General features: G+C 61.0%; 56 protein-coding genes (2 of these 56 cut by a window edge). 13 read left to right on the top strand and 43 right to left on the bottom strand.

Annotation, left to right across the window (positions count from 1 at the left end; translation table 11 throughout):
• The 5 genes from ACESUZ_RS05150 to ACESUZ_RS05130 all read right to left on the bottom strand — a co-directional run.
• Positions 1–44: the start of a PTS system mannose/fructose/sorbose family transporter subunit IID gene (locus tag ACESUZ_RS05150; RefSeq protein ID WP_373198833.1), read on the bottom strand. It extends 1039 nt beyond the left edge of the window; the window shows 44 of its 1083 coding nt (coding positions 1–44); its start codon is at positions 42–44; the stop codon falls past the left edge of the window.
• A complete protein-coding gene (locus ACESUZ_RS05145; RefSeq protein WP_089572403.1) occupies positions 34–834 on the bottom strand; it encodes a PTS mannose/fructose/sorbose/N-acetylgalactosamine transporter subunit IIC in 801 nt (266 codons plus the stop codon). The genes ACESUZ_RS05150 and ACESUZ_RS05145 overlap by 11 nt, the downstream gene beginning before the upstream one ends.
• 90 nt (positions 835–924) lie before the next feature.
• Positions 925–1407: a PTS N-acetylgalactosamine transporter subunit IIB gene (gene agaV / locus ACESUZ_RS05140; protein WP_117716286.1), complete on the bottom strand. Its 483-nt coding sequence runs from the start codon at positions 1405–1407 to the stop codon at positions 925–927.
• A gap of 36 nt (positions 1408–1443) precedes the next feature.
• On the bottom strand, positions 1444–1725 hold the full coding sequence (gene yajC / locus ACESUZ_RS05135) for a preprotein translocase subunit YajC (protein ID WP_022094612.1): 282 nt from the start codon (positions 1723–1725) through the stop codon (positions 1444–1446).
• A complete protein-coding gene (locus ACESUZ_RS05130) occupies positions 1725–2168 on the bottom strand; it encodes a PTS sugar transporter subunit IIA domain-containing protein (RefSeq protein ID WP_117772902.1) in 444 nt (147 codons plus the stop codon). The genes yajC and ACESUZ_RS05130 overlap by 1 nt, the downstream gene beginning before the upstream one ends.
• A 704-nt stretch (positions 2169–2872) precedes the next feature.
• On the opposite strand from ACESUZ_RS05130, the gene ACESUZ_RS05125 reads away from it, so the two are divergent.
• Positions 2873–3511, top strand: a complete 639-nt coding sequence (locus tag ACESUZ_RS05125) for a hypothetical protein (protein WP_373198830.1) — start codon at positions 2873–2875, stop codon at positions 3509–3511.
• Between the two features lie 9 nt (positions 3512–3520).
• The gene (locus ACESUZ_RS05120; protein ID WP_118099149.1) at positions 3521–3760 is read left to right on the top strand and encodes a helix-turn-helix domain-containing protein; all 240 of its coding nucleotides are present in this window, start codon (positions 3521–3523) and stop codon (positions 3758–3760) included.
• Between the two features lie 108 nt (positions 3761–3868).
• On the opposite strand, the gene ACESUZ_RS05115 is transcribed toward ACESUZ_RS05120, so the two are convergent.
• The 13 genes from ACESUZ_RS05115 to tmk all read right to left on the bottom strand — a co-directional run bounded on the left by ACESUZ_RS05115 (position 3869) and on the right by tmk (position 17728).
• Positions 3869–4957: a hypothetical protein gene (locus ACESUZ_RS05115; RefSeq protein WP_373198828.1), complete on the bottom strand. Its 1089-nt coding sequence runs from the start codon at positions 4955–4957 to the stop codon at positions 3869–3871.
• A 126-nt stretch (positions 4958–5083) separates the two neighbouring features.
• Complete coding sequence (locus ACESUZ_RS05110; RefSeq protein WP_373198827.1) at positions 5084–6169, bottom strand: isocitrate/isopropylmalate dehydrogenase family protein; 1086 nt, start codon at positions 6167–6169, stop codon at positions 5084–5086.
• 6 nt (positions 6170–6175) lie between these two features.
• Positions 6176–6874: a HEAT repeat domain-containing protein gene (locus tag ACESUZ_RS05105; protein ID WP_373198826.1), complete on the bottom strand. Its 699-nt coding sequence runs from the start codon at positions 6872–6874 to the stop codon at positions 6176–6178.
• A gap of 15 nt (positions 6875–6889) precedes the next feature.
• Entirely contained in the window at positions 6890–7318 is a 429-nt protein-coding gene (locus ACESUZ_RS05100; protein WP_055310425.1) for a hypothetical protein, read from the bottom strand.
• Positions 7319–7323: 5 nt separating this feature from the next.
• Positions 7324–8403: an NAD(P)-dependent oxidoreductase gene (locus tag ACESUZ_RS05095; protein WP_196022283.1), complete on the bottom strand. Its 1080-nt coding sequence runs from the start codon at positions 8401–8403 to the stop codon at positions 7324–7326.
• Between the two features lie 98 nt (positions 8404–8501).
• Positions 8502–9455, bottom strand: a complete 954-nt coding sequence (locus ACESUZ_RS05090; protein WP_373198824.1) for a DegV family protein — start codon at positions 9453–9455, stop codon at positions 8502–8504.
• 79 nt (positions 9456–9534) lie between these two features.
• Positions 9535–10119 carry a ribosome hibernation-promoting factor, HPF/YfiA family gene (gene hpf / locus ACESUZ_RS05085; RefSeq protein ID WP_035137685.1) on the bottom strand — a complete coding sequence of 195 codons (585 nt, stop codon included), beginning with the start codon at positions 10117–10119 and terminating at the stop codon, positions 9535–9537.
• 317 nt (positions 10120–10436) lie between these two features.
• On the bottom strand, positions 10437–11462 hold the full coding sequence (locus ACESUZ_RS05080) for a substrate-binding periplasmic protein (RefSeq protein ID WP_240125844.1): 1026 nt from the start codon (positions 11460–11462) through the stop codon (positions 10437–10439).
• A 732-nt stretch (positions 11463–12194) separates the two neighbouring features.
• Complete coding sequence (locus ACESUZ_RS05075; RefSeq protein ID WP_373198822.1) at positions 12195–13304, bottom strand: hypothetical protein; 1110 nt, start codon at positions 13302–13304, stop codon at positions 12195–12197.
• Positions 13305–13315: 11 nt separating this feature from the next.
• Complete coding sequence (locus tag ACESUZ_RS05070) at positions 13316–14122, bottom strand: ComF family protein (protein WP_373198820.1); 807 nt, start codon at positions 14120–14122, stop codon at positions 13316–13318.
• Positions 14123–14224: 102 nt separating this feature from the next.
• Positions 14225–15925 carry a PSP1 domain-containing protein gene (locus ACESUZ_RS05065; protein WP_373198818.1) on the bottom strand — a complete coding sequence of 567 codons (1701 nt, stop codon included), beginning with the start codon at positions 15923–15925 and terminating at the stop codon, positions 14225–14227.
• Positions 15916–17043, bottom strand: a complete 1128-nt coding sequence (locus tag ACESUZ_RS05060; protein ID WP_195624873.1) for a DNA polymerase III subunit — start codon at positions 17041–17043, stop codon at positions 15916–15918. Before ACESUZ_RS05060 ends, ACESUZ_RS05065 begins: the two co-directional genes overlap by 10 nt.
• Position 17044: 1 nt before the next feature.
• Complete coding sequence (gene tmk / locus ACESUZ_RS05055) at positions 17045–17728, bottom strand: dTMP kinase (RefSeq protein ID WP_373198816.1); 684 nt, start codon at positions 17726–17728, stop codon at positions 17045–17047.
• A 239-nt stretch (positions 17729–17967) separates the two neighbouring features.
• Between tmk and ACESUZ_RS05050 the strand changes: the two genes are divergently transcribed.
• Entirely contained in the window at positions 17968–18951 is a 984-nt protein-coding gene (locus ACESUZ_RS05050; protein WP_373198814.1) for a zinc-ribbon domain-containing protein, read from the top strand.
• Between the two features lie 151 nt (positions 18952–19102).
• On the opposite strand, the gene ACESUZ_RS05045 is transcribed toward ACESUZ_RS05050, so the two are convergent.
• From ACESUZ_RS05045 to ACESUZ_RS05015, 7 genes are all read right to left on the bottom strand, one after another.
• Complete coding sequence (locus ACESUZ_RS05045; protein WP_373198812.1) at positions 19103–21694, bottom strand: DNA topoisomerase I; 2592 nt, start codon at positions 21692–21694, stop codon at positions 19103–19105.
• Between the two features lie 54 nt (positions 21695–21748).
• Complete coding sequence (gene hypB, locus ACESUZ_RS05040; protein WP_117583579.1) at positions 21749–22432, bottom strand: hydrogenase nickel incorporation protein HypB; 684 nt, start codon at positions 22430–22432, stop codon at positions 21749–21751.
• A 55-nt stretch (positions 22433–22487) separates the two neighbouring features.
• Entirely contained in the window at positions 22488–22844 is a 357-nt protein-coding gene (hypA, locus tag ACESUZ_RS05035; RefSeq protein ID WP_373198810.1) for a hydrogenase maturation nickel metallochaperone HypA, read from the bottom strand.
• A gap of 6 nt (positions 22845–22850) precedes the next feature.
• Positions 22851–23642: a twin-arginine translocase subunit TatC gene (gene tatC, locus ACESUZ_RS05030; RefSeq protein WP_022093860.1), complete on the bottom strand. Its 792-nt coding sequence runs from the start codon at positions 23640–23642 to the stop codon at positions 22851–22853.
• Complete coding sequence (locus ACESUZ_RS05025; protein ID WP_373198808.1) at positions 23642–24241, bottom strand: twin-arginine translocase TatA/TatE family subunit; 600 nt, start codon at positions 24239–24241, stop codon at positions 23642–23644. The genes tatC and ACESUZ_RS05025 overlap by 1 nt, the downstream gene beginning before the upstream one ends.
• A gap of 153 nt (positions 24242–24394) precedes the next feature.
• Complete coding sequence (locus ACESUZ_RS05020; RefSeq protein WP_373198806.1) at positions 24395–24709, bottom strand: STAS domain-containing protein; 315 nt, start codon at positions 24707–24709, stop codon at positions 24395–24397.
• A gap of 51 nt (positions 24710–24760) precedes the next feature.
• Positions 24761–26065, bottom strand: coding sequence for an aspartate aminotransferase type Ic (locus ACESUZ_RS05015; protein ID WP_373198805.1), 1305 nt, complete (start codon positions 26063–26065; stop codon positions 24761–24763).
• Positions 26066–26214: 149 nt separating this feature from the next.
• Between ACESUZ_RS05015 and ACESUZ_RS05010 the strand changes: the two genes are divergently transcribed.
• Positions 26215–26469 (top strand): hypothetical protein, encoded by a 255-nt coding sequence (locus tag ACESUZ_RS05010; protein ID WP_373198803.1) that lies wholly within the window; start codon positions 26215–26217, stop codon positions 26467–26469.
• Positions 26470–26801: 332 nt separating this feature from the next.
• Here the strand turns inward: ACESUZ_RS05010 and nhaA are convergent, their stop codons facing one another.
• The 7 genes from nhaA to ACESUZ_RS04975 all read right to left on the bottom strand — a co-directional run bounded on the left by nhaA (position 26802) and on the right by ACESUZ_RS04975 (position 34396).
• The gene (gene nhaA / locus ACESUZ_RS05005) at positions 26802–28160 is read right to left on the bottom strand and encodes a Na+/H+ antiporter NhaA (protein ID WP_373198801.1); all 1359 of its coding nucleotides are present in this window, start codon (positions 28158–28160) and stop codon (positions 26802–26804) included.
• Between the two features lie 267 nt (positions 28161–28427).
• Entirely contained in the window at positions 28428–29351 is a 924-nt protein-coding gene (locus ACESUZ_RS05000; RefSeq protein ID WP_373198799.1) for a manganese-dependent inorganic pyrophosphatase, read from the bottom strand.
• A gap of 166 nt (positions 29352–29517) precedes the next feature.
• The gene (locus ACESUZ_RS04995) at positions 29518–30471 is read right to left on the bottom strand and encodes an ROK family protein (RefSeq protein ID WP_229028221.1); all 954 of its coding nucleotides are present in this window, start codon (positions 30469–30471) and stop codon (positions 29518–29520) included.
• Positions 30472–30712: 241 nt separating this feature from the next.
• Positions 30713–31045, bottom strand: coding sequence for a PTS sugar transporter subunit IIA (locus ACESUZ_RS04990; protein WP_199407153.1), 333 nt, complete (start codon positions 31043–31045; stop codon positions 30713–30715).
• A 9-nt stretch (positions 31046–31054) separates the two neighbouring features.
• Positions 31055–31357: a PTS sugar transporter subunit IIB gene (locus ACESUZ_RS04985; protein ID WP_117735519.1), complete on the bottom strand. Its 303-nt coding sequence runs from the start codon at positions 31355–31357 to the stop codon at positions 31055–31057.
• A gap of 150 nt (positions 31358–31507) precedes the next feature.
• On the bottom strand, positions 31508–32860 hold the full coding sequence (locus ACESUZ_RS04980; RefSeq protein ID WP_138113361.1) for a PTS sugar transporter subunit IIC: 1353 nt from the start codon (positions 32858–32860) through the stop codon (positions 31508–31510).
• A 135-nt stretch (positions 32861–32995) separates the two neighbouring features.
• On the bottom strand, positions 32996–34396 hold the full coding sequence (locus ACESUZ_RS04975) for a glycoside hydrolase family 1 protein (protein ID WP_373198797.1): 1401 nt from the start codon (positions 34394–34396) through the stop codon (positions 32996–32998).
• Positions 34397–34699: 303 nt separating this feature from the next.
• Between ACESUZ_RS04975 and ACESUZ_RS04970 the strand changes: the two genes are divergently transcribed.
• Together ACESUZ_RS04970 and ACESUZ_RS04965 are read left to right on the top strand one after the other, a co-directional pair.
• Positions 34700–35419 (top strand): GntR family transcriptional regulator, encoded by a 720-nt coding sequence (locus ACESUZ_RS04970; RefSeq protein ID WP_373198795.1) that lies wholly within the window; start codon positions 34700–34702, stop codon positions 35417–35419.
• A gap of 74 nt (positions 35420–35493) precedes the next feature.
• Positions 35494–36426 (top strand): type I phosphomannose isomerase catalytic subunit, encoded by a 933-nt coding sequence (locus ACESUZ_RS04965; RefSeq protein ID WP_373198793.1) that lies wholly within the window; start codon positions 35494–35496, stop codon positions 36424–36426.
• 320 nt (positions 36427–36746) lie between these two features.
• On the opposite strand, the gene ACESUZ_RS04960 is transcribed toward ACESUZ_RS04965, so the two are convergent.
• Entirely contained in the window at positions 36747–39647 is a 2901-nt protein-coding gene (locus tag ACESUZ_RS04960; RefSeq protein WP_373198791.1) for an ATP-dependent helicase, read from the bottom strand.
• Positions 39648–40003: 356 nt separating this feature from the next.
• Entirely contained in the window at positions 40004–40984 is a 981-nt protein-coding gene (locus ACESUZ_RS04955) for an undecaprenyl-diphosphate phosphatase (protein ID WP_055310402.1), read from the bottom strand.
• Between the two features lie 248 nt (positions 40985–41232).
• On the opposite strand from ACESUZ_RS04955, the gene ACESUZ_RS04950 reads away from it, so the two are divergent.
• A complete protein-coding gene (locus ACESUZ_RS04950; protein WP_006235921.1) occupies positions 41233–41670 on the top strand; it encodes a universal stress protein in 438 nt (145 codons plus the stop codon).
• A gap of 253 nt (positions 41671–41923) precedes the next feature.
• On the opposite strand, the gene ACESUZ_RS04945 is transcribed toward ACESUZ_RS04950, so the two are convergent.
• The 4 genes from ACESUZ_RS04945 to purH all read right to left on the bottom strand — a co-directional run bounded on the left by ACESUZ_RS04945 (position 41924) and on the right by purH (position 46246).
• Entirely contained in the window at positions 41924–42967 is a 1044-nt protein-coding gene (locus ACESUZ_RS04945; protein WP_373198789.1) for a sensor histidine kinase, read from the bottom strand.
• Between the two features lie 9 nt (positions 42968–42976).
• Complete coding sequence (locus tag ACESUZ_RS04940; RefSeq protein ID WP_373198788.1) at positions 42977–43648, bottom strand: response regulator transcription factor; 672 nt, start codon at positions 43646–43648, stop codon at positions 42977–42979.
• Between the two features lie 177 nt (positions 43649–43825).
• Positions 43826–44557 (bottom strand): hypothetical protein, encoded by a 732-nt coding sequence (locus ACESUZ_RS04935; RefSeq protein WP_373198787.1) that lies wholly within the window; start codon positions 44555–44557, stop codon positions 43826–43828.
• Between the two features lie 81 nt (positions 44558–44638).
• On the bottom strand, positions 44639–46246 hold the full coding sequence (purH, locus tag ACESUZ_RS04930; protein ID WP_373198785.1) for a bifunctional phosphoribosylaminoimidazolecarboxamide formyltransferase/IMP cyclohydrolase: 1608 nt from the start codon (positions 46244–46246) through the stop codon (positions 44639–44641).
• A gap of 277 nt (positions 46247–46523) precedes the next feature.
• On the opposite strand from purH, the gene ACESUZ_RS04925 reads away from it, so the two are divergent.
• Complete coding sequence (locus ACESUZ_RS04925; RefSeq protein ID WP_161115892.1) at positions 46524–47165, top strand: GNAT family N-acetyltransferase; 642 nt, start codon at positions 46524–46526, stop codon at positions 47163–47165.
• A 189-nt stretch (positions 47166–47354) separates the two neighbouring features.
• Here the strand turns inward: ACESUZ_RS04925 and ACESUZ_RS04920 are convergent, their stop codons facing one another.
• Complete coding sequence (locus tag ACESUZ_RS04920; RefSeq protein WP_373198783.1) at positions 47355–49298, bottom strand: DUF2207 family protein; 1944 nt, start codon at positions 49296–49298, stop codon at positions 47355–47357.
• Between the two features lie 515 nt (positions 49299–49813).
• On the opposite strand from ACESUZ_RS04920, the gene gluQRS reads away from it, so the two are divergent.
• Complete coding sequence (gluQRS, locus tag ACESUZ_RS04915) at positions 49814–50815, top strand: tRNA glutamyl-Q(34) synthetase GluQRS (protein ID WP_373198782.1); 1002 nt, start codon at positions 49814–49816, stop codon at positions 50813–50815.
• 15 nt (positions 50816–50830) lie between these two features.
• Here the strand turns inward: gluQRS and ACESUZ_RS04910 are convergent, their stop codons facing one another.
• Together ACESUZ_RS04910 and ACESUZ_RS04905 are read right to left on the bottom strand one after the other, a co-directional pair.
• Positions 50831–51556, bottom strand: a complete 726-nt coding sequence (locus tag ACESUZ_RS04910; protein ID WP_117847872.1) for a metallophosphoesterase — start codon at positions 51554–51556, stop codon at positions 50831–50833.
• A gap of 85 nt (positions 51557–51641) precedes the next feature.
• A complete protein-coding gene (locus ACESUZ_RS04905) occupies positions 51642–51881 on the bottom strand; it encodes a hypothetical protein (RefSeq protein ID WP_117847870.1) in 240 nt (79 codons plus the stop codon).
• 353 nt (positions 51882–52234) lie between these two features.
• Between ACESUZ_RS04905 and ACESUZ_RS04900 the strand changes: the two genes are divergently transcribed.
• From ACESUZ_RS04900 to ACESUZ_RS04890, 3 genes are read left to right on the top strand one after another with little or no spacing between them, the layout of a single operon-like run.
• Positions 52235–52777 (top strand): UBA domain-containing protein, encoded by a 543-nt coding sequence (locus ACESUZ_RS04900; RefSeq protein WP_117746835.1) that lies wholly within the window; start codon positions 52235–52237, stop codon positions 52775–52777.
• An 18-nt stretch (positions 52778–52795) separates the two neighbouring features.
• Entirely contained in the window at positions 52796–53575 is a 780-nt protein-coding gene (locus ACESUZ_RS04895; RefSeq protein WP_006235907.1) for a response regulator transcription factor, read from the top strand.
• Positions 53559–54854 (top strand): sensor histidine kinase, encoded by a 1296-nt coding sequence (locus tag ACESUZ_RS04890; protein WP_373198780.1) that lies wholly within the window; start codon positions 53559–53561, stop codon positions 54852–54854. The genes ACESUZ_RS04895 and ACESUZ_RS04890 overlap by 17 nt, the downstream gene beginning before the upstream one ends.
• Positions 54855–54929: 75 nt before the next feature.
• Here the strand turns inward: ACESUZ_RS04890 and ACESUZ_RS04885 are convergent, their stop codons facing one another.
• Positions 54930–55304 (bottom strand): VOC family protein, encoded by a 375-nt coding sequence (locus ACESUZ_RS04885; RefSeq protein ID WP_373198779.1) that lies wholly within the window; start codon positions 55302–55304, stop codon positions 54930–54932.
• An 11-nt stretch (positions 55305–55315) separates the two neighbouring features.
• Positions 55316–55603, bottom strand: coding sequence for a PTS sugar transporter subunit IIB (locus ACESUZ_RS04880; protein ID WP_055252380.1), 288 nt, complete (start codon positions 55601–55603; stop codon positions 55316–55318).
• 163 nt (positions 55604–55766) lie between these two features.
• On the opposite strand from ACESUZ_RS04880, the gene ACESUZ_RS04875 reads away from it, so the two are divergent.
• A protein-coding gene (locus ACESUZ_RS04875; protein ID WP_271740251.1) for a hypothetical protein crosses the window boundary here: on the top strand, positions 55767–55831 show its start. It continues 559 nt past the right edge of the window; 65 of the gene's 624 nt are visible here — the first part of the coding sequence; it begins with the start codon at positions 55767–55769; its stop codon lies beyond the right edge, outside the window.

Here is a 55831-nt window from a genome sequence, read left to right as displayed (position 1 = left end):
AGATCCTCGTAGTGCTCCGGGATCACATACTCATTAGATGCCATCTTCGAAGTCACCTCCGTCAGAAACAGCTGCACCCTTCAGCTCGGTCTGCTGCTGGAAGTCCCAGAAGGCGATGCCGAAGCCGATGAGAGCGAGGATGAGCAGAGCAGGGGTTGCCAGCGAATCGTTGGCAACGGTGATGAGCGCGAGGCCAAAGCCCATGAGGAAGAAGCCCCACATATCGCGGTTCATCATAACCTTGAGCAGGACGGCGAAGCCGACGAAGCGCATCATGCCGCCTGCAGCGGAGAGACCGGTCTGCAGCCAAGTCGGGATGGCGGAAGCGATGGTCTGACCGATGGTAGCGCCAGCGATGAAGAACAGGGTGACGACGACAGCGAAGATCAGGCCGAGCAGAGCCATGGCGAAGTAGTTCAGACGCTCGATACCCTTGGTGTCAGCGTTGTGAGCCATGTTGTCCGCGGAGGACATGAGCGGCGACATAAGCGTGAAGACCAGGGTAACGCCGAGCTGACCAAGCAGAGCGAACGGAATGGCAAGGCCGACTGCCGCGTTGGGCTCGAGGCCCGTAGCAATAGCGAGAATGGCTGCCATGATGCCGCCGATGACGGCGTTAGGCGGCTGAGCGCCTCCGATCGGCATGTTGCCGATCGTCATGAGCTGATAAGTACCACCCACGAGAAGACCGGTGTTGAGGTCGCCAAGGATAAGACCGATGACGGCGCCGGTGACGATGGGCTGATAGAGAGACTCGAGGAAGTTGAACTGGTCGATTGCCGCGACGAACGTGACGATGAAGACCAGAGCGACCTGGATGATCGAGTATTCCATCTTGCTCCTCCTTTCAAAATGTATGTACGCACTTTGGATTTCACGTACAAAATGTCAGGTTTTCATTCCTGACAACGTGGATCATGAGGATTACGAGAAGAGCTTGCTCGTGTCCTCAACAGGCGTGCTCGGAACGCGCCTGATCTCCAACTCCACCCCCAATTCCTGCAGCTCTTTAAACGCAGCGACATCCTCGTCGTTAACTGCGACGGAGGTGGCGACTTGGCGCTTTCCTTCCGACATGTGCATGTTGCCGATGTTTACCTTCTTTATAGGCACACCGCCCTTGACGAGCGTAAGCACGTCTTCCGGTGTTTCGGCCACGATGAAGATCTTCTGGCGCGGGCTCGCCTTGCCAATGACGTCGATGGTCTTCTGCAGAGAGAAGAAACGCGTAGCGACGCCGGCGGGAGCGGCCATCTTCATGAGGTTCTGGCGCATGGTGTTGGTCGCCACGTCGTCGTTGGCGACGAGGATGAGGTTGGAGCCCAGAGTGGAGTTCCACTGGGTGGCAACCTGACCATGAACCAGTCGGTTATCGATGCGGGTAAGAAGAATGTTGGGTTCTGCCATGTTGATCAGCTTCCTTTCGTTATTTGCTGACGACAGTTACTTGATCTCCTGAATCGCGTAACGCGAAACGTCTACGACGGCTCCGGATCGGACTTTGATCTGGACCTTTTCGCCTTCGATGCCTTTTACGGTTCCGTAGATACCGCCGGCGAAAAGAACCTCCTGACCCGGCTTGAGCTCGGTGTGCAGCTCCTTGAAGTACTTCTGCTTCTTCTTCATGTTGATTTGCGACCAGATGGTGTAAATCAAGCCCATGATGACAAGCAGGCCTAAAAGGGCGACCGAGGAGCTCAGGACGTTGGCTCCGAAATCGGCCATTAGATGCCGTCCTCGTCGCCGAAGATATCCTCTTCGTCGGAGCCGGCAACGGATGCGACCGTCTGGGCGGTGACGCCCGTCTGGCCAACGGTCACGGCCTGCTCGCCAAGCTCGGCGAGCGTGGCGTTACCGCGGAGGAACAGAAGCTCAATAACCATGGGAAGGTTGGTGCCAGTCAGAACCTCGACGTTGTCGACATCCTGGGCAATCATCATCGACTGGTTGAACGGGGTGCCGCCAAGCAGGTCGGTAAAGACGAGCACGCCATCGCACTCCTCGCGCATGGCGGTAATAGCGGCGCGGAGATCCTCACCGTAGGATGCAGCCTGGTCGCCCTCAAAAGGAACGACAGTAAAAGCAGGCTGGTCGCCGGCAACCATAGCGATAGCGCTTGCAAGGCCGGGTGCGAACTGTCCATGACCGGTAAGAATAAAGCCAACCATTCAAATTTCCCTTCCGAAGGTGTGTACGATCTGAGTCCGATGATTTTCGGAAGCCAGCGGGCGCTCGCCCTTAAAGCTTCTTGGAAAGCGTTCTTTGAAGACCAGTGGTTTCTAAACTGGTAGTAACCACGTGACGTGTTGTTGTCACTATATCACCCCAGAAGAGGCCGCTTTCGTTGATTCATACGGTAAAACGTTTTTGCACCGCTCACGGTGATAAATCGACCGTTTACCGCTCGTTAACACTTCTACCTGCGGTTTTGAAACCGTTTCGAAACGCTTTGGCAAAAGTTCGGGACTATTCCTGTGCCTAAACAACGCAGGGCGGCTAAAAATAGCGTAAAGAAAAATTGCAGGTCATTGTGAAGGTTTGTGAATTGGTCTTTTTGACTTAATACCAGTTAGAACCAGTTTTGAGATTATCGGTGAACGGTAGTTTTCGACCGTTCACCGGTTACTTGTAATCGTTTGCAGTTGTTTTCCCATATGAATCGGGGAAACCCGATGAAGCACTTGTGCAATCACGGGAAGTTTTGGCATTTGTCCTCATCCCCGCGCGCGCCAAACTCCAGCATCCAAAATGAGCCATAGCTCTCGCTATTCGTCTCACAAACATTACTTACTCTATTCTGTAATTGTTTATCGTTTATCATTAAGTATGATATAAGATACAAGTATCATCCAAGACATTGGTTGGAGGAGCTATGATCCGCTGGAACGTATCCAAATCGAATGAAGCCATCGACCGTGAACAGGCAATAGCCAAACTGAGGAAGCTCACTCGCTACTGCAAATGGGGCACAATCTGCACCATCGTGGCGCTCGCTCTGGCACTCCTCGCAGTCATTGCAATCGAACTTCTATTCATATTGCCTAGCCTCTCCCAAGGGTTCTGTCTCCAATCCGTAGATCTTACGGCTGGCGAAGGGCCAATTCTCGCTCTCGTCGGCGCCAACGAACAGACCCCTCTTATGCTTGTCGCGCACGACGGTCATACTGCCATAGGGAGCGGCATGATGGCATGCCTCGCGCTTGCCATCGCGCTAAGCGCATACAGGTTTTTCTCCGCCATTGAAAAGGCGGGCAGGCCCTTTGACCTCGAATGCATCCGCATACTACGTCAAATAGGACATTTGTTCCTTATCGGCGGCGCCGCCGTGAAACTTTTTGGTGCCATAGTCACAGGGCTGATACTCTCAGGATTTGGCGGTAGCTTTACGGATGCGCTTGGCGGCCAGCATCTCGACCTCTCCATGCTCTTTGCGGGCCTGATTTTTAGCCTGATTGCCAGCATCTTCCGCTACGGGTATATCCTGCAAAAACAAGATGACGAGTTGCTCTAGGGGGAATCCATGATTATTCTGCGGCTCGACCGCATGCTTGCCGAACGCAAGATCTCATCCAAAGAGCTTGCGGAACGCGTGGGCATCTCCCAGGTCAATATGTCGCGCATCAAGACGGGCAAGGTTTCTGCCGTGCGCTTTTCAACTCTTGACGCGATATGCCGGGCACTCGACTGCCAACCGGGCGATGTGCTGGAATATATGCCTGACGATGAAGCCGATAATCTTTTTGGACTTAAAGATTCATAGGCATAATTTAGCCACCAGCGCCTAAACGCAAATAGCCCGCTAGAACAACATCCGTTCTAGCGGGCTATTCAGATATTTCAGCTACGCGCTCGGCGGCTCAGGCAAACCTTACGCAAACAGGCCGTAGATGCTGATGTTGGCCTTGGCGTAGAGGCCGTTAGCATACTCGGTCCACTCGGAGCTGGCGCTCGAAGCCTGCGAGGAATACTGCTGATAAGCAGTATAGTAGGCGGTCATGGCCTGCTTATAGGTAGCGCTATCGGCCGTAAAGGCATCATCGGCAAAGGCCTTGGCGTAGGTGCTATCGGCGTCCTTCCAGGTGCCCTTTGAGCTATCCCACTCGTCGCCGGCAAGGTTGATGATGTAGTCGGCGTAGTCCTTGCTCGCGGTCTCCTCGTTGCCGTCAGCAGGCTCGGTCGGGGCGGTCGGCATGCTTGCGGAGCCGTCGCCGACCTTCTTCTTATAGAGCTTCTGCAGCGTTGCGGACTGACGGACGATCTGCTTGGCCTGGTCCTTGGACACACCGTACTGCTTGGCCATGGTCTTGTAGTCGGAGGTGCCGATGGAATCCTCGGCGTACTGCTTCATTTCCTTGGAAGAGACGGTAATGCCCTCGTCCTCGGCAGCGTCCAGCAGAATCTGGTTGCGCACGTAGGACAGGATAACGTCGGCAGACGGAGCGGTGTAGTTGCCGTCGTCGTCCTTGACGGTGTCGAGGCTGTACTGGCTCTCGATGGCCTCACGCGCGGTGATGTCGCTCTTCTTGCCGTTGTAGCTGTAGCTTGCCACGGTCGAATCGAGCTGGTCCTCGGTCAGGGTCGCCGAGCCGACGCCCTTGCCGCCAAAACCACCGTTGCCGATAAAGAAGCCGACCACGGCAGCGATCACGATGGCGACCACAAAGGCGACAATCATCGTCTTCTTGTGCTTACAAGCGTGGTCGTCCGCATCGGCGTCAGCTTCGTCCTCATCCTGCTCCTGGGGCATGAGGTTCTCGTCGGCGGCGTCCGCGGCGATCTTTGCCTCCAGGCGAGCGCCTTCCTCCTCGGCGGTCGTGCCGGCGGCAATATGTTCGGCAGACGTGCCGGCGACCAGGTCGATCTTCTCGGCCTCGTCACCGTCGGGGCCTTCGCCGCGCTCGATGATCTGGATGCCGTCGATCTCGTCCTTCTCGTCCTTCTTTTGAATCAGACCCATATCAGTTACTCCTTGTTAGGAAACATAGTCCCCAATAGAATACGCCCGGCAGAGCGCCGGGCGTATTGATTCTCAGGTTATACGCAAACACTTAAGTACTATTTAGGCGTTTGAAGTGTGCGTACCTTAGGCCAGGTGCGCCATAACGGCATCGGCAAATGCCTGCGTGCCCACAGCGCCCTCAACGGAGCCGGTCTGGGCACGACGCACGTCACCGGTAACCTGCTCGCCCTCGTCGAGCGTGGCAGAGACGGCGACGCGAATGCGATTGGCCGCATCGTTCTCGCCCAGGTGATCGAGCATCATCGCAGCAGAGAGGATCTCTGCCGTGGGGTTGGCGATATCCTGGCCGGCGATATCGGGCGCGGAGCCGTGCGTTGCCTCGAAGATTGCGCAGTCGGCACCGATGTTGGAGCCGGGGGCCATCCCTAAGCCGCCCACCAGGCCGGCGCACAGGTCACTCACGATGTCGCCGTACAGGTTGGGCAGCACCAGGACATCGAAGTCGTTGGGGTTCTGGACCAGGCCCATGCAGGTGGCGTCGACGATCTTGTCGTTGAACTCGATATCAGGATAGTTGGCGGCCACCTCGCGCGCCACGCGCAGGAACAGGCCGTCGGTCGCCTTCATGATGTTGGCCTTGTGCACGGCCGTCACCTTTTTGCGGCCGCAGCGGCGGGCATACTCAAAGGCATACTCCACAATGCGGCGGCTCTTGGCGATAGAGATCGGCTTGATCGAGATCGCGGAATCGACGGCGAAGGTCTTTTGGCCCGAACGCTCGACGAGCTGCGAGAGCTCCTCGACCTCGGCAGCGCCCTCATCGAACTCGATGCCGGCGTAGAGGTCCTCGGTGTTCTCGCGCACGATGACCAGGTCGACGTCGCGGAAGCGCGATCCGTCGCCCGGCTGCGACAGGCAGGGGCGCACGCAGGCGTACAGGTCGAAATGCTTGCGCAGGGCCACGTTGACGCTGCGGAAACCCGTGCCGACCGGCGTGGTGATGGGGCCCTTGATGGCAACCTTGGTCTCGGCGATCGCATCGAGCACGTGCTGGGGCAGCGGTGTACCAAACTCGTCCATGACGCCGGCGCCGGCCTCTTGGACGTTCCAGTTGATCTGGACACCAGTGGCCTCGACCACGCGGCGCATGGCCTGCGTAATCTCGGGACCGATGCCATCACCGGGAATCAGGACTACATCGTGCGCCATAATCTGTTACTCCTCGTCTTCGGCGTCGTCAGATTTTTTAACGCTAGCACGCTTCTTCTTTTTGGAGAGATCCAGGCCAAAACGTTTAACAAGCATTTCGCAAATCTCGCTCGAACGGGCCTTGAGATAGCTGCCCTTACCGTTCTCGGCATCGAACTTAAGGCGCAGCGCGAGCTTCTCGGCAACCTCGGCGTCGATCTCGCCCTGGCAAAACTCGTACAGACAACCGAGCATGTCGCGATACTCAAGGTCGCCGTGGTAGCACTGGATGGCCTCGTCCAGGATGGGCCAAGCCTCGCGCGAACGCTCGACGCTCGTGGCACCCCACACGCACAGCAGGCGGAAGGCGGCATAGCGCAGCGTAGAGGAGATCTCGTCGAACAGTGCAGTCTCGGCGCCCTCAAAGGCATCGCCCAGCTGCTCGGGGCAGGTGGTGACGAGCGCCGTCAGGGCATCGAGGGCCTCCCAGCGGGTCTGAGCCTCGGGGCGGTCGAGCGCCTCGATCAGCGCGGGCACGCAGGGCACGACGCGCTGCGGATCGCGCTCGGCAAGCAGGTGCAGCACGCGGGCGGCAAACTGGCGGATGCGGCGCGTGGGGCAGCCGAGCTCCTTGACCAGGCGGTCGACGGCGTTCTCGTTCTCCTCTGCCAGCTGGAGCTGTGCAAGCTCCTCGTCGGTGAGCTGTTCGTCTTTGTTTTCTGCCATAGTTACCTCTTCTTACTATTTCTTAGCGTGCTTGCCAGCACCCTTGCTGTCATCGGTGACCGAGATGAGCTGTCGATCGGCCGCGCCATTGCGACGCGCACGGCGGCGTTCCTCGGCGTCGCCCGCGTCGGCGGCGGCACGGTGAGCCTTGTTGACGTTAAAGACCTCGTCGTGCTTGCGCCACGGACCGACGGACTCGCCAAAGCTCATCTTAAGGCCGGCGATAAAGCCGCCGAGCCAGCCGATCGGCGCAAACTGCACCAGCGGGAACAGTGAGAACACCCAGGTCAGCAGGACGACTGCCGCCGCTCCCGCAAAGTTGGCAATCCAGTAGTCGCGCTTGGTGATGACGCGCTTTTCGCACGCCCACTGGCCGCACAAAAAGCCAATGTAGATCGCAAAGAGAAAGAGCACCAGCGCAAGCACCACGAACGTCCAGCTCATGGGCGCTACTCCCCGTGATGGTGGCCGCAGCAGCACTCGTGGCCGTCATCATGGCCGTGGCCGCCGCAGCACTCGTGGCCCTCGTCGTGGTGGTGGCCACAACCGCACTCGTGATCGTCGCCATGCTCGCCGCAACCGCAGCCTTCCTCGTGAGCGCCATGCTCCTCGGGACGATACTGCGACCAGTCCAGACCGGCGGCGATGGCGTCGGCCTCCTCCTTATAGAGGACCGTGACGGCCTGGGTACCCAGCTTGGCACCACCGATGGCGTCGAGCATGTCGTAGAGCGTAAAGGCCACGTCGGCACCGGGCAGCGCAAGCTCGCGGTCGTCGGCATAGGCGAGCGCCAAGCGCAGGTCCTTGATAAAGTGCTCGACCATAAAGCCGGGCTTGTAGTCGCCGTCGAGCGCCTTGGGAGCCAGGCTCTCCATGGCGCCGGACTTGCCGGTGCCGCCCAGGATCATCTGGCGGGTCTTCTCCAGGTCAAGGCCGCTCAACTCGGCAAATGCCATGGCATCTGCCATGCCGACCATGCAGGCGCCCAGCGACACCTGGTTGGCGAGCTTGGCAGCCTGGCCCTTGCCGGCGCCGTCGAAGCAGCAGATGTTGGCCGCAAAGGTGGCAAGGATGTCGCGGACCGGCGCGATGTCGCTCTCGGTAGCGCCCACGATAGCCGTGAGCGTACCGGCGATAGCGCCCGACTCACCGCCGGTGACGGGGCAGTCAAACGCCATGCGACCAGAAACCTGGGCGGCCTCGGCAATGTCACGGGCAAGCTCGGGCGAGCTCGTGGTGAGGTCGATCAAGACCGCGCCGGGCTTAGTGCACGAGAGCAGGCCGTCGCCCGCCAGGTAGAGTTCCTCGACCTCGGAGGGATAGCCCACCATGGTAAAGACGACATCGGCGTTCGCCGCGGCATCGGCCGGCGTATCTGCCCAGACGGCGCCGCGCTCGATAAGCGCCGCCGCCTTGGACTTGGTGCGGTTGTTGACCGTGACGGGATAGCCGGCGTCCAGAATGTGGCCGGCGATGGGGGCACCCATGATTCCGGTGCCAATGAATGCGACGGAGAGCTTGTTTGCCATGAAACCTTTCCTTTTGGGTTGGGTGTTGTTACCAGGTTGAATACTCGGTGCCAGCGTTTGGGCTGTGAGTCGAGGGCGATTACGGACGCAGCGCTTGCCTACTGACCGCGCACGCGGCGGGCGATACGGTCGGAAAGCGACGCCTTGTCGGCGCGGTTCTTACCCCAAAACGCGCAGCCCACCATGCCGGGGCCCACGTGCGAGCCGATGGTGGGACCCACGGAGCCGCGAATGATCGTGACGTCGGCGCAACCCTCCTCCTTGCGGATGGCGGCTTCGAGCCAGTCACCATCCTTTTCGGCATCGGCCGTCATGATGGCGATGGGCATGGTGCGATCGGGCACGTAGTTCTCGCGGAACGACTTGAGGATGGACTTGAGCGCCTTCTTGCGGCCGCGGTTGACGCCGATCAGCGACAGCGAGCCGGCCAGGTCGTAGGAGAGCTCGGGCTTGACGTCGAGCTTTGCCGTGAGCTGCGCCGCCGCGGGCGGAATGCGGCCGCCGGCAGCCAGTGCGTCGAAGCTCTCGAGCGCAAAGTAGCCGTGGACGTAGGTCTTTGCCTCGTTTGCCCAATCGACCAGCTGCTTGGCGGTCAGTCCCGCCGAACGCTGGCGCACGGCCTCGAGCGCCAAGAGCGCGCCGGTCGCGCAGGGCAGAGCGTTGTCGACCACGTACAGCTCAAAATCGGGATACTCGGCGCGCACGGCATCTGCCGCCTGGCACGCGGAGTTGTAGCTCGACGACAGCGCCGAGGTAAAGCACAGGTAGACCGTGGGCGTGCCCTCTTTGGCGCACTCGGTAAAGAACTCGATATAGCGACCGAGCGACACAGCCGAGGTGGACACGCGGGCACCAGCGCGCATGCGGTCGTAAAACTCCTTGGGCGTGATGCTCGACCAGATGTCATCCGTGCGCTCCTCGCCATCGATAATGAAGGGGAAACCCAGGATATCGACATCGAGGTTCGCGGCGACCTCGGGGCTAAAGTCGCAGCAGGTATCGACGACGATGCGGCAACGGTCCGAATGACCGGTAGATGCGGCCTTGTCCATCAAAGCGACTCCTTACGTAAAAAGGCGGCCACCCGCATGGGATGGCCGCCAACCGTTAACTCATGCAAGTTAACGTATTTTACTCGTCAAGTGTTTCGATGCGGGGCTTGATGATGCCATATCCACCATTCTTACGGTGATACACCACATTGATAAGGCCGGTCGTCGCGTTCTCGAACACGTAGAAGTCGTGGCCGAGCAGATCGGTCTGCACCAGCGCCTGCTCCTCAGTCATCGGGGTGACGTCGATAACCTTCTCGCGGACGAGCAGGTCGTCCTCCTCCTCGGGCAGCAGCAGGTCGGCCAGATCCTCGACGCGCTCGACCGGCGCGACATCCGCGGCGCTGGCACCGCCCTGGCGGTTGTCCACGACCTTGGTCTTGAACTTGCGCAGCTGGCGGGTGACCTTATCGGCGGAGAGGTCGATGGCGGCGTACATATCTGCACCGTGCTCGGCAACGCGAATCACCGAACCGCGGGCACGAACCGTGACCTCGACGATTGCCGGGTTGGGGTTCGAGGGGTTCTTCTCATAGCGAAGTACAACGTCGACCGTCATGGGCTCGATATCGAAAACCTTGAGCGCCTCGCCGATCTTCTCATCCACATGCGCACGCAGAGCATCGGTTACCGTCGTCTTGCGTCCAGAAACCTTGATATCCATACGTGGCTCCAATCTGCCTCGGGGACTTACCGTACTGGCTATGTACCCATTGCCGTGTATTTAATCACGCGGATTCCTAAAGACCCGAATAACGATTGCTTGATACCGCATACCGAAGTCTCGCACTTTTCTGTGGCAAAGTGCGCTATAGGAGGGAGCCGACAGATTTGTATTTGGTCCCGAAAATTAGCTTTGACCTGCTGGTTTTATAGGGATGAAAAAGCCGGACTCCCCTATTGGAGAAGCCCGGCAGTGCGTGTTGAAACCGTGAAGAAGTGTCCTTTCCAACGTATAGGAGACACCACCCCTAGCAATAACTAGCTATTGAGTTTGTTAATGTCGTCGTCGGTGATGGTGCCTTCCTGGCTGGACGAGTTGTCCTCGGAGGATGCGGTCTCATTGTTGGAATCGGAGGACTCGCTGCCGGAGGACATGGTCTCACTGGACTCAGAGTCACCCGGCTGCACGCTAGCGCCCGAAACCGTCTTAGTGGTGAGGTCGTAGGGCATCGTGCCATACCAGACGCAGTGGACTGCCTCGAGCGTACCGTCGACCGTGATGTCGTCGAGGGCGTCGCTCACGGCACGGCACAGTTCGTCATTGGACGAGGCGCCCGCAACACCAAGCGTCGAGGGCGCCTCGAGCGCACCGACATAGGAGACCTCGCTCATCAGGCGTGCAAGGTAGCCGCCGGCCGTGGAGTCGCAGATCACATAGTCGACCTCGCCGGACTCGAGCGCCTCAAAGCACTCGTTGATGTTGGAGTAGGTCTTTTGGTTGGCGGTGATGCTCTGCTTAGCAAGCGCCTCCTGCGAGGCCGAGGACATCTGAACGCCCAGGGTGGACGTGTTAAGGGTATCGGTGGAAACGCTTAGCGACCCACCATCGCTAGTTTTACCGAACACGGAAGTGGCATCGTACAGGCAGGTGCCGAGCGAGCTAATGTCCCCGTCCGTGGAGTTAATCTCGCCGATAAAGATATCGGCCTTTTTGTCGCCGAGCGCGGAACCTGCCGAAGACGCATCGACAAAGGAGACCTTAAGGCCCATGCGGCTTGCGAGGGCGCGGGCGGCGTCAACCGCATACCCCGTGAGCTCGCCGTCGGCGTCCTGCATGGCCTGCGGCGCATCGGAAGTATCGAGGGCGACCGTCAGGGTTCCGGGAGTGACCAGGGCGTCGTCCGACACCGCCGGCGTGACGGTCTCGTACTCGATCTGGTCGATCGTGGGAGTCGTGAACGTAGACAGCGGGTTGAACGCGCATCCGCTCAGGCCCAAAACGGCGATGACCGCTGCGGTCCCAGCACCTAACCGAGCCGCGTGCATCAAGCTGCCCCTCACCATGTCCACTACCCTACCTTCTGTGTCGTATACGATCCGTGCGTTGCACGGAATATCAGGTTGTTCCCACCAGCTGACCTGGTATTTGACCCCACACTTGCGCACCGGGGTGTTTGCTCGGGAGGCCGCAGCCACCTTCACGACTGGCCCGCTCGCCCGCGAGGCGGTATTGCCCCAAAGAAAGTCGAACGGACGGTGCGGCTTACATCTAGGACGCGCCATGATCGCGCCGCGCGCACGCGGTCGCTTACGTGGATCCCTTTGACCGCGTCTGTCTTGGACTAGGACGGGCATTTCGTCCGTCCGCAACCACAGCCTGGTAGGAACGAAGCGCATTATAGCTAAGTTCAAGCTAAAGTTTAAGGTTAGGAGCGTTATTCGCATCGCGAGTACAGATTTCGCAGGTCAGGACGGGCCGCACGCGCTCTGATTAAGCCCGTCGCTCCCCTATGGAAAGCCCCAACACACCCGTCTTAGGGCGCCGTGGCCAAAAAATAGCAAATATGAGTACTGTTACCAATTTAGTAGCAGGAGTTTTTGGCTCTGCAAGCTGTTTTCACGCTCTATAACGTCAGATTGATGCCAAGATATTCCACATTTGTTTAATAACTTTCTAATTTACCCCCTCTTCCAGTCCCAAAATCCCTGATTTTGCTGTTACTGAATTTGTAGCAGTACTCATATTTGCTATATTTTGGCCAGAGCATATATCCAACCCCCTGTTTCAGAGCATTGTTAGGCGGGTTTAAGCCCAAAACACGCCCGCAGCGTGTTAAGCAGCGCCTCTTGCTTTTTCCTGCAGGCATCGACACGATTCCGGTACCGCTTTCGCATACGCTGGTGCATGCGCCATGCGAGCGCCTCCATTGCTTCCATGTCGCAGAGCATCTCGTTATTGACCGTCGCGACCTCGATTCCCATAGTAATCAAGCCCGTGTTGCGTTTTTCATCATGGATACGTCCCCTCCGGGAGGAATGGCCCAGCTCACCGTTGTATTCCAGGTCAAACTGGGCTGCTTCCTGATACGCATCGCAAACTGCATGCGGCATCCCCGAGATTGCCTGCGCACGGTCATCGAACTCGATCTTGTAGTCGGTCTTAAAGGGACCGCAGGCAAATCCGCCATAGGAAAACGGAAGCGAAAACAGAGCGAGCATGATGCACTCCATGGGCGAGCGCAGATTTTCTGACAGGTAGGGACACAGGCGCAGCAGCTGTTTGGCCACATTCCCCTTGCATGCCGCGAGGTAATCTACCAGGCAATCGGGTGTCAGCACGGACTCGACCTCAAAGTAACCGACATCTGGCGGCTGGTCTTTGTCCTTTGCCAATTTGTTCACGACAGGCGAGGTGTAGGGAGGCAGATACTTCCCGCGGTCACTCAGTGAAATCTTAGAGCACAGCTCCTGGGCCAGGGCAAATGCCTGGATGCAGCCGACCTCGCGCGCGACGGCTACGCAAAGGGCCTCGGGAGATAGACTGTACACCCCCGGTTCCACCTCTAGAATCGAGCCGGCGGGCAACTCGGAGCATACGGACCAGCTCACGCCAAGAATACGGCGGCGCTGCGCTGCAGATCCTACCAGCAAGCACAAATCCTCTTGCACCTCGCCGCTTGCGGCCCCAATCCGCACCAAATCGGGAAGATAGATGTCCTCGGTCGAGGGCGACGACGTGCGCAGTACACGGCGCTCTTCATCGGGATTAAGGTCCTTCCAGCTTATGTAGCCCATCTGCCGGCGCTCGGCGCGCATCATGCGCAGCGCCGAGGCACCCGTCAAAATTACGGAAGCAGCCAGCTGCTCGCTTGCAGGCTTGCCACGCTGCCCAATCTTTATTGCCATCTGAACCACCCCTACCAAACGCGTGCGATAGCGAGGCCATCAACGGCCGCAGCGCTGGCGCGCTTGAGTTCCGCCGAAGCCGCTGCCATCGTCGCACCCGTGGTGATAACGTCGTCGATAAGCAGCAAGCGGCGGCCGTGCACGTCCTCAACCGTCTCGTACATGCCTTGGGCACGCTCGCGGCGCTCCTCACGACCGAGTTCGCGCTGGTCGCCATGGCCGTACTTGACCAGGGCGTCCAGCAACGGCACGCCCGACAGCTCGCAAAATGGGCGCGCAATGGCCTCCATATGATCGAAACCACGCCGCCGAAACGCTGCCGCCGTCGCAGGCACAAACACCACCGCATCCGCACCGGACAGCACACCTCCATAGCGATCGGGCGCTACGACCTGGGCATGCAGGGCGGTGTCGTAGAGCAGCTCCGCCAGATACGGAGCCAGACGTCGCTCGCCCGCATCCTTGTACGCTTTAATGATGCGCGGCAGCGGATGCGCATAGACAGCGCACGCCAGGCAGCGGTCGAGCGCCTCCGCCATTGCCGAGGACGTGCCCTCGACCGAACACTCAGTGCACAGCAAATCCCCAAACGGGGCGCCGCATCGGGTGCAGCTATGACGTGGGTCGATGAGCGTGAGCGCGGCCAGGCAGTCTTGGCAAATAAGCGCACCGGCGCGTTCGCAGCCGGCACATCGCGTGGGCGACAACGCCTCAAGCGCCTCGTACGTCGCGTGCTCGGCAAACGGTAGCAATTCGTCCGCAAACGGCAGGGCACCGGCACCCTGCAGACAGCTCAATATGTTCAGATGGCTCTTCAAGACATAACCCTCCCTACGTTCGGTCGCAGGGAGGGTTGTTGATTCGGCGCTATGATACCCCGATGCGCTCGGGGCAAGGCGGGCTAAATCCGCTCGCGGGCGTTATTCGCCGGCGGGCGGTTGTGGTGCGGACGAAGACGGGGTCGAGCCCTCGCCACCATCCTGGCGCGGCTTGCGGGAACGGCGACGGCGACGGCGCTTTTGGCCCTGGTCGGCCGAGCCCTCGCCACCGCGATCCTCGCGCGGCTCGCGCTCGTCGCGAGCCGCGCCACGCGAAGCCTTGGCAGCCGCTCCCCCGCCATCTCCGGGACGACGGCGCGTGACCTTGACCTCGCCATCCGAGACCTGATCGGCCACGGAGGGCACTGAGGGCTTCTGTTGCGCGCCCGAGGAATGGCGACGGCGCGGACGCGGCGCGCGCTCCTCCTCGCCACGCGACTTGCCGCCCTTGTCGGCAGGCGCATCGGAACCCGAGGGGCCCTTGGAAGCAGCACCAGCCTCGCGAGCGGCTGCGGCGCGGAAGGCGTCCTCGCGCTCCTCGCTCGACAGATGACGGCGGCGGCGACGTGTGGGGTTCATGCCACCGCCGCGATTCTGCTGCTGGGGCTGCTGAGCCTCGCGCTCGCGGGAAGCGTTCTTGCCTGCGGGAGCGGCCTCGCCGGCATCGCCCGAACCCGAGCGCTTGCGACGACGACGGCCACCGGCGGCCTCCTCGGCCTCGGGTGCCTCGACCTTACCGCGGCCCTTTCCGCGGCCACGGCCCTCGCCCTGGCCCTGACCGGCGCGAGCATCGGATTCGGCATCGCGACGACGGCGCTTGGGCATCGACGTACCGGCCAGACGGTCGGCACTCGACAGGCCATCGCCCACATCGACGCCGTTTTCGCGATCGAGCTCCATGAGCGCCAGGCGCATCTCGGGCGATTCGATGCGCTCGAGCACATCGCGTGTCACGCAATCGGGGCGGCAGTTGCAACCCTGCTCGGCGGCCTTCTTTTTGCAACCCTCCGAGCACGTCATATCGGCTAGGTTGACCTTAAAGACTTTGCCGTTCTCCAGGCGCAGCACCAGCTGCTCACGCGGCGTGTCATACTCCTGAATACGCGCCTTGCCAAGCGGCGTATCGATGAGCGTCTTCTTTTTGGGCGCACGGCTCTTAAAGTCCTTGTACGCCTCGAACTCATAGCGCAGGCAGCACATCAGGCGGCCGCAAACGCCGCTGATCTTGGACGAGTTGAGCGGTAGGTCCTGCTCTTTTGCCATGCGGATCGAGACGGGCTCAAACTGTCCGCCAAAGCGCGTGCAACAGAGCTCCTGGCCGCACTGGGCATAGCCGCCCACCAGGCGGGTCTCGTCGCGCACGCCGATCTGGCGCATGTCGACGCGAATGTGCAGCGTCGAGGACAGATCCTTGACGAGCTGGCGAAAATCGACGCGCTCCTCGGCCGCAAAGTAGAACACGGCCTTCTCGCCGCCAAACAGGTACTCGACGCCCACCGGTTTCATCTCGAGGTCGAGCTCCTTGACCAGGCGGCGGAAGTCGACCATGGCCTCGTCGCCCTGGATGGCCAGGTCGTCGGCAAGCTGCAGGTCGATGTCGCTCGCCACGCGCAGCACGGGCTTAAGCGGCTGACCGATCTCATCTTGCGGCACCTCGAAGGGATCGGCCGTGACCAGGCCGATCTCGGTTCCGCGCTCGGTGGAACAAATGGCATAATCGGCCTCGAGGATATCCAGATCCTGCGGGTCGAACCACAGGTCGCGCGAGGCGTAGGTAAACTTAACGGGTACGACTAACGGCATTTCAGTGCCTTCCTGATATCGAACAGCATGACCTCGATGGCCAGCTGGGGAGTAACGTTTCTGGCGATGTTGCGCTCGGCGGTTGCGACTGCCTCGAGCGCCCGCGTGGCACCCGCAACATTGGTCGCAGCGGCAAGCCGACCGATCGTGTCGCGCACGTCTTCGTTCACCACGTCGGCCGCCTCGTCCTGAAGTGTCAGCAGCACATCGCGCATGAGCGTCCGCGCGCTCGCCAGCGCTTCCATGATACCCGAACGCTCGCGCGCGTTGAGCTCGCGCTTATTGCGGTCCTCAAGCTGCTTCAATGCTCCACGCGACAGGTAGTCGGCGTTTTGCTCGAGCACCTTTTCCTGCGTGGACTTGACCTCGGCGAGCGGCGCCTTAACGGCGACGATGAGCGACTTGGCGCGGCTGAGCACGTCGGCCTCGTCGGCGGCAATGAGTGAGTCGATGGCACGGACCATCTGACGGCGGGCGTCCTGGCGCTCGGCACTCTTAAGGAACTCGATGCCGCGCGTGGGGCTGCCCGCCACGGCGACGGCCATGCGACAACGCGCGATATCCTGACCAGTGGCACGGCTCACGGCGTGCGCGGCGACGGCGGGTGACACCAGCCGAAACGGCACGCACTGGCAGCGGCTCACGATGGTGGGCAACATCACGTCTGCCGAGGTGCCCAGCAAGATAAACATAACGCCCTCGGGCGGCTCCTCGAGTGTTTTGAGCAGTGCGTTGGCGGTGTTGGCGCGCAGCTGCTCGGCACGGTCAATGATGTAGACCTTGGCCTTGGCGCGGATGGGCGCCAGGGGTACGTCGTCGAGTAGCTCGCGCGTCTGGGCGATGAGGTAGCCCGTGGCGCTCTCGGGCGTGTAATAGTGCACGTCGGGGTGCGTATGGCGGGCGACGCGCACGCAGCTATCGCATGAGCCGCAGCCATCCTGCTCGCACAGGAAGGCTTGGGCGAGCGCCCACGCGGCGTCGAGCTTGCCCGCGCCGGGCGCGCCCAAAAACAGGTAGGCGTGCGATGCGCGACCGCTGGCGACGGCATTGGTCAAAAAGTCGCGCACGCGCTCTTGGGTGTCAAGCTTGGCCAGCAGGCTTGTCTGAGCGGGGGCCATGTTACTCGGCCTCCTGGGCAAGCGCTGCGGTGACGGCGTCCTGGGAAATGTCGAGGCCGTAGACGCGAACCTGCTCGACCGTCCGCGCGAAGACGTCCTCGATGGACGCGGTCGCGTCGATGAGCTTTACGCGGTTTGGTTCCTCGGCGGCGATGGCGCAAAATCCCTGGTAGACACGCTCTTGGAAGACCATGCCCTTAGCCTCCATGCGATCTGCCGCGCCACGGGCTGCCATGCGCAGCGCCGCCTGCTCGGGCGTGATGTGATAGACGAGCGTGAGCGCCGGGTGCGTCCCCGCGACGGCCAGGTTGTTGGCATCGCGTACTATCTGGCGATCGAGGCCATCGGCAAACGCCTGATAGCAAGTTGTGGAATCGTAGAAGCGGTCGCACAGGACCACCTTGCCGTCAGCAAGGGCAGGCGCGATGACCTCGTGCACCAGCTGGGCGCGCGCGGCCTCGTAGAGCAACAACTCGCAGGTGTCTCCCATCGCCGTATTGGCGGGGTCGAGCAGCAGAGCACGGATCTTTTCGCTGATGGCGGTACCGCCCGGCTCGCGCAGGCTCACAACCTGGTAGCCAGCGAGTTCGAGCGCGCGGGCAAGCAGGCGCGCCTGCGTGGACTTGCCGGCGCCATCGACGCCCTCGAGCGTGATAAAGCTATGTTGAGCGGGCTCAAAAGCCATGGGCGCAGCCCCTTCCTACAAGGCGCGTAAATGCAGACATATCAACCAAGCCATGATACCCCAGTGCTCGGTGCGTCCCCAATGGCTAAAGGTGCCTTTCCAAAGTTGCGGTGAAATAGGGACTGATTGAAGCTCTGAGACCGCCAAACAGTCCCTATTTCACCGCAACTTATGATGGGGAATTTTGGACGCTGGGTATAATCGTCGTATTGCATTGAAATGTGGCGAAAGGAGTGGCAATGTCTCGGTATTGCGCCTCGTGCGGCAAGCTTCTTGCAGATAATGCCAAGTTCTGCACCTCGTGCGGTGCACCCGTTGAGCAAACAACCGCGAGCGATAGCCAGCCCGCTTTTGAGCAGACCGGCTCCCTTGATACGCCGCAAGCCAAGGCGGACGACCCCCTCGCCTATCGCCCCGACCCCGCCGCAGGCCCCGCGGCCGTCGAGACCACGCAGCGCATACCCGTCGCGAGCGGCTCGCCCCAACAGCAGCCGGCTCCCGCATACGCGCCCGCTTCGCCACAGACCCCCGCTCCCAAAAAGAGCGGCACCGGGCCGCTTATCGCCGTTATCGTTGTGCTGGTGGCGATCATCATCGCCCTGGTCGTTTTCTTTGTGATCAAGCCTTTCGACAACGCCGCCACGCAGACGACTGCCGAGGTAGCTAAGCTGCACCATGACGTCGATGACGATGACCTAAAGCCTCTCGGCGATCCCAACAGCCTGTACGACGATGATGACGATGACGACGAGGATGGCGGCGAAGCAACGCTCTCCGAGCAGAACCTCTACCGCCGACTGAGCGAATACTACGACTTGCTCGAAGACCTCGACAACTACGTCCGTGGCTGCGCGCAGAACTTCAACGGCAGCTATCTGGAAGAGGATCGAACCACCCGTCAAAATCTCGCCGACGTCGCCGAGCGCACGGAGGACACCATCGAGCAGTATTACGACATCGTCGAGGACCTAGACGTCCCGACGAGCTCCAAGAACTACAGCTCCTGGAAAGACATCGTTGCCCTGTACGACGACCTGGATCACCGCATTGACGCAATCTGTGATGCCTGGGAGATCAGCCTGAAATACGCCAAGCCTGCGGACCACAAGAATGAGATCGTGGCGCCGCTGTCGCGCGACAACGTGGCGGGCACCAATGACAATAAGTACCGCCTAGACTTTGAGGAGCGCTATCCCGGCGCCAAGCCTGTCGAGGTGAAGTAATCCCAACAACTGATCAAATCTTGCGGTGAAATAGGGATTAATTAGGCCTTTTGCCAGCAAAAACAGTCCCTATTTCACCGCAACTTAGAAGTGGGGGCGGGCGCGCATTTGCATTTGCGCGCCCGGCCCCGCCGCGTCTATATGTGCTCGGTTACTTGTCGGCGGCCTTCTTGGTGGTCGTCTTTTTTGCGGTCGTCTTCTTGGCGGCAGTTGCTTTCTTAGCCGTGGTCTTCTTTGCCGCCGTCGTCTTCTTTGCCGTGCTCGCCTTGGTCGTGGTCTTGCGGCCGCGGGCCGGCTTTTTCTCCTTGGTCGGGCAGTCCATGTTGACGCAAATACGCCACGGACCGCGCGCCGTGTTGACCACCACGATGGGGGCGCCGCACTCGGGGCAGGTCTCACCCGTCGCCTCGAGCTTACCGCGCGCCGGTAGAGGATAGCTCACGCCGCAGTCATCGTAGTTGGTGCAGCGGATAAAGCGCTTGCCGCTCTTCTCGCTCTTGTGCGCGATCAGGTCGCCATGGCGTCCGGCCTCGGCGCACACCTTGCACTCGCCCACCTTAAGGTCAGGCTCGTAGTTGGTGGGGCACGTGGGGTTCACGCAGATCTCGAAAGCCTTCTGGCGGAACGGCTGGCATTTAATGCGCGGCGCGCCGCACTCGGGGCACACGGCCGCCTCGCCCTCGAGCGGACTCACCTTGACGCCGCTCGGCACCGGATAGGTCACATCGCAGTCGGGCCAGCCCATGCAGCCAATGAAGCTGCCACGGGTCTTGGCGCTCGTCTTCATAACCAGGTCCTTGCCGCACTTGGGGCAGGCGCCCACGCGCGCATCGGCCGTGACGGCGTCGCTGATGGCGTCGCCCAGCTCCTGCGTGTGCTTGAGCAGTTCGTCGAGCACGCCAGCCAGCAGCGCGCGCGAGTGCGTCACGACATGCTCTTCGGTGTCCTCGCCGCGCTCCACACGGGTCATATCGCCATCAAGCTCGCTGGTCATATCGGGGCTCGTGATGCGCGGGGCAAACTGCGACAGTGCATCGATAATGGCGATGCCCAGCTGACTCGGCTCAACGGGATCATTTTTGAGATAGCGCACGGCGTACAGACGCTCGATGATGCTCGCGCGCGTGGACTTGGTACCCAGGCCGCGCTTTTCCATCTCCTGCACGAGCTTGCCCTGGCTGTAGCGCGCGGGCGGCTCGGTCTGCTTGGCCTCGAGCTTAATGTCGAATACGTCGACCGTATCGCCCTGCTCAAGCGGCGGCATCTGCTCGTCGCGTTTAAGGCCATACGGGTAGGCCTCGCGGAAACCCGGGGTCACGAGCACATCGCCCGAAGCCACGAACGGCTCACCGTTCACATCGAGCTCGAGCTTAGTGTTTTCGATGGTCGCGGGACCCATAAGCGTCGCTAGGAAGCGGCGGGCGATGAGGTCGTAGAGCTTGCGCTGGCCGCCGTCGAGCGTGGACGGATCGCCCTCGCCCGTGGGATAGATAGGCGGGTGGTCGGTGGTCTCGACCTTGCCGCGCGTGGGCTTCATGGGGCCGGCGAGGACCTTTTTGCACACGGGCGCCAGCGCCGGGTTGATCTTTGCAAGGTCACTCACCACAGCGCCCAGATCAAGCGTCGCGGGGTATACGGTATTGTCGACACGCGGGTAGCTGATGAGGCCCGCCATGTAGAGGGACTCGGCGATGCGCATGGTACGCGCAGGCGAGATACCCTCAGCTGCGGCGGCAGCCTGCAGCGAGGTGGTCGCAAACGGCGTGGGCGGCTGCTGCTTGCGCGAGCGCTTGGTCACCGCGGCGACGGTTGCCGTCTTGGCACCGTCAACGTGACCGTACGCCGTCTCAGCAGCATCCTTGTCGGTAAAGCGCGCCGTCTTGTGCGCGATCTTAAAGCGATCGTCCTCGGCAGCGCCTTGCGCGGCGCCCATGCCGCGAATCTGCCAATAGTCCTCGGGCACAAACGCCATGCGCTCGCGTTCGCGCTCGACCACCAGGGCAAGCGTCGGCGTCTGCACGCGGCCGGCGGAACGCACGTTGCCAAAGCCGCCAAACTTGGCGAGCGTCAGGTAGCGCGTGAGCACCGCACCCCAAATGAGGTCGATGTGCTGACGGCTCTCGCCGGCGTCGGCCAGGTTCTGGTCGAGCGAGACAAGGTTATCGAAGGCCTGCGTGATCTCGGCCTTGGTAAACGAAGAATACTGGGCGCGGGCGACCGGCAAGTCGGGCGCCACCTCGCGCACCTTGTTGAGGGCGTCCGAACCGATCAGCTCGCCCTCGCGATCGAAGTCCGTGGCGATGATGACGCTGTCGGACTTTTTGGCGAGGTTCTTAAGCGAGCGAATGAGCTCTTTCTCAGCCGGCAACTTAATGACGGGCGCCCAGGTGAGGTAAGGCAGACTCTCGAGCTTCCAGCCCTTAATGGAGATGCCATCGGCAAGGAACGGCTTACGCTTGGTGTCGTAAGGCGGACGCGCCAGGCCATCGGGCATGTCGGCCGGCAGTATCTCGCCGTCCTCGGTGACCGAATACCAGCCCAGCTTTTTATCGAACAGCACGCTGTCGCAAAAATCAGGCGCAAGGATGTGACCGGCAAGGCCGATCGTCACGCACTCCTCGCCCTTCCACTCAAAGCGGTAGATGGCGGTGTTGTACACCTTGTCCTTTTTGGGTTTGCCCGTGGACAGACGCTCGGCGATCTGACGCGCGGCGTCATTTTTCTCGGCGATGATGAGCTTCAAAAGAGGCTCCTATCTCGTGTCTCTGCGGCTACGCCCGCCCGTATGGCGGCCGATTTACGCCCTTGCTTGCTCGATCTGCCCGATGAGCCAATCGCACCAGGCATCCATGCCCTCGCCCTTGCGCGCGCTCACGGCAAACCGCGGCGCCTGCGGATTGAGGTCATCGAGTGTCTTAGTATACCTATCCATGTCAAAATCGAAAGCCGGAGCCACGTCAACCTTGTTGAGCAGCTGTGCGCCGGCGTGCTGGAAGATGCCCGGGTACTTGATAGGCTTGTCGTCGCCCTCGGGCACCGAGAGAATCATGATGGACAGGTTCTCGCCCAGGTCAAAGTCGACCGGGCAGACCAGGTTGCCCACATTTTCGATAAAGATGACGTCGATGTTTTCCAGACCCACAGCCTGGTCGAACGCGTCGACGGCCTCCATGATCATGTTGCCCTCGAGGTGGCACAGGCCCCCCGTGTTGATCTGGATGGCAGGCATGCCGGCTTCCTTCATGGTGATGGCGTCGACGTCCGAGGCGATGTCGCCCTCGATGACGGCGCAGCGCAGGCCCGCCTTGTCACGCAGGCGCTCGTTGGTGCCCAGGATCGTGGTGGTCTTGCCCGAGCCAGGGCTCGACAAGACGTTGATCACATAGGTGCCTGCCTCATTAAATCGCTGACGCAGCTGATCTGCCAGGCGCTCGTTGCGCGACAGAATCGGCGACGCGATATCAATCGTTTTCTCAGCCATACTCAGCGCTCCTTACTTTTGCCCCTTTATACCCCGTCCCCAGGTGGCTGATGGGCTAATCGTCGGGGGTTTCGATTTCGATACTTGCGATGTCGAGTTCGCGGCCGTGCAGCAGGCGCACGTTGGCACCACCACACTGGGGACAGCGGCAATGGAAACGGTCGTGTTCAAAGACCTCACCGCAGTCCAGACACTCGCTTTGTGGATGGACTTCCTCTACGGCAAGCTCGCAGCCGCGCGTGAGCAGGTCCTCGTCGCGAAACGTCTCCCAGGCAAAGTCAAGCGCCTCGCGCACGACCTCGGTCATATCCCCGATACGAAGTGTTACCAAAACGGCGCGAGAGGCCCCCGCCCCACGCGCCGCGCGAATCACTGTATCGAGTATGCCGTTGACAATGCCAACCTCGTGCATACCGATTTACTCCTCGTCGTCCTCATCGTCCGAGAACAGGTCCAGACGGCTCACAAACAAGCCCTCCTTGCCCTCGCGCGCGGTAATGACCACGCGGGCAATGGCGAGCGAAATCTCGTAGAGCGAGAGCAGGGCACCATACATGAGGCCCAGCGTAACGGGCGAGCCGTCGGGCGTAATCACAGCCGAGCCCACAAGCAGGCCCACGTACACGTAGCGCCAGGCGCCGCGGAAGGCCGCGTAGGACACGATGTGGAAGACGGACAGGTAGAAGATGATGAGCGGCAGCTCAAACGCCACACCAAAGCCGATCATAAAGAGCAGCTCCATGTTGACGTAGTTCTCCAGGTCGGGCAGCGCGGTTGCGACGGCAGAGGTCTCGCCGATGAGCCACTCAAAGCCTGCCGGGATAATGATGAAGTAGCAAAAGATTGCGCCCAGGAAGAACAGCACCGTCGAGGCGAGCACCGTAGGCACAACCCACTTGCGCTCGTTGGGACGCAGTGCCGGCAGGAAAAATGCCAGAATCTGCCAGATGATCATGGGCGTGCACATGACCACGGCCATCTTGATGGCCAGCGAGAAGCGCAGGCCAAAGCCGCCGAGCGTGGTGGTGATGTAGAACTTACCGTCCGGCACAAAGGAGCGGATGGGGTCTTCCAGGATGTCGAGCACCACGGGCGTGGCGAAATACAGCACGATGGCGGCGGCAAACACCGACACGACCACGATAGTCAGGCGGCGACGGAGCTCTCCCAGGTGATCGAAGAGCGGCATGCGCGCAGGTCCGATAGGCATTACTCATCGCCTCCCTTCGAGGCGTCGGCGGTGGCAGCCTCGGCAACGGCCTCGTCCTCGGCCTCGAGCTCGCGAGCGAGCTGGTCGACGACGGCCTTGCGCTTGCGGGGACGACGGGCGTAGAGGTCAGCCGTCGTGGGCTCTGCCGGCTCGGGCTCGGACTCCGGCTCTGCAGCAGGCTCGGGCTCGACGACAGGCTCGGCGGCAGCGGCAGGCTCGGCGCCCTCGGCCTCGGACTCCTCAGCAGCACCCTCGCCCTCGGCGGCAGCCTCGCTCGCAGCCTTCTCGGCAGCAAGACGGGCGCGACGCTCGGCAAAGGTCTCCTTCTTGGCGGGCGCTGCCGTCTCGGCGGCATCCTTGTCCGCATCGGAATCGTCATCGACGGCAGCCTTCTTGGGCTTGACCGGGGCCGACGCGGCCTCGCTCACCGGATCGATTATCTCGGACTGAACAACGGCCGTCATCTTCTCCTGCGTCTCGCGGAACTGACGGATGGCACGGCCGATCGTGCGGCCCATCTGTGGGAGCTTATCCGGGCCAAACAGCAAAAAGCCGAAGACCACGATGATCGCGAGCTCACCCTCTCCAATACCAAACACACATACCTCCAAGGCTCGATGTGAGTCGAGCCCGCACCGCGCCATTCGGCCGGAACTCGTCTATTCATTCGGTCAAGTATAGCGCCCGGACGCCAAAACGTCCGAGCGCATCACAAACATATGCCAAACGGCACGCCCTTTTGGGGGCAAAGATTATGCAGCGGTGATCGAAATCTCCTGGTCGACACCCAACAGCTGAACCACGCGCATTACCGGGGGCTGCACATTGGTGCAGCTAAAACGCTTGCCGTGGTCGACCGCGTGGTGCGCGGCGCCCACAAGCACGCCAATGCCCGTCGAATCGATGTAGCTCACCTGGGCAAAATCGAGCTCAACGGCCTCAGCGGGCTGCTCGAGCGCCAGGTCGATGGCATTACGCAGGCTATCGGCGTTAGAGATATCGATCTCGCCGGTTACCTTAATGGTGTAGAGCTCTGGCGTGGGGTTGGTGGAAATACCCAAATCCATGTATATGCTCCTTTACGTATCGAAGGTGCGGATAGTACGGGAAGCCGCGCGTTAGGCGCGCTCGGCACGCGCAAGCTCGGCAGCGACGAGCTTGACGGCCAGCACCAGCACATCGAGCGCGGCCTCCAGGTCCTCGACCGTGGGATAGCTCGGCGCGATGCGGATGTTGGTGTCGCGCGGATCCTTGCCATAGGGCCAGGTGGCACCGGCCGGCGTGAGCTTAACGCCCAGGTCTGCGCAAAGCGCGGCGACCTTTTGAGCCGAGCCCTCGGGACCATCGAAGCTTACAAAGTAGCCGCCGCGGGGGTGCGTCCAGGTGGCGCAGCCCGTGTCGCCCAAGCCCTCGGTGAGCTTGCGCTCGACAGCCTCAAAGCGCGGGCGCAGGAACTCGGCATGCTTTTTCATGTGCTCCTTGACCGCCTCGATGGTGGGAAGGAAGCGCACGTGACGCAGCTGGTTGAGCTTGTCGGCACTGATGAGGCCGGCCTTCAGGCGCTTGGAGAACTCCGCGATAACCGCGGGGCTCGCACCGATAAAGCCGATACCGGCACCCGGGAAGGTGATCTTGGACGTCGAGGCGAATGCCACCACGCGGTCCTCGGTGCCCGCCGCGCGGGCAAGATCAAAGATGTTGGCGAGCTCGTCGGTCTCGTCGTACAGGTCGTGCACGCAGTAGGCGTTGTCCCAGAAGATGCGGAAATCGGGCGCGGCCGTGTGCATCTCGACCAGGCGGCGCACGGTGTCCTCGCTAAAGGTGATACCCGTGGGGTTGGAATACTTGGGCACGCACCAGATGCCCTTGATGGAATCGTCGGCGGCGACGAGGCGCTCGACCTCGTCCATGTCGGGGCCGTTGTCGGTCATCGCGACGGGGACGTTCTCGATACCCAGATCGGCGGTGATGCCAAAGTGGCGGTCGTAGCCGGGAACGGGACACAGGAACTTGACCTTCTTGCCGTCGTGCGCGGCCTCGTAAGCCTCCCAGGGCTCGCTGCCGCACGAGCCGCAGCGCCAGAACATGCCGGCGATGTCGTGCTCGATCAGCAGGCTCGACGAGCCCAGCACGAGCGTCTGCTCGGCGGGGCAACCCAGGAACTCCCCCGCTAGCTTGCGTGCCGAGGGAATGCCCTCAAAGCAGCCGTAGTTGGAACAGTCGACATTGCCGTCGTGCAGATCGGCATCGGCATTGAGGATATCGAGCATGGGTCGAGAGATGTCCACCTGGGAGGGCGACGGCTTGCCGCGGGCCATGTCGAGCGCCAGGCCCTTGGCCTTGACCTCGGCGACCTCGGCTTTGAGCGCCTCGATGGCGGCATCGAGTTCGGTGGTTTCCATCTTCTGGTAGATCGTCTGCATGGGTGCGACCTTTCACGAAGCGGTACGTTGCAATTCTTCTAAGTATAGACCGCCACCGTCGCAACGTTATGAAGCCGTGATAGATTAAGTCCATCGCAATGAATTACGAATCGCCGCGCATGCCGGCGTGAGGCACCCAAGGAGGCACTATGGAGTACGGATCGTTCCAGGCCGAGGAATTCGGCGACCTGCAGCGCCTGGTCGACGGATTGTTTTACGACCGCCACGTCATCGACCGCCTGGATCTGATCGTACAGGCCGAAATCTTGGACCTGGCGCCCGATCTCATGGAGATCGTCAACCTGCTACCGCCCGGCTATTACGACCGCCAGTCACTTTGCGACCAGCTCAACTCCGCCTTGGCCGCCCACGGCTGGGGCGCCATCTACGGCACCGTGGAATAAACCTAGTCATTGGGGCCTGTGGTCAAAAAATAGCAAATATGAGTACTGTTACTTTTTTAGTAACAGCGATTTTGAATTAAAAAGGCCAGTCTTGGCCTTTTGTGTCCGGTTTTGGAAGGATGCATCGGCATTTTTCGTCCAGCCACGCAATCGTTAATGCACAGACAGAATAGATTTGTACATTATTTTTCGCGCCTAAAATGAAACGCCGTTTGTGACAGTACTCACAAACGGCGTTTTTTGGCCACTGGGGTGTCCGGCAGGTGGCAAGTACCACTCAAAACCGCGTTTTACACGCGCTCGAGCAGGCTCTGGCGTCTGTTTCTACGCGCCTACTCGTTCTTGGGCGCGGGGTGCTTGCAGATCACACTCATGTAGATCATGCCAAGTACGGCCGCGGTGACAGAGCCGGCGAGAATAGCGGCCTTGGCGGCCAGAACCTCAAACTGGGCCGTCGGGAAGGCGAGGCCGCTGATGAGAATCGACATGGTAAAGCCGATGCCGCCCAGAATGCCCACACCGGCAATCATGTGCCAGTTGACATTGCGCGGCAGCTCGCAGGCCCTAAGCTTAACCAGGGCAAACGTCATGCCAAAGATACCGATCGGCTTACCCAGCAGCATGCCAAAGTACACGCCGAGCGTCACCGGGTCGGTGAGCAGCGTGCTCATGTCCACGCCCACTAGGCGAACCTGTGCGTTGACGAACGCAAAAATCGGCAGGATCACAAAGTTGACCGGCGTGGAGATCAGACGCTCCATGCGAATGAGCGGCGGGGTCACGCGGTGCATGACGCGCTCGACCTTGGTAGTCGAGACGGTAAAGTCATGCTGGCCCAGGATGTGTGCCTCGTCATCGTAGCGGTCATCGAGCAGCGGCAGGCACTCGCCCAACCAATCGGTGAGGCTATCGAGCTTGACGCCACACTTGGCCGGGATGGTAAAGGCCAGGATGACGCCGGCGAGCGTAGCGTGCACGCCGCTCTTGAACATGCAGAACCACAACAGCAGACCCAGTACCGAATACGGGGCAAGGCGGTAATGCTGCGTCTTGTTGAGCCACACGAGCGCGCAGGTCACAAGCGCGGCGGCGCCCAACCAAAACGGATTGGGGCTTTGACCGTAGAAAATGGCGATGGCGGCGATGGAGATGAGGTCGTCGGCGATGGCGAGCGTCGAGAAGAACACGCGCACGCCGTTGGGCACGCGGTTGCCCAAAAGCGACAGCACGCCCAGCGCAAAGGCAATATCGGTTGCCATGGGAATGGCCCAGCCGTTGTGCGCGCCGGCATGGTTAAAGATCAGGTAGATGCAGGCGGGAACGACGACGCCGCCCACGGCCGCCAGCATGGGAAGCATAGCCTGGCGCGGGTTCTTGAGCTCGCCAACTGTCATCTCGTACTTAAGCTCAATGCCCACCAACAAAAAGAAAATCGCCATGAGGAAGTCGTTGACGAATAGCTCAACGGTGAGACCGGCCGTAAGGTTGCCCAGACCCACATACAGCGGGGTCTCCAAAAAGTGATGGATGGCCTCGTAGGCATCGGTATTGGCGCAAATGACGGCGGCGATGGCGGCGAAGACCATGACGGCGGCGGAAATCGTGCTGTTCTCGGCGATGCGCTCCCAAATGTCATGGCGCTCAAAACGCTTGCGCTCACGGACGTTGAACAGCTGCTCGGGTGCTGCCATGGGCGGCTCCTTTCACGGGAAAGCTCCCGTCTTAAAAAAGCACGGCCCGCCCAAGTGGCGGCGCCGCGCTCTAACGTATTACGCTTGCATCTAGCCTACCCTGCACGACAGGCACGCAGGCGTGGCCGAAAAGCGGAACCACAGGTTGAACATTATTTGCTCAACGGCACGGGCACGCCTGTCCAAGAGACGACGCGGCGACGTGCACAAAAAACGACCGGAGCGCGGGGCGTCCGCGATCCGGTCGTGGCGTTTGGTCAACTAAACCTAGCAGGCGGCCATGATGGGGGCAGCGACCTGCTTCTTACGGGAGAGGACGCCCGGCATCCAGACGCCGTCGTGCTCGTCGGCAATGCCCAGGCCCTTCTGAGCAGCCTCGGTCTCGCCCTCGAGCAGGACCTGCGAGCCCTCCTCCATGATGTCGGTGATGCACAGGACGATGCCGTCAGCACCCTTCTCGGCGGCGTAGGCGCGCATGGCCTCGCGAATCTCGTCGATCATGCCGAGTGCGCGGGTCTTGTCGACGGTCTCGTACTGGCCGATGAGCAGCTTCTTGCCGGCGGGCTCGAACATCTTGATGTCGTTGCCGACCATCTCGGCTGCGGTGAAGGAGCCGGACGGACGGGTAAGGAAGACCTCCATGCCAAACTTGACCGGGTCGACGCCCACCTGCTCGCCGAGCTTGGCGGCGACGACGCGGTCGACATCGGTGGTGGTGGGGCTCTTGAGCATGAGCGTATCGGTCATCATGGCCGAGAGCAGCAGCTTGGCCTGGACGTCGGAAAGCTCAACGCCGAGCACGCCGGCGAGCTTGGTGACGATGGTGCAGCTGGAGCCCCAGGGCAGGCAGATGTAGTGCAGCGGGCCGGCGGTCTCGAAGTCGCCGATGCGGTGATGATCGACGACGCCAAAGACCGTGGCGTCCTTAAGGCCGGCGACGGACTGGGCGGACTCGTTGTGGTCGGTGAGGACGACGAGCTGACCGGCCTCGACGGACTCGATCGCGCGAGGCTCGGCGATGCCGGCGTCGGCGAGCAGCTTGGCGGACTCTGCCGGAAGCTGACCAAGAGCGCAGGCCTCGTAGGTGTTGCCGGCATACTCAACCTGGTTGAGCAGCTGGGACAGGACGACGGCGCTCATGATGGCGTCGTTATCGGGGTTCTGGTGACCAAAGACAAGAACGTTTGCCATGGATATCCTCCACTTGATATGTGTACTTGGACGTAGCTATGGTAGCACGCCGATGCCGAGCCTTCGCAGACGGAAGGGCCACGGCATATTTTGGGGCAGGCACGGGGGCCAAGGCTGTCCCTTTTACACCATGTTGGTGCAAAGTAACCTGACCCCCTTGCACCAGCTATTTACCGGCGGCGCGCAGGGCTACGTAGGCGGCGCCGATGATGCCGGCGTCGTTGCCGAGCGAAGCGACCTTAATGGGCGTCTCGCGCGAGGCGGAAAGCGCGTAGCGCTGGAAGTGCTCGCGAACGGCGTCGAGGTAGACATCGGCCGAGGCAGACGCACCGCCGCCGATCAGGAACATCTCGGGGTCGACCACGTTGGCAATAAGCGCCAGGGCGCGGCCGAGATAATCGGCCATGGTATCGGCAGCTGCCAGTGCGAGCTTGTCGCCCTCGCGGCAGGCCTGGAACACGTCCTTGGAATCTGAGGGGCCGGTGAGCTCGATGGGCTCGACGCCCGCCTTCTTGCACTCAGCAAGGTAGTTGCTCACCACGCCGGTGGCGCTGGAATACTGCTCCAGGTGGCCATGGCCACCGCAGCCGCAGGTACGCTCCTCGGCCGGGTTCAGGCACATGTGACCAATCTCGCCGCCGGCGCCCACAACGCCCGATACCACGTCGCCGTTAACGATAACACCGCCGCCCACGCCGGTACCGATGGTGACCATCACCACGTTCTGCACGCCCTTGGCAGAACCGAGCCAGGCCTCGCCCATGGCAGCGGCGTTGGCATCGTTCTCGTACTTAACGACCGCGTCGGGACAGTGCTTTTGAATGGCGATCCTCAGCTCGGGCAGGTTAATGGCAATGTTGGCCTTGACCTTGGCATCGCCCGATGCCGGGATGGGGCACGGAACGGCCAGGCCAATGCCCGCCACAAAGGCACGCGGAATCTGGGCTTTGGCGACCACCTGGTCGATAGCCTCGGTCACCGCGGCAAAGCCCGCAGCGTCAACGATGGGAGGCGTGGGCACGCTGGCCTTGGCAAGCAGGTTTCCGTCCTCGTCGAACAGGCCCTCCTTAACCGAAGTGCCGCCGACGTCAATGCCGATGTAGTACTGCTTAGGTTCCATGAGAGCCCACCTTTCTCGTTTAAACATTGCCTGTATGGTACCGCTCCCAAGGCAAAAACCTACCAAAAAGAGACAGGTTTGTTTTGGCAGGTTTTATCTGGGGAAACGTCCGCCCGCTCAACGAGCAATGACGCTCAGCAACTCGCCAAACAAAAAGCGCCGGGAGAGGGAGACTCCCGGCGCCTGCAAAAGGGACTGGATTGTATGCGAACCGCACGATCCGTCGCGGCGAAAACGCCAGCTAGGCCTTGAGTGCCTGTAGCTGTTTGTGGACCTCAATGAGCTCCGTGGCCATGACGCGCATGGTCTCGGTGCCGGCCATCTGGTCCTCGGCGTGCAGCAGAATCAGCGGGGCCTCGCCGTTGCGCTCGCCATTGGCCTCCTTCTTAAGAAGTCCCATGTGAACATCGTGGCCGCCGTTATAGGCCTCGTCGCCCTGCTTAATGAGCTCCTCGGCGGCGTCGAAATCGCCCTCCTTGGCCTTCTGCACGGCGTTGATGTACATGCTCTTGGCGGTACCGACGTAGCTGATGATCTCGAAGCAGGTCATCTGCAGTTCGTTCATATCCTCCATGCGCTGCACCTAGCCCATCACGCTGACGCAGTGGTCGATGATGCCGGCGGCGTTCATGCGGCCATAGTCGACCATGTTGATGACCTCGACCGGGAAACGGCCGGCGGCCTCCTTCTCAAAGTCGCCCTTGGTGTAGCCGATCTGCGGGCCGAGCAGCAGGATGTCGCACTCGTCCAGGTGATCGTGGGCCTCATTCATAGGACGGGCTTCGACCTCGATGTCCAGACCACGGCTCGCGACCTCGGACTGCATCTTCTGGACCAGCAGACTCGTGGACATGCCGGCATTGCAGCAAAGCATGATCTTCTTCATGGTTTCCTCCTTATAACTGCGCGGCGCGCAGACGACAAACTGGATAAATCCTTGTGGTTATCTTTCCCCTGTTTTGCACGTTTAGGCAAAAAAGGAGATACGGGTACCGGTACCAAGCATCGGTACCCGCAAGGGTGGAATGGACAAACGCTAGGCGTTCTGCTCGGCGAGGGCCTCCTGCTTGGCGATGGCCTTCTCGGAGATCCTCATAAAGGGCAGGTAGACAGCCATGCCGATGACCAGCTCCAGAGCCTGCCACACGCCGGCGCGCCAGTCAAAGCCCGTAGCAAGCAGGGCGTTGATGACGGGCGGCATGGTCCAAGGCACCTGAGCGATGCAGGGGCTGATGATGCCAGCGCAGGTCAGGCCATAGGTGACACCGATGAACAGGTCGGGAAGAAGCACGAACGGAATCATGAGCGGCAGGTTGTACACGATGGGGTAACCGTAGATGACCGGCTCGTTGATGTTGAACAGGCCAGGCAGAATGGCCATCTTGGCAACGGTCTTGGAGGCCTTGTTCTTGGAGAACAGGAAGGTGTCGAGCAGCAGCATGAGGGTGCAGCCCGAGCCGCCGATGAGGGCGAAGCTGTTGACGATCTGCATGTTCATGTAGTGATCGGGCTGGATGGTACCGCCGGCGGCAAAGGTAGCCATGTTGTCGACGATGAGCATGGTCAGGATCGGCTCGACGGTAGCGCCCGAGATGGTGGACTGGTGAATACCAACGCAGAACAGCAGGTTGGCGAGGGTGTAGATGAGGATGACAGCCCACGGACCGGCGTTCATGATGCTCTTGAGCGGGTTGGAGATGCAGGTGGAGATGATGGTGCACAGGTCGGTGCCGGCGCAGACGGCGAGCAGGGCCGAGGCGATAGCGAAGATCGAGAGGTTGAGCAGCATTGGGATCATGACGTTGAAGGAGTTGGAGACCGCAGGAGGTACGCCCTCGCCCAGCTTGACCTTGAGCTTCTCGACGCCCGAGATCTTGATGAAGAGCGTCGTGGAGAGCAGGGCGATGATGATGGCCGAGAACAGGCCGTTGGTACCGGTGTTGGCGGTCGAAAGGGCACCGGTGACCTCGGCGGAGGTGATCTTGTCGGTGAGAAGCGGGCTCGTGGCGGCAAGGGTGGCGGTGATCTGCTGCGGCATCATGATGACGAAGGCAGAGATAGCGACAACCACGCAGGCAAGCGGGTTATCGAAACGCTCGTTCTTGGCGAGGCTGTAGCCAATCAGACCGGCCAGGATAATGGCGGACACGTTAAGGGTGCCCAGGGTGATTGCCGAGCCCCAGGTCTGGAGGTTGGCGAGGCCCGCCGCATCGAGCGGGAACAGAGGGAACACGACGTTGTTGATAAGAACCGCGATACCCGCAAGGATATAGAGCGGCGTGATGGTCGCGAAGGCATCGCGCAGGGAACGCAGATGAACCTGGTTTCCCACCTTCGCAGAGACCTCGGCAAATTTGTCGAGGAAGCTCTTTCCGTTGTCACTGGCCATGATTGCTCCTAACTTTCAAATCCGGCCTTTTCCTATGCGCACGGTGGTCTGTCGCCCTCTGCCACCAGATGTGCCAATGTTATTGCGCGTTTGCGCAGGGGCTGAGCGCCCGTTTTGGGGCTGAGCGCCCGATCGCTAATCCACCACGTGGGTCGTGGCGACCTGCTTGAGCCAAGCTGCCGATTTCTTAAGACGGCGCTGATAGCCGTCCATGAGGTCGACCTCGACAAAGCCATAACGGTTCTTGAAGGCATTTGCCCAGGACCAGTTGTCAATGACGGCCCAGTAGTGGTAGCCGCGGCACTTGGCCCCTTCGTCAATGGCCTTGGCGACCCACTCAAGGTGCTGGCGCACAAAGTCGACGCGATAGTCGTCCTGAATGGTTCCCTCGGCGTCACGATTCTTGTACTCGTCCATGATGCCGATGCCGTTCTCGGAGACGAACCACTCAAGATCGGGATAGTTCTTGGCGCAGTCCATGCCAAAGTCGTAGAGGCCCTTCGGGTAAATCTCCCAGCCGCGGCTCTTGTTCATGACGGCATCGGGCCACACGTACTCGTCGGCAAAGTGCGGCAGACCGTACTGGTCGATCTTGCTCGCCGGCGCCTGGACGCGCGTGGGATGGTAGTAGTTGCAGCCAAGCCAGTCAACGACGCCCTGCTTGAGGATCTCCTGGTCACCGGCGCGGAACGGAAGCTTGACGCCGCCCTCGGCCAGGCTGTCGAGCACGTCGGCGGGAAGCTCGCCCTTGGTGATAAGGTCGAGCCACCAGCGATTGTTGATGCCGCTGGTCATACGCACGGCCTCGAGGTCTGCCTCGCTGGGGTTCTCCTTGGTGTAGACCGGGGTGAAGCAGTTGATCATGCCGATCTTGGCATCGGCGCGAACGGCGCCCTTGTCATAGGCGCGACGGTAGTTGGCCACGGCCAGCGCATGTGCCAGCGAGATGTGATACTGCACGGTGCGAGCGCGGCTAAAGTCGTGGAGCTGCGGGAACCACACGCCCTCCTGATAGCGCTGCTCGGGCTCGACGATGGGCTCGTTAAAGGTGAACCAGTACTTGATCTCCTGGCCAAACTCGTGGAAGGCGACGTCGGCGTAATGTGCGTAAGCCTCGACAACCTCACGGCTCTCCCAGCCGCCACGGTTAAAAAGGTAGGTGGGCATGTCAAAGTGGTACAAGTTGACAAACGGCTCCAGGCCGGCTTCGCGAGAGGCGCGGAACAACTCGTGATACCACGCGGCGCCTTCCTCGTTGAGGTTGCCGTCGGCATCGAGCAGACGGCTCCACTGGATGGAAGTGCGATAGGTATCCAGGCCCAAGTCCTTCAAAATGCGAAGGTCTTCCTGGTACTTGGCCATAAAGTCATTGCCGGCGTAAGAGCCAACGCAGTTGTAGAACGAGCCCAGATCCTGGATGGACCAGGTGTCCCACAGGTTCTCGAGCTTGCCGCCCTGGTTCCACTGACCCTCAGTCTGCGGGCCGGACATAGCAGCGCCAAAGAAGAAGTCGTTGGGCAGCTGATACTGTGCCATCAAAGTCCTCGCTTTCGTGTTCTAGAGCTTCCGGTTGGAGACGGGTTTGCTTTGGCAGGTTATCCGGCGCGGGCGCGCACCGGTCATACCGATATCCAACCCGCCAAAACAAAACCGTCCCCAAACGGTCGATCCTGTTCTGCGGAAAGATTCCGTTCGTTGCTTAAACTATAGCGCTCTAATTCTAAAAGTAATGTGTCTTTTTCTTTTTTCTTTCTCGAGCTTCTTAGATAAAGGTTATATGGGTGCCTTGTTAAGGGTTATACTTACTTGCGTATTGATATATGTCGGAAAGGAGGTTCAATGATTCCCAAATACGAGGCGATAGCTGCAGATATTCGTCGAAGCATCGAGGATGGCACTCTTAAACCGGGCGACAAGCTTCCCACCGTCGTTGAGTTCTGCGAGCTCTATAGCGTTTCCAAAATCACCGTCAAACGAGCTATTGAACAAATCACCGAGGAAGGCCTTATTACCAGCCGGCGTGGATCGGGTACCTACGTTAAGGACACGGCGGGGCTTCCCGGCCAGGCGTTTTTCCAGGGCAAAAACGACCGTGCCCAGGGTTTTTCGTATGAGCACCGCGGGGAAAAGGTGACCTCGGTGGTCTACGATTTCTCGATTGTTAATCCACCAGCGGACATCGCAGCCCAGCTGGGAATTGCCGAGGATGACTTTGCCTATCACGTCGTGCGCGTGCGTCAGGCCGATGAGAAGCCCATCGTTATCGAGTACACCTACATGCCCCTCGAGCTGATTCCGGGGCTGAAAAAGAAGGACCTGTACGGATCGGTCTACCGCTTCATCCGCGAGCAATGTGGGCTGAAGATTTCGAGCTTCCACCGTACCATTCGCGCCGTGGCAGCAACCGAGGAAGAAGCCGAGCGTCTGGACACCAAACTTGGCTCTCCCCTGCTCGAGCTCACCCAGATTGGCTTTTTGGACAGCGGCGCCGCCTTTGAGTATTCGACCTCGCGCAACGTTGGCGACCGCTTTGAGTTGCACAATGTAACGTTGGCGTAGGTTTTTGTAGTCATGCGGGCGCTCGTTTTGAGCTGTCTTACGCGGCACCCGCACAACCTTATGGGAGTATGCACATGTCCGATTTGATTAAACTCACGCCGATCTTCCACGAGAAGATCTGGGGCGGCCGCCAGCTGGAGACCGTGTTTGGCTATGACATTCCCGAGGGTCCCATCGGTGAGTGCTGGGCCATCTCGGCCCATCCCAACGGCGACTGCCAGATTGCGGAGGGCCCGTATACAGGCCACACGCTTTCGTGGCTGTGGGCCGAGCACCGCGAGCTCTTTGGCAATTGCGAGGGCAAGGAGTTCCCGCTGCTCATTAAGATTCTGGACGCCAAGGACGACCTTTCGATCCAGATTCACCCCAACGACGAGTACGCCGCCGAGCACGAGAACGGCAGCCTGGGCAAAACCGAGTGCTGGTATGTACTGGACTGCGAGCCCGGTGCCACGATCATCGTCGGCCAGCGCGCGCACGACCGCACCGAGGCTGCGCAGATGATCGAGGAGGGCCGTTGGAACGAGATGCTCAACGTGTTGCCGATCCACAAGGGCGACTTTTTCCAGATTGATTCCGGTACCGTCCACGCCATCAAGACCGGCACGCTCATTTTGGAGACGCAGCAGTCGAGCGACGTGACGTATCGCCTGTACGACTACGACCGTCCCGGTACCGACGGCAAACTGCGTCCCCTGCACATTGAGCAGAGCCTCGACTGCATCGATTTCGACGTTCAGGCTCCGACCGACGGCACGGTGACCGCGCCCGAGGTCGATGGCGTGACCGAGCTCGAGTCTAACTCCTGCTACACCGTCGATCGCGTGCGCGTCGACGGCAGCAAGACCCTCGACCAGCGCTGGCCCTTCATGTGCCTGTCAGTCATCGACGGCGAAGGCACCGTCTGCGGCGAGCCCGTTCACAAGGGCAGCCACCTGCTGGCTCCGAGCACCGTCAGCTCCATCGACCTCGAAGGCAAGATGGAACTGATCATCAGCCACCTGTAAGCTACCGATCCCCGAACGCTCGCCGGGATGGGCGCGGGGTTGGAACAACAATCTAAGACGCAACAAGGGGCTCCCCCGTCTATGTACGGGAGAGCCCCTACTCGTATCTATTTATCAGCCCACCCGGCTCTCCAGATTAAAAAGCGAACGAGCAGAGCAACGTTCGCAAGCAGCGTTATCTAAGGACCTGGGCGGGCGTATAGGGCAACATCGATCGCGAGTTCCGCACGCAAAGGAGAGCACTTAATGTGCTCTCCGTCTTGCGCAGGACTGCCCGAGCAGGCGATGTTGCCCCATACGCCCGCCCGGGTCCGCCGGGATTACGACAGCTTGACGATCGGTGCAAAACCCTTCATAAGCTTTTTGGTCTGACCGGTCTTTTCGAATTGAACCTCGATCATGTCGCCCGCGACGCCGATAACGGTACCGGTGCCAAAGGTCTTGTGGCTCACGGTATCGCCCGCGGCAAAGTCCTGCGACGCGCTGGCGCGATCGACCTTGCGCTCCACCGTCGGCGACACCTTGGACGACGGCTTTTTAGCTCGCGGTGCGCCCGAGCCAAAGGTCGAGGCAACACGGCCGGCATCGGGCGAGACCCCACGATGGCGCTCGGTCCCGTAGCTGCTGCCGCCAAAGAAATCGTCGAAGCTCGATCCGCCGCGCGAACCGGAACCGCCGGTCGAGCGCGTATGCGAGCCAAACACCTTGCCGCCATACATATCCGAGCCCATGCCCGAGCCAAAGGTGCCGTGACGGTCGCCGCGCTTCTCCCAGCCCGTGCCCTCAAAACCGGCAGAACCGATACCGCTAAACTCGATATCCTCAAACGGAATCTCGTTGAGGAAGCGCGAACGCGGGTTGGCAGAGGTCGAGCCGTAGGTGCGACGCGTGGCAGCATAGGTCAGGAACAGGCGCTTACGGGCACGCGTGATGGCAACGTAGGCCAGGCGACGCTCCTCCTCGAGCTTGCCCGGGTCATCGCTGCCGCCAAAGTCGTGCACGTGCGGGAAGATGCCCTCCTCCATACCGGCAACGAACACCGCCGGGAACTCCAGGCCCTTGGCGGAGTGGATGGTCATCATGGTGATGGCATGCGTCTCGCCGGCCAGGGAATCCAAGTCGGAGCGCAGGGCCAGCCACTCCATGAGTGCCGGCAGCGCCTTACAGGTGAGCGGACCGTAGGTGCGCTCGATCTCATCGGCATGCACGGCGCCCGCCGGTAGCTCTGTTGGCACGGCATACGCGTTGCCCGCGATGGCGGCGGCCAAGGCATCCTGCGGCGAGAGCGCCGGGGCGGCTAGGTTATCGAGCGGATTGGAACCTGCGGCGTCACGAGCGCCGACAAGTGCCTCAAACGAGGATGCCGGAGCGGACGGCCCCGGCTCGGGCGCGGGCGCACTCACCACGACGGGCTCGGACTCGGCGACGGACGGCACGTCGGCAACACCGGCCGCGCGCAGCTCTTCCAAGCTCTCGAGCGTCCCCTCGATATCCTCGTGCGTCTCCTCAAATTCGGCGGCGACGCCCAGGAATTCCTGGATGTTCTCGGCGCGGCTCTCGGACTCCATGGTGCCCTCGGCGCGGAACGCCTGCAGCAGGCCCGTCTTGTCGACAATCATCTCGACGACATCCTTGAGCTCGCCGTCCATGCGGCGACCCTCGCGTACCAGCGCCACAAAGCTCGACAGGCCGTTGCGCACCTTGGCACTAAACATGCCCGTCTCGGCGCACGCGATCTCGCAAGCCTGGAAGAACGAGCAACGGTTGTCGCGCGCCAGCTGCTCAATCTTTTGGATCGAGGTGGAGCCGATACCGCGGCGCGGCGTGTTGATGACGCGCTTGACGCTCATCTCGTCTGCCGGGTTCACGATCATCTTGAGGTAGGCCATGACATCGCGAATCTCGGCGCGGTCGAAGAATCGCGTGCCGCCAACGATCTTGTAGGGCACGCCCGCGCGCAGGAACATATCTTCGAGGATACGCGACTGGGCGTTGGTGCGATAGAACACAGCGATGTCGTCGTAGCTCGTGCCCTTGGAGTGCAGCTTCTCGATCTCACCGGCAATCCAGCGACCCTCGTCGCGCTCGTCGCTCGCCTGGAAGGCCTGGATCTTCTCGCCATCGCCCTCGGCCGTAAACAGGCGCTTGTCCTTGCGCTGCGAGTTGTGGCGAACAACGGCATTGGCGGCGCTCAGGATGTGACCCGTGGAGCGGTAGTTCTGCTCCAGCTTGACGGTCTTGCAGTTTTTAAAGTCCTTCTCAAAGTCCAGGATGTTGGTGATGTCGGCGCCGCGCCAGCTATAAATGGACTGGTCATCGTCGCCTACGACCATGAGATTTTGGTACTTGGCGGCCAGCAGGTTGGCGATTTCGTACTGGACGTGGTTGGTATCCTGATACTCGTCGACGCTAATGTAGCGGAAGCGCTCTTGGTACTTGTCAAGCACCTCGGGGCGGGTGCGCAGCAGCTCGAGCGTGCGCACGAGCAGGTCGTCGAAGTCCATCGCGTTGGCGGCGCGCAGGCGGCGCTCCAGCTCCATATAGACCTGCGCGGCCTTTTTGTCGTTGGGGCTGTCGGCGGATTTGAGCATGTCCTCGGGCCCGATCATGGCGTTTTTGGCCGAGCTGATCTTGCTGCGGATCATGTTGATGGGGAACTGCTTTTGCTCGATACCGAGTGCCTGCATAATGTCGCGCACCATGCGCTTGGAATCGTCGTCATCGTAGATGGTGAACTGACCGGTATAGCCCAGCAGGTCGGCGTCCTCGCGCAGCATGCGCACGCACATGGCATGGAAGGTGCACACCCACATACCGCGGGTGCCGCTGGGGATGAGCGCTGCCAGACGCTCGCGCATCTCGGCCGCGGCCTTGTTGGTAAACGTGATGGCAAGGATCTGCCAGGGCTTAACACCCAGGTCGCCGAGCATATGGGCGATGCGGAAGGTCAGGACGCGGGTCTTGCCCGAGCCAGCACCGGCAAGGACCAGCAACGGACCCTCGGTCGTCAGGACGGCCTCGCGCTGGGCGGGGTTAAGGCTGTCGATGTCGACGAGCGGCTTAGCGGGCTTGGGTGCCGGTGCGGGAGCATCGTAGATGTCGAGCGGGACGAGCTCGGGCTCCGGCGCAGCGGGGGCAGTGTATGCATCAAGCGGCACGGGTTCCGGCGCGGGCGGCACGGGTACCGCGGCATTCTTTTCCCAGGGCAAGGACTGGGTCATGGGCGACTCCTCATCTGACGGACGGCGCGCCTGCGGGCAGCGCCATAGTTTGAGCCGTACCAGTATACCGAGCCGCGCGGACACCGACGCAAATCACACCACGACTCCGTCCGCCACCATCGGACCCGCCCCAGCGAATTTGGCGCAATGAGGTCAGATTTGTCTGCACCAAGCTGGTGCAAAGTAACCTGACCCCATTGCGCCAATCACAGAGCCACCGATGTCACGGTAGCAGCAGCGAGCGGCGGCCAGAGCGAACAAATTGGCATGAAAAGAGGGCGGCATAGACCTTTTGGCCATGCCACCCCCTTTGAATGACAAGTTGTCGCCCCGGCCGCCGCGCAGCGTCGACTAAGTTAGAGGCCGAGCATCGGCTCCAGAACGAAGAAGTATGCGAGCACTACGATGCCAAGGATGATGCGGTAAACACCGAAGCACTTAAAGTCGTGACGGCGGACGAAGCCCATGAGCCACTTGATGGCGATGAGCGAAACCACAAAGGCCACAACGCAGCCCACGCCCAAGATAGCGACCTCGTTGGCGCCGAACGTGCCGCCCTTGATGAAGTACTTGACCAGCTTGAGCGCACTCGCGCCAAACATGACAGGGATGGCCAGGAAGAACGTAAACTTGGACGCCACCGAACGCGTGCAGCCCAAAAGCAGGCCGCCGATGATGGTAGAACCGGAGCGAGACGTACCAGGCACCAGCGAAAGCACCTGGAAGCAGCCGATACCCAGCGCAGTCTTCCAGCTCAGGTCCTCGAGCGTGGCGATGGAGCCAAAGTCCAGATTCTCGTCATCGTCCTCATCCTCAGCGGTAGCCGCGGCGGGCGCCGCAAAGTGCGCACCGGCGGGACGTCCACCCGATACCACAGCACGCGAGCCAAACGAACCGGCAACGGCCATTTCCTCTCGCTTGCTCGCGCGCCAGTTCTCGATCACGATAAACAGCACGCCGTACACAATGAGCGCCAGCGCCACGACGGGAGCATTGTAGAAATGCTCCTCCATCCAGTCGTTAAGCGGCAGACCGATCGCCGCGGCGGGAATGCAGCCGAGCACAATCTTGCCCCACAGCACCCAGGTGTCGCGACGGCCCTCCTTGCCCTTGCTGGGCGAGAACGGATTGAGCTCATGGAAGAACAGCACACAGACGGCCAGAATGGCGCCGAGCTGAATCACGACCAGGAACATATTCCAGAACGTCTCGCTCACGTTCATCTTGACGAACTCGTCCACCAAGATCATGTGACCGGTCGACGAAACAGGCAGCCATTCGGTGATGCCCTCGACCAGGCCCATGAAGGCAGATTTTAGAAGCTCGATAATATCCAAAGGGACCCCCTCGTTAGACACCCGCCGATATTGTTCTGCGGACGGTGCGGGCGATGTCCCATTATCAACCGTTGGCGGCGCGCCTGCGCCTACCCTTACCAAAAAACTCGCCCGTTCACAGAATTGCGAGCGGTCAAACCCAAATCCTTGGGTATAACTGCAACAAGATAAAGTGTCCGGCGGCCGACGCGCCCGCGCCCGCCCGATGCACGAGCCCCGCGCCCGTGCGATAGACCAAGGAGGAAACCATGAACGAGGGCTACACCAAGGTATTTGTTTCACTCGACGGTACTGAGCAGCAGGATTTTGTGCTCGCACGCGCCATTAAGGTCGCCGCGAACAACGGCGCCAAGCTAATCATCGGCCACGTTATCGATTCCACGGCGCTCGAGAGCGCCGGTTCCTATCCGGTCGATCTGGTCAACGGCCTAGAGGAGGCATTTAAGAACTCCATCGCCAAGCAGCTCGAAGAGGCCAAGGCCAATCCCGATATTCCCGAGGTCGAGGTCATGATTCGCGCCGGCCGCATTCGCGAGACGCTCAAAGACGAGATGCTCGACGTGGTCAAGCCCGACCTGGTGCTCTGTGGCGCACGCGGCCTGTCCTCGATCAAGTATGCGCTCCTGGGTTCGATTTCGACGTTCCTGCTGCGCAATACGGACTGCGACATCTTGGTCGTGAAGTAGGTTCCTTCCCGTCGGCGCAAGGCCTGCGGGGTTATCACGCCGACGTCCTCGCCGCTTCGCGGCTGCGGGATGTCGGCTTAGATAACCCCTCCCGGCCTTGCGCCTTCGTCACCGTACTTCAGCGAGTTGGCTGATAAAAGATGGCGTGCCGCCCTGGTTGGGGCGGCACGTTTTTTATGGGGCGATTCATTTAAATCCTTGCGGCTATATTCACGTTCGGGAACATAGCCGTCCGCACCGCAAGACGGCCCGCCTACTCAAAGTATTGGAACTTGTTGGTTGAGAAGGCAAACGTGACGACAAAGCCTTCACCGGGCTCGGATGCCGCGGTGACGTCGATGCCCATCTTGGAGCACAGGCGCGCCACCAGGTAGAGGCCGATGCCCGTTGCGCGCTTGGTGGTGCGGCCGTTGTCGCCGGTAAAACCCTTCTCGAACACGCGCGGCAGGTCTGCCGCACACACGCCGCAGCCGTTGTCCGCGACGGTAAGCTCGATGCGCTCGCTTGCCAGGCCCTCGTCCAGCAACGCGCCCGAAAACGTGATCTTCGCACCGTCCTCACACGCATATTTAATGCTGTTCTGAATGAGCTGGCCCAGAATAAACTCGAGCCACTTCTCGTCGGTAAAGACCTCAAAGTCGAGGTTCTCGCACACCGGAGCAACGTGCGCCGCGATAAGCTCGCGCGCGTTGGCTTTAATCGCGCCCGTCACCAAGGTCTTGAGATCCCAGCGGCGAATCAGGTAGTCGCGCTCCACGACTTCCGAGCGCGCATAGTACAGAGCTTGGTCGATATAGCGCTCCACGCGGGCAAGCTCGCGTGCCAGGTCATCCACGCGCGACAGGTCATCTTCGCTGCCATCCAGGTTTTCCAAAATTAGATGGGCCGCCGCCTGGGGCAGCTTGGCCTCGTGGACCCAGCTCTCGATATAGTCGCGATAGTCATCGGTCTGACGCCTGCCTTCGGCAACCTCGTCGCAAGCGGCTTTGCCCACCCGGCGCAAGACCTCGTACTCGAGCTCGCCCTCGGCATAGGTCGGGCATTGCACCATCTCCTGCACCCATGCAGGACTCTCGAGCTCCTCTGCCGCACGCTCCAGCTGGCGCAGAAAACGACGACGGCGCGCGTACTCGATCACGATGCCGAGCATACCAAAGATATAGGACACGCCGACCGCCACGACCACGATAGAAACGGGTGCGCCGGCGACCGTCAGCACAAAGCAGCTCAGTAGCACGCCGCACGTCCACACGACGACGGGAAGCAGCGCGTCTTTAAAGAACTTGGCAAACGACATAGCCGGCCCCTAGACCGAATAGCCCTGGCCGCGGTGCGTGGTCAAATACCCCTTGATGCCGATTTTTTCGAGCGTGGTGCGCAGGCGGTTGATGTTAACGGTAAGCGTATTGTCGTCCACGAAGGCGTCGGAGTCCCACAGGTCCTGCATGATGGCCGAACGCGAAACGATCTTGCCCGCGCGGCTCAGAAGCAGCGAGAGGATACGCAGCTCGTTTTTGGTGAGCTCGGTACTGGTGCCGGTTTGCGTGTTGGTGACCATGGAGCGTGCGAGGTCGAGCTCCAGTCCCTTGTGTACGAGCGTGCTGCGCTCGCCCGCCGCCGCGGTGCGACGCAGCAAGGCATTGATGCGGGCCACGAGCACGCGCGCGCTGTAGGGCTTGGGAACAAAGTCGTCCGCGCCGAGCGTCATGGCCATGACCTCGTCAATCTCGGTCGTGCGCGAGGTGAGGACGATGATGGGAACCTCGGATTCGCGGCGAACCTCGTGGCAGATATGCTGGCCGTCCTTGACGGGAAGCGTGAGGTCGAGCAGCACCAGGTCGGGCGCGGCGGCGAGGATATCGCGCGAGACATGCTCGAACGATTCGCAGGTCTCGATTTCAAACCCGGCGCGGACAAGGATGTCAACAAGCTCGCGACGAATGGGTTCATCGTCCTCAACGATATAGATTAGCGCCATGGATTCCGCTCCCCTCTTGGTTGTCTTGCCCCATTATGACCGCGGAGCCGCAGGTACGCGCCTCGCGTGTCACCAAGGTGACAGAACTGTTCGCGAACGAAAACGCTTGGCTCGTCCCTCGCTCGCAACGGGCGCGGGAATCAAATGATTATTAAATCCCCGTCCCAGAAAAATCATTTAGCGGCGGGCGCGGAGCTTTTTGTAGCCGTCGGCGAAGAAGGCGACCGTCGCGGCGTCGGCCTCGGCAGCGTCCGTCTCGGTTGCGGGAACCACGCCGTGCTCGTCGCTCACCAGGAACAGCGCGCCCTTGAGTTGCGCGGGAATGTCTACGCGCGTGACCGGGATGCCCTTGGTCTGGGCGAGCTGCTCGATGAGCGTCGCCGTGCCGCACAGGCACTCGTCCGCCGGCGCCACAAAGGCAAGCTCGCCGTTGTTGACGGCGGCGAGCAACTCGGGCGCCACACCGGTCTCGTCGGCCTCGGAGCGGGCCTCGGCGGAACGGGCACGCAGCGCCTTGGCCGACGTATCGGCGAGCGGCTCGTACTCCCCCACCGTCATGGCGGCGTTGCCGTTGATGTCGATCACCAGCATGAGTACGCCGTCGTGCGCAGTGTAATCGCCCTCGGCAAGCGACCACTCAACGTGCTGTTTGGCCCAGCTGAGCATGTTATGGGTAAGCGGCTCGCCCTGCACCAGGCGCTCGGACAGTGCGCGAATGTGGCGGTTGAGCATGGGCACCTTTTTATTGGACATGCGCCAACGGCAGATAAGCGCGGGCTTGTCGAGCGTAAACTTCTCGACCGCCTCCTGATTGGCGCAAAAGTCCTCGTACGCACGCTGATCCTCGGCATTGCCAAACAGCTCGGCATCATCAATCTGGGGCATGGTCATACCTTTCGTGTTAGTCATTCCGTCCTCTTATACCAAAAAGACGGCCCTCCAAACGGAGCAGCCGTCTTTTGCGGAGATTATTTTGTCCCAAGGCGGAACTTAGTGGCGGAAGTGGCGGGCGCCGGTAAAGACCATAGCAATATTGTGCTCGTTGCAGGCCTGGATGCTTTCGTCGTCGCGCTTGGAGCCGCCGGGCTGGATGATGCAGGTCACGCCGTGTGCAGCAAGCACGTCGACGTTGTCGCGGAACGGGAAGAACGCGTCGCTTGCACAGGCAAAGCCGCCCTTCTCCACGCCCTCGCGCTCGCAGAAGTCCTCGGCGCGCTCGCAGGCAAGTAGCGCAGAGTCAACGCGGTTAGGCTGACCCGGGCCCATGCCAATGCCGGCCTTACCCTTGGAGACCAGGATGGCGTTGGACTTAACGCCCTTGCAGACCCTCCAGGCAAACTCGAGCTCGGCCATCTCGGCGTCGGTGGGCTTGCGGTCGGTGGGGAACGTAAAGGTCGCGGGATCCTCGGTCACGTGGTCGACCTCCTGCACCAGCATGCCGCCGTCGACGGAGCGCAGCTCCACCTGAGCGCCGTGGTCCACGCCGCCGGTCGCCAACACGCGCAGGTTGGGGCGCTTGGCCATGCGCTCGAGCGCCTCGGCGGTGTAGCTCGGGGCGATGATGACCTCGACGAACTGCTTGTTCTGATCGGCAAAGTGCTCAACCAGATCAAAGGGAACCTCGCGGTTGCAGGCGATGATGCCGCCGAAGGCGCTCTTGGGATCGCAGGCAAAAGCGCGGTCGTAGGCAGCCGTGATGTCCTCGGCAACGGCGGAACCGCAGGGGTTCTGGTGCTTGAGGATTACGCAGGCCGGCTCGTCGAACTCGCGGACCAGGTTCCAGGCGGCGTCGGCATCCAGATAGTTGTTGTAGCTGAGCGGCTTGCCCTGGATCTGCTTGGAGCCCACGAGCGGGAACTGCGAGCTCGCGGTGTTCTCGCAGCCCTCGGCAAAGCGATAGACTGTGGCTTTCTGCTGCGGGTTCTCGCCATAGCGCAGGTCGTCGACCTTCTCCAGCGAAATCTCGAGCTTGGCAGAGGTGTCCGCCACGTCGCTTGCTTGGGCGGCGAGCCAGCGGGAGATGGCCGTGTCGTAGGCGGCGGTGGTCTGGTAGACCTTCACCTGCAGGCGACGACGGGTGGAAAGCGTGGTGCAGCCACCGGTCTCGTGCATCTCGGCCAGGACGGCATCATAGTCGGCCGGATCGGAAATGACGGTAACGCTCGTGGCGTTCTTGGCGGCAGAGCGCAGCATGGAGGGGCCACCGATGTCGATGTGCTCGATGGCGTCCGCGAAGGTGACCTCGGGGTTGGCGACGGTCTTCTCGAACTCGTACAGGTTGACGACGACCAGGTCGATCAGCTTAATGCCGTGCTGAGCCGCCTCCTGCATGTGCTGCTCGGAATCGCGGCGGGCCAGCAGCGCGCCATGAACCTTGGGGTGCAGGGTCTTAACGCGGCCGTCCATCATCTCGGGATAGCCCGTGAACTCCTCGATGGGGGTTACGGGAACGCCCGCGTCCTCGATGGCACGAGCCGTGCCGCCCGTAGAGATGATCTCGACGCCAAAGTCGTCAACCAGCGTCCGTGCGAAATCGACGACGCCCGTCTTATCGGTAACCGAGATCAACGCGCGTGCGATCTTCACATCAGATCCCATGCAGTCCTCCTGTCTGGTACGCCGCCGTGCTCTGTGAGTCGGTGATACGTCGATCTGCAGCGCTCGCGCAGCGGCATTGAAAATACTGATTTAATGTAGCGCATCGAGCGCATCGATGCACCCCGCAACGGGCGCATGTGCAGAAAAAGTTTGCGAGCGGAGGGGATGGGCATGGCACCGGGCACGGTGAGTTCATGGAACACAGGGGCACCATAATTAGATGCCAATGGCGTGGTAGAACTGTGCTCGATATGCATCCGCAAAAGAAAGAGGCACCATGGTCTCGCGGGTTCTCTACCGACCGTTTGATACCGAAGACTTCGACGCCATCGCGCTGATTCTGCAGCAGCTTTGGCATAACAATTCGGATAACGATGAGTACAACCGCCTTGAGGCCGCGTGCGACCTCGCCTATTGCCTTTCGTCGTCGACGTTTTCACAGGTTGCCGTAATCGACGGTCAGGCGCGTGGCATTTCGCTCGCGCGTGCGGGACAGAGCTCCGGCACCACTATCAACGAGCATTGGATGGATACCGAACGCGCGCTGCTATCGCAGATGCGTGAGCTAGAGCCCGATGCGTGCGCCGAGTATCTCTCGTTTGTGCGCGCAACCATCCGAACCAACAACCGCCTGCTCGAGAGCAGCCCGTTGCCGCACGACAACGAGGTCACGCTGCTTGCCGTGGATCGCGATGTCCATGGCCTGGGCGTTGGCACGGTTCTGCTCGATGCCGCCGTCTCGCACCTGTCCTCGCTTGGAGCGACGAGGGCGCACCTGTACACCGACTCCAACTGCTCGTGGAAGTTCTACGAGCTGCACGGCTTTAAGCGCACGGCCACGCACCGCGCCAACCGCGAAGAGCGCCGTCACGACATGCCGCGCGAAAGCTTCCTCTACGAACTCGATCTAACAGCCTAAACCCGGCAGTTAGGGACGTTCCTTTTGTGCCGGCACCCCGGGACACTCCTTGGCAGCAACCGCACCTAGTCGTTGGGGACGTTCTTAAATGATTAGTCGCTGGGGACAGTCTTCGTAGGTAGCGCGTAAAAAGGGGATGGGCTTTCCCCGACGGCTGTCGAGAAAAGCCCATCCCATAATTTACGACCGTTAGAACGTTCCGCCGCCGCCTCCGCCGACGCCGCCACCACCGCCGCCAGAGAAGCCGCCGCCGCTGCCGCCGCTCGAGCTATCGGAGCTCGAAGCCAGCTCGCGGATGGTCTCGTGATACACATCGTTGAACGAATCGAGCGGAGACTCGATACCGTAATGATGGTAGTACCACCAGTAGCAGGGATAATTGTCATAGAAGCCGTCGGCCTCGCGCACCTCGGGCGGCACGGCCTCGGCAAGCTGACGCAGCACTTCCTTGGAAACACCCAGCGCCACGCCCATCACCAGCAGCTTGTTCCACAGCACCAGATCGCCCGGGACGGCTTCCTTTAGACGCGTGAAGTCCTCGAGCCAATGCTTAAGTGCCTTGCAGCGAGCCGCCACCTCGGCGCCCTCCGGCGTAAAGCGGCGAAACGTAAGGCCCACGCCGATACCCACCAGCACAATCGGCACCGAGATAACCGCGGCGGTAATGTTCGCCTGTGCGCCATCGGTAAAGAAAATGGATCCCACGGGAACAAAGGCAATCAGGATACCAAGAACCAGGCAAAACACCATTGCAACAATGCCGTCCGAGGCAACGTACTCGCTATCGGCCAGCTTGCCCTTAACGGTGTTCTGATAGTCCTCGAGCTTATCACCCACGGGTGTAGCGTGCTGCTTGACGTAGTGCTGCAGCTCGTCGAACGTGCGCGAACGGTCACCGTTCTCGTCAGGCTTAGCACCGGCAAAGAAGACCTTGAGCACCATGTGGTCAATGCCCTTGGCCGACTTCCAGCCCGCATCACTCACCGTCACGCGATACGTCTGCTCTTCTTTTTCACGCCCCAACAGACCCTTCTTGGCCTTGGTCACGGTCGCCTGCTCCAGCTTGATCACACGGTCGTCAGTGAGCTTCATGAGCGTGGCGATATATGCCTGGTCGGGCACCTCGTTCCAGCTCATGAGGGCCGAAAGCACGGCGGGATGGTCGGCCGAAGGCACATCGCGGAAATACTCGTCCTGGAAAAGCGGCTTGGGCTTGCGCTTGCGCAGCTTGAGCATAACGATTGTGCCGGTAAAGACCACCGCCGCAACAACACTTAGCACGGCAAGTGCATTGGCAATCATGCGAGCGTGAGCGCGGCGGGCGTTAGCTTCGTCGGCCCATTCCTTCTCTTCGCTCAGGATCGTTGACATGCGCTCTTCGCCCGAAGCGGCAAGCTGCGGCACCCAGTCGCTAGGGAAGGCGATGCGTGCCTCGGCGAATTCGCCCTGATGCACGCAGGGAATGGTATAGGTGACCATGGGTTCGTCCGCATCGAGCGATACATCGCCCGTCAGCGGGCCGTGGCCCCATGCGCGGAAGTTATCGCCCTTGACGGCCGCCGTCCCGGCAGCGGCATTCGCGAAGTACACTTCCATCTCAACGTCATCGGAGTCCGCGGACCAGCCGTCGCCCACAAACTTCCAGTAGAGCTCGGCGGTATCGGCCCAGTTCATGACCGCACCGGTCATGGTGTAGCTCACGTAATAGATCGCGCTGTCGCCGCTCTCGTGGGGGCTGAACACCTTAATCCTTACGCCGTCACCGGTCTGCTCGACCGTGTAGACGCCAGAATCGCCCTTGTTCGCGCTATCGACTTTGTTAAACGCGGTGTCCTCTTCCTCGACACTCAGCACGTCAACGCCCGCCGTGCCGCCCTGCTGGTTGGTGCCCGTATTGATCTCCCAAAACACGCCGTTGATGTCGTCGTCGAAATCAAACTGGCGTCCCTCGACAACGGTCAGCGATCCATCGGCCTCAACCGTGGCACTGATATAAGTTTGGGTCATGGAGTAGCCGTCGGCGTGCGCGGCGACAGGCAGCAGCAACAACGCAAGCGTGACGAGCACGCAGACGGAAGCGAATCGCGCAAACAGGTGGCGCTGCCGGCTGACTTTGGCGGCGAGGGTGTTCATAGGCACATCCTTTGTCTGTAAAACCAACAGCGCCATTGTCCCACGTTTGCGGGTACGCATGGCGAACATCTAGGCGACCGGAGCGCCAAACGGGATGAAAGTCACACCCGCACCCCGGCAGCTAGTCATTGGGGACGTTCTTAAATGACTAGTCATTAGGGACACCCTTGGCATAGCCCGCCCCGGCAATAGATACCACTTCACAGCTCCGTCACAGGTGTAGCGGCTTTGTGTGGGCGCGGCACGCGCTGATTGAGCCGCCAGCCGAGGGGCATAAAGCAGTTGAGCGAAAACGGTTTGCCCCTTTGCCGTTCGCTCGAGGATCATGTCCCCCTTTTCCGCGGAAACCCCGGCAGTTGCGAAGAGCTGCCGGGGTTTCTGTCGTTTGTGAGGCTAAGTCGGTACGCAGCGATCGAGACCTTGAGCCGCAAACCCACCGTGCGCAATGCGTACCGCCGCCAACTTGTGAGCGCAGCAACGCCTTCCCTGCCAAGCCCCGCGTTATACTCGTCCGCATGGATATCAACGCACGCAACATAGCAACACGCGCCGCGGACGCACCAGCAACGGCAGCGCCCACCCCCGTCGTGGGCCGCTTTGCCCCGTCGCCCTCGGGCCGCATGCACTTGGGCAACGTGTTCAGCTGCCTGTGCTCGTGGCTTTCGGCCCGCAGCCAAGGCGGCAGCATCGTGCTGCGCATCGAGGACCTGGACGATCGCTGCAAGCGCCCGGAACTTGCCACTCAATTGATTGACGACCTGGCCTGGCTGGGACTGGAATGGGACGAAGGCCCCTACTACCAGCACGATCGCCTGGATCTGTACGAGGACGCCCTGCGTCAGCTGCAAGACGCCGGCCTCACCTATCCCTGTTTTTGCACGCGTGCCGAACTCCACGCCGCGAGCGCGCCGCACGCGAGCGACGGCACGCCCATCTACCGCGCCGCCTGCCGAGACCTTTCTGCCGAGGAGGTTGCCCGCCGCAGCGCTCTGCGCGCTCCGGCCACGCGCCTGCGCGTACCCGCCGTCGACGACCTCGCAAACGATGTGATCGAATTCGTGGACCGCACGTATGGAGCCCAATGCGAAGCACTCGCCACCGAATGCGGCGACTTTTTGGTGCGCCGCAGCGACGGCGTTTTTGCCTACCAGCTAGCCGTGGTGGTCGACGACGCTGCCATGGGCGTCACCGAGGTCGTGCGCGGATGCGATCTGCTGGGCTCCACGCCGCGCCAAATCTACCTGCAGCATTTGCTGGAACTTCCCACGCCGCACTACGCGCACATTCCGCTGCTCATGTCGCCGGATGGCCGCCGCCTTTCCAAGCGCGACCGCGACCTGGACCTGGGCGAGCTCCGCACCCGCTTTGGCGCGCCCGAGGCACTACTGGGCTGGCTCGCCGGGCAAACAGGCATCGCGCCGGACGCCACACCGCGCTCTGCCGAGCAGCTGGTCGAGCACTTTAGCTGGGATGTTATCCGCACGCATCGGGAAAACATCACTGTAACGGTCGAGTAGCCAGCCACCCCGCCCCTACGCGACATCCCAGGGCTGGAGTTCGTCGCCCAGGCGGACAATACAGTCGTAGAGCACGGTGTGGCACTCGGCTGGGTTGGCGTCACGATGAAAATGCCCGTAGTACCAGCGCTTGTAGTCCAGGTGGTCCTCCAGCTCGTCGAAAAACGTGGTGAGTCGATCGACATCGGGATAATTCCAGCCAGGTGCCGGGTAAAGCGTGGGCGAAAGCATGCGCGTGGAGCAGGTATGGGTGATCGCATAGTCGACCTTCCAACCCACGCTGTCGAGCTTTGCCCGCGCCTCCTCAAAGTTGCGCTCGTCCGGCAGCTCCTGCGGCCACCAGCTGGAATACGGAATGCGGTATTCCTTATCCACGCTCGTGGCGCCGCCCATGGTAAAGATCGTTGAGCCGTCGAGCTCAAAAACCTCACCGCGCGTCAGGCGTCGGATGGGCGAGGTGTCCGACAGACGCTGCGTCAGGCCGCCGTGCCACAGCTCCATGGGGCGCTCCGACCAGTGATCGAAACGCTCGTGGTTGCCGTCGACAAACAGCACGGTATAGGGGCGCGACTCCAGCCAGGCGATGTCGGCACATTCCTCGGCAGAGAAATCCCACGGAAAGCCAAAGTCGCCCGCGATGATGAGATAGTCGTCACTTGTCAGACCATCCCCAAGATCCCAGTCGCGAAGCTTTTGCATGTCGACGCCGCCGTGAATATCGCCCGTCACATAGACCGTCATCGGATCACCACTTCCCTGTAAGTCGCTAGCCCACATTCTGCACGATCACTAAGTCAACCGTTCCAGCCCTTCCATCCTTTGGGACCTACCCCTCGCTCTTCCATCCAAACGGGTCAAACACCCAAAAGATCAGATCGAGCACGCCGCCGGTCATCGTGGCGCCGGCAAGAGCCATGCAAACATGCAGAAAGCTGGCACTTCGGAGCACGTCGAACGGCCCCAGAACAGCCAGCAGCGCGACCGCTGCGCCGGCTACGCACAGCGCGAGGCACGGCCCCGCGTCCTTTACGCACTTCTTTGCGAGATGCTTTGCGTTGTCACTCATCGGTATCGAACTCCTTAGAGAGTCGTTGTTCAGACGCATGCCGCCGCGGCAGAGCGGGGCGGCAGGGTAAGTGTCACATGCTGTGCGGACATCAATGGAGAAACCGCCTGCTCGACCAACCTTTGACGCCGTTTTGCACCGGCACCACATCCCCCGCTATCGAGGTCTAATACTTTTCCCACCGCTACCCAAAAACTCATCCAACGTTAATCTTGGCTCAAGAATCGCTTAATCTATAACCTGCACTATAGAGTTCGACCAAGGGCGGGGCGGCGCCACGCAGGCCGCCGAACGCAACGCTCGCGCCCGGGCAGATCGCCCGGCGTCGCGCCCATCGAACGAAAGGACAGGTCATGGACGACCTCGAAAAAGTTGAAACCATCCGCACCAAGTGCAACGTGAGCTACACCGATGCCAAGGCGGCGCTCGACGCCGCCGACGGCAACGTTTTGGACGCCATCATTTGGCTCGAGTCGCAGGGCAAGACCCAGACCACATCAGCGCATGCCGCCACCGAGTCTGAGCCGGTCGATGAGCCCTCGGCCGAGATGATCGCCGCGCAGGCCGCCTACGAAAAGTCGAGCGAAAAGACCGACTTCTCCAAGAAGATGGACAGCGTATGGGAGTACCTCAAAAAGCTCTTCCGCCTGAGCCTGGACACCAAGTTTATCGCCACGCGCCGCGATGCGATCATCCTCAACATCCCCATCCTGATCCCCATCATCGCCCTGTTTGCCTGGGGCGCTACGATTTGGCTAATGCTGATTGGCCTGTTCTTTGGCATGCGCTACCGCATCGACAGCGACGGCGACGTGCCCGGCAGCATCAACAACCTTATGAATCACGCCGCCGATGCCGCGGACGACATCAAGCAAAATCTGAACGACGACAAGTAATCGCAAACGGGGGCACGCATGGCACGGATCCTGATCGTAGAGGACGAGGAGAAAATCGCCCGCTTTGTGACGCTCGAGCTGGAGCACGAGGGCTACCAGGTGGAACACGCCGCCGATGGCCGCACCGCCGTGGACCTGGCGCTGGAGCGCAACTACGATCTTATTCTGCTCGATGTGCTGTTGCCGCAGCTCAACGGCATGGAGGTCCTGCGGCGCGTCCGCAAGCACAAGGATGTGCCGGTGATAATGGTCACCGCGCGCGATGCCGTGATGGACAAGGTGGCCGGGCTCGATGCCGGCGCCGACGATTACCTGACCAAGCCGTTTGCGATTGAGGAGCTGTTCGCACGGATCCGCGTGGCGTTGAAGCGCTCGGAGGCCGTGCGGGCGGCTTCAGGCGTTGGCGGCATCGGGACGGGCGCGGCAGGCGGCACGGGTGTCGGCGCCACTGCGATGCCCCCGGTCAGTGACTCGACCCAGGTTTCCGCCTCGCTCTCCCCCGCCACGCTCGCCGTGGGCTCGGTTGCGCTCGACCCCGACCGCCGCGAAGTCACGGTCGGCGGCTCGCCCATTGCGCTCACGGCCCGCGAGTTCGATGTCCTCGCCTTGCTTATGGCGCATGCCGAGACCGTGCTCACGCGCGAACGCATCGCGCACGAAGCGCTGGGCTACGAATACATGGGCGACACCAACAACGTCGACGTGCACATCGCGCATCTACGCGCCAAGATCGAGGACGCCGGCGGCGCCCGCATCATCCAGACCGTGCGCGGGGTGGGCTATGTCTGCCGCGCGTAACGCCGAGGCCAAGCGCGTCACCTCCATCGCCCGCGCCATCAACTGGAGCTATATGTGGCGCCGCCTGATGAGCTACGTTTGGCTCGACCTGCTGCTAGTAGTGATTGTGGCGGCGATCCTTGTCTATGGATACAACCAGACGCTGCCCGACGGCGCGTTTACCGCAGGATGGATCCCCGGCGCCACCGTTCACGGCATGACGCTGACGCCCGCGCGCGACTGGGACCTGACAACGCTCACCTATACCGTCGAGCTTGCGCGTACCACCAAGACTTTCCCCCTCGCGCAGGACCTCGTCGCGCTATGGCCTCTCTACCTTGTCGTTGTGGGTTGGCAGGTCATCAGCGTGCTCAACATGCTCGGCGGAGCCCGTCGCGTGCGCCGCACTATGGCACCGCTCAACGACCTTGCCTTGCGCGTGGACGAGCTCGGCCGCATGCAGCTCTCCGGTGGCAAGATGGAAACACTGGAGCAGGCCATCGAGCGCGCAAGCGTCGACTCGCCGAGCGTCACCACCGGCGACGCCGACCTGGCAAGCATCGAGGTTGCACTCAACCGCCTACTGCGCCAGATGCAAGAGGCCAAGCTGCAGCAGATGCGCTTTGTCAACGATGCGAGCCACGAGCTGCGCACGCCCATCGCGGTGATTCAGGGTTACGTAAACATGCTCGACCGCTGGGGCAAAGACGACCCGGACGTGCTAGCGGAATCCATCGCCTCGCTCAAGGCCGAAAGCGAGCACATGCAAGAGCTCGTGGAGCAGCTGCTGTTTTTGGCGCGCGGCGATGCCGGGCGCACGGTCCTGCGGCGTGCGGATACCAACCTGGCCGCACTGGTCGGCGAGGTATGCGAGGAATCGCAGATGATCGATACCGAGCACACGTATCGGCTGGCCTTTGACGCTGCGCTTGTCAGCGACCCGCGCTGCGACGCGCCCGTTGACGTGGCGCTCGTGAAGCAGGCTCTGCGCGTGATCGTGCAAAACGCCGCCAAGTACTCGGATGCGGGAACGACCGTCACATTTGGCATAACGCCCAATGCGGGCATGGACACGATCGACATAAGTGTTGAGGACGAGGGCATCGGCATGAACCAGGAATCCGCAGCTCACGCGTTTGAACGGTTCTACCGCGCCGACAATGCACGCGATGCCGGCGCACAGGGCTCGGGTCTGGGGCTTGCCATTGCCAAGTGGATCGTCGATAGCCATGGCGGCGTCATTGGCGTGACCTCAGTCGAGGGCGTCGGCAGCCGCTTTACGATTCGCCTGCCGCGCTAGGAAGCCCCTCGGCATAAATAAAGGGATAGGGCCACACGGCCCTATCCCTTTTTGCTAGCTATGGCAGCTTGTGCGCTACTCGCGGCACAGATGCACAGCGAAACCGGCGAACTCGCGCTTAAAGTACACGAGCTTGGTACCGCCGTCGGGCAGCAGCACGCGCGACTCCTCGTTGACCTCGAGCCCGCGCTCGGCAAACCACTTCTCAGCTGCATCGATGTCGTTAACGGCAAAGCCGATGTGGCCCTTGGTGCCACGACCGTTCTGCTTCATGATCTCGACCAGCGAATCGTTAAAGTACGAAACGGGGGTCTCGATAACGGGCAGGCCCATCATCGTCGAGAACAGCTCCGCGATCTCCAAGGCATCTGCCGGGTCGGTGGCGTTAATGCCCACATGGGCAACGCGCATGCCAAAGAGCTCGACCGGATTGGCGCTCTGCTCATTCATACAGGCAGCGCCTACTGAGCCATAACGTCGAGAACGGCCTTCTCGGCAGCAACGCGGTTCATGCCGGTCATGAAGGGCACGCCGCTCACGTACGGGCAGGTGAGGCCCTCGGGGGCAACGGTGGTGGCGATCAGCAGGTCGGCGCCCTCGTCGCAAGCGTCCTTGGCCTCGGAGATGGCGCACTGCACGATCTCATACTTGCCGGCATAACCGTTGGCGTCGAGCATGGTAGCGACCTTCTGGGCAACGAGCGTGGAAGTAGCAGCGCCAGCACCGCAAGCCAAAACGATCTTCTTCATAGGTAATATCTCCCTTCATGGTTTACTTTAGGTAAGTGTACCGCAGCGAGCGATGGCACTCAGCCTCGATGAGCTTTTATGCCAGTTTGCTTGCGCGCTGCGTATAATACATCTAGTACGTGTTGTCATACCGCTCGCTTTATGAGCGACTAAGGACCCCAATATGCCCGATTCCCGCACACTCTGGACCGCCGTCGTTATCATCTGCATCGCCGTATCGGTGTTCTT

Source organism: Collinsella aerofaciens ATCC 25986 (assembly GCF_964239575.1).
GTDB lineage: Bacteria > Actinomycetota > Coriobacteriia > Coriobacteriales > Coriobacteriaceae > Collinsella > Collinsella aerofaciens_BQ.
Note: the sequence above shows the minus strand (reverse complement) of the source record. Positions and strands in the feature narration are given on the sequence as shown.

What these genes read in the sequence shown, in the direction of transcription:
- ACESUZ_RS04905 (WP_117847870.1), bottom strand. Translation starts at nt 51,881, where the DNA reads ATGAGTGACAACGCAAAGCATCTCGCAAAGAAGTGCGTAAAGGACGCG.
- ACESUZ_RS05125 (WP_373198830.1), top strand. Translation starts at nt 2,873, where the DNA reads ATGATCCGCTGGAACGTATCCAAATCGAATGAAGCCATCGACCGTGAA.
- ACESUZ_RS05100 (WP_055310425.1), bottom strand. Translation starts at nt 7,318, where the DNA reads ATGAGCTGGACGTTCGTGGTGCTTGCGCTGGTGCTCTTTCTCTTTGCG.
- ACESUZ_RS05075 (WP_373198822.1), bottom strand. Translation starts at nt 13,304, where the DNA reads ATGGCAATAAAGATTGGGCAGCGTGGCAAGCCTGCAAGCGAGCAGCTG.
- ACESUZ_RS05080 (WP_240125844.1), bottom strand. Translation starts at nt 11,462, where the DNA reads ATGGTGAGGGGCAGCTTGATGCACGCGGCTCGGTTAGGTGCTGGGACC.
- ACESUZ_RS04890 (WP_373198780.1), top strand. Translation starts at nt 53,559, where the DNA reads ATGTCTGCCGCGCGTAACGCCGAGGCCAAGCGCGTCACCTCCATCGCC.
- ACESUZ_RS05010 (WP_373198803.1), top strand. Translation starts at nt 26,215, where the DNA reads ATGGAGTACGGATCGTTCCAGGCCGAGGAATTCGGCGACCTGCAGCGC.
- ACESUZ_RS04945 (WP_373198789.1), bottom strand. Translation starts at nt 42,967, where the DNA reads ATGTCGTTTGCCAAGTTCTTTAAAGACGCGCTGCTTCCCGTCGTCGTG.
- hpf (WP_035137685.1), bottom strand. Translation starts at nt 10,119, where the DNA reads ATGGATATCAAGGTTTCTGGACGCAAGACGACGGTAACCGATGCTCTG.
- ACESUZ_RS04995 (WP_229028221.1), bottom strand. Translation starts at nt 30,471, where the DNA reads ATGGAACCTAAGCAGTACTACATCGGCATTGACGTCGGCGGCACTTCG.
- ACESUZ_RS04965 (WP_373198793.1), top strand. Translation starts at nt 35,494, where the DNA reads ATGTCCGATTTGATTAAACTCACGCCGATCTTCCACGAGAAGATCTGG.
- ACESUZ_RS04900 (WP_117746835.1), top strand. Translation starts at nt 52,235, where the DNA reads ATGGACGACCTCGAAAAAGTTGAAACCATCCGCACCAAGTGCAACGTG.
- ACESUZ_RS05130 (WP_117772902.1), bottom strand. Translation starts at nt 2,168, where the DNA reads ATGGTTGGCTTTATTCTTACCGGTCATGGACAGTTCGCACCCGGCCTT.
- ACESUZ_RS04970 (WP_373198795.1), top strand. Translation starts at nt 34,700, where the DNA reads ATGATTCCCAAATACGAGGCGATAGCTGCAGATATTCGTCGAAGCATC.
- ACESUZ_RS04985 (WP_117735519.1), bottom strand. Translation starts at nt 31,357, where the DNA reads ATGAAGAAGATCATGCTTTGCTGCAATGCCGGCATGTCCACGAGTCTG.
- ACESUZ_RS05060 (WP_195624873.1), bottom strand. Translation starts at nt 17,043, where the DNA reads ATGGCCCCCGCTCAGACAAGCCTGCTGGCCAAGCTTGACACCCAAGAG.
- ACESUZ_RS04975 (WP_373198797.1), bottom strand. Translation starts at nt 34,396, where the DNA reads ATGGCACAGTATCAGCTGCCCAACGACTTCTTCTTTGGCGCTGCTATG.
- tmk (WP_373198816.1), bottom strand. Translation starts at nt 17,728, where the DNA reads ATGGCTTTTGAGCCCGCTCAACATAGCTTTATCACGCTCGAGGGCGTC.
- hypB (WP_117583579.1), bottom strand. Translation starts at nt 22,432, where the DNA reads ATGGCTGAGAAAACGATTGATATCGCGTCGCCGATTCTGTCGCGCAAC.
- ACESUZ_RS05020 (WP_373198806.1), bottom strand. Translation starts at nt 24,709, where the DNA reads ATGGATTTGGGTATTTCCACCAACCCCACGCCAGAGCTCTACACCATT.
- yajC (WP_022094612.1), bottom strand. Translation starts at nt 1,725, where the DNA reads ATGGCCGATTTCGGAGCCAACGTCCTGAGCTCCTCGGTCGCCCTTTTA.
- hypA (WP_373198810.1), bottom strand. Translation starts at nt 22,844, where the DNA reads ATGCACGAGGTTGGCATTGTCAACGGCATACTCGATACAGTGATTCGC.
- gluQRS (WP_373198782.1), top strand. Translation starts at nt 49,814, where the DNA reads ATGGATATCAACGCACGCAACATAGCAACACGCGCCGCGGACGCACCA.
- ACESUZ_RS05015 (WP_373198805.1), bottom strand. Translation starts at nt 26,065, where the DNA reads ATGCAGACGATCTACCAGAAGATGGAAACCACCGAACTCGATGCCGCC.
- ACESUZ_RS04980 (WP_138113361.1), bottom strand. Translation starts at nt 32,860, where the DNA reads ATGGCCAGTGACAACGGAAAGAGCTTCCTCGACAAATTTGCCGAGGTC.
- ACESUZ_RS04920 (WP_373198783.1), bottom strand. Translation starts at nt 49,298, where the DNA reads ATGAACACCCTCGCCGCCAAAGTCAGCCGGCAGCGCCACCTGTTTGCG.
- ACESUZ_RS04990 (WP_199407153.1), bottom strand. Translation starts at nt 31,045, where the DNA reads ATGGAGGATATGAACGAACTGCAGATGACCTGCTTCGAGATCATCAGC.
- ACESUZ_RS04885 (WP_373198779.1), bottom strand. Translation starts at nt 55,304, where the DNA reads ATGAATGAGCAGAGCGCCAATCCGGTCGAGCTCTTTGGCATGCGCGTT.
- ACESUZ_RS04960 (WP_373198791.1), bottom strand. Translation starts at nt 39,647, where the DNA reads ATGACCCAGTCCTTGCCCTGGGAAAAGAATGCCGCGGTACCCGTGCCG.
- ACESUZ_RS05105 (WP_373198826.1), bottom strand. Translation starts at nt 6,874, where the DNA reads ATGGCAGAAAACAAAGACGAACAGCTCACCGACGAGGAGCTTGCACAG.
- ACESUZ_RS04895 (WP_006235907.1), top strand. Translation starts at nt 52,796, where the DNA reads ATGGCACGGATCCTGATCGTAGAGGACGAGGAGAAAATCGCCCGCTTT.
- ACESUZ_RS05000 (WP_373198799.1), bottom strand. Translation starts at nt 29,351, where the DNA reads ATGGCAAACGTTCTTGTCTTTGGTCACCAGAACCCCGATAACGACGCC.
- ACESUZ_RS05050 (WP_373198814.1), top strand. Translation starts at nt 17,968, where the DNA reads ATGTCTCGGTATTGCGCCTCGTGCGGCAAGCTTCTTGCAGATAATGCC.
- ACESUZ_RS05110 (WP_373198827.1), bottom strand. Translation starts at nt 6,169, where the DNA reads ATGGCGCACGATGTAGTCCTGATTCCCGGTGATGGCATCGGTCCCGAG.
- ACESUZ_RS05115 (WP_373198828.1), bottom strand. Translation starts at nt 4,957, where the DNA reads ATGGGTCTGATTCAAAAGAAGGACGAGAAGGACGAGATCGACGGCATC.
- agaV (WP_117716286.1), bottom strand. Translation starts at nt 1,407, where the DNA reads ATGGCAGAACCCAACATTCTTCTTACCCGCATCGATAACCGACTGGTT.
- ACESUZ_RS05145 (WP_089572403.1), bottom strand. Translation starts at nt 834, where the DNA reads ATGGAATACTCGATCATCCAGGTCGCTCTGGTCTTCATCGTCACGTTC.
- ACESUZ_RS05095 (WP_196022283.1), bottom strand. Translation starts at nt 8,403, where the DNA reads ATGGCAAACAAGCTCTCCGTCGCATTCATTGGCACCGGAATCATGGGT.
- ACESUZ_RS04950 (WP_006235921.1), top strand. Translation starts at nt 41,233, where the DNA reads ATGAACGAGGGCTACACCAAGGTATTTGTTTCACTCGACGGTACTGAG.
- tatC (WP_022093860.1), bottom strand. Translation starts at nt 23,642, where the DNA reads ATGCCTATCGGACCTGCGCGCATGCCGCTCTTCGATCACCTGGGAGAG.
- nhaA (WP_373198801.1), bottom strand. Translation starts at nt 28,160, where the DNA reads ATGGCAGCACCCGAGCAGCTGTTCAACGTCCGTGAGCGCAAGCGTTTT.
- ACESUZ_RS04880 (WP_055252380.1), bottom strand. Translation starts at nt 55,603, where the DNA reads ATGAAGAAGATCGTTTTGGCTTGCGGTGCTGGCGCTGCTACTTCCACG.
- ACESUZ_RS04925 (WP_161115892.1), top strand. Translation starts at nt 46,524, where the DNA reads ATGGTCTCGCGGGTTCTCTACCGACCGTTTGATACCGAAGACTTCGAC.
- ACESUZ_RS05090 (WP_373198824.1), bottom strand. Translation starts at nt 9,455, where the DNA reads ATGGACAAGGCCGCATCTACCGGTCATTCGGACCGTTGCCGCATCGTC.
- ACESUZ_RS05065 (WP_373198818.1), bottom strand. Translation starts at nt 15,925, where the DNA reads ATGCCGTTAGTCGTACCCGTTAAGTTTACCTACGCCTCGCGCGACCTG.
- ACESUZ_RS04935 (WP_373198787.1), bottom strand. Translation starts at nt 44,557, where the DNA reads ATGACTAACACGAAAGGTATGACCATGCCCCAGATTGATGATGCCGAG.
- purH (WP_373198785.1), bottom strand. Translation starts at nt 46,246, where the DNA reads ATGGGATCTGATGTGAAGATCGCACGCGCGTTGATCTCGGTTACCGAT.
- ACESUZ_RS05120 (WP_118099149.1), top strand. Translation starts at nt 3,521, where the DNA reads ATGATTATTCTGCGGCTCGACCGCATGCTTGCCGAACGCAAGATCTCA.
- ACESUZ_RS04910 (WP_117847872.1), bottom strand. Translation starts at nt 51,556, where the DNA reads ATGACGGTCTATGTGACGGGCGATATTCACGGCGGCGTCGACATGCAA.
- ACESUZ_RS04940 (WP_373198788.1), bottom strand. Translation starts at nt 43,648, where the DNA reads ATGGCGCTAATCTATATCGTTGAGGACGATGAACCCATTCGTCGCGAG.